We start from the raw sequence: 56,457 nt of genomic DNA on the forward strand, positions 1-56,457 counted from the left end.
TCATCAAGGAGTACATCGAAAACCAGAAACGTCCGGGCTGAGCCGCTCGACGGCCTACCGGTCACCACACCGCTCGGGCCTTGGCGGCCCTCCCGTGCTGTCGTTTCCTCCCGGGCGTGAACGCCCGGGGTTCCACGCCAGATCACGCTGAATGATTGAATCCGACCATGTCATTCGATGTGTTGATCATGGGCGGCCGGGTGCTGGACGGCACCGGTGCCCCGGCCTTCCGGGCGGACGTCGGGGTTACCGGAGACCGGATCGCCGCGGTGGGCCGGCTGGGCGGGGCGGAGGCCGCGACGGTGATCGACGCGGCCGGCCGGCACGTCCTGCCCGGCCTGATCGACTGCCACGCCCACGGGGACGCCCTGGTGTTCGACCGGGAGGTGCAGCTCGCCGCGCTCCGCCAGGGCGTGACCACGTTCGTCCTCGGCCAGGACGGCCTGTCCTTCGCGCCCGCCTCCACCCCGGAGACCTTCGCCTACGCCACGCGCTACTTCGCGGCCGTCAACGGGACCCACCCGTCGGCCGACGGGCCGCTCAGCGTGCGGGAACTGCTGGCCGGCTACGACCGGGCGACCGCGCTGAACACCGCCTACCTGCTGCCGCACGGCACGATCCGCTACGACGTGATGGGCGCCGCCGAGCGGACCGCGTCCCCCGCGGAGCTGGCCCGCATGCTCGCCCACGTCGAGCGCGGCCTTTCGGAGGGGGCGGTGGGGCTGTCGACCGGCCTGGAGTACGCCCCGGGGCGCTACGCGGACGCCGGGGAGATCGCCACGCTCTGCGCGCCGCTGGGCGGCCTGCCGTACGTGACGCACATGCGCGGGTACGGCACGCTGGCGGAGACGGGCATGGCCGAGGTGACGGACATCGCCCGCCGGTCGGGCGTCGCCGTGCACGTCTCGCACTATCACGGCCCGGCGTCGACCCTGCTGCCACTCATGGATCAGGCCCGTCTCGAAGGGCTGGACATCACCTTCGACACCTACCCCTACCTGCGGGGCAGCACGATCCTGGCGATGGTGGCGCTGCCGTCGTGGATCCCCGCCGCCGACACCGGCCGGGCGCTGGAGCTTCTGGAGTCCGGGCCGGTCGCGTGGGATCCGGCGATCTGGCCGAGGATCACCCTGTCCCACGTGCCCGGCGCCGAGTGGGCCGAAGGGCTGTCGTTCCCGGCTGCCGCCGCCGAGGCGGGGGTTGAGCCGGGCGAGTTCTGCCGCCGCGTCCTGATCGACACCCGGCTGGAGGCCGGCTGCGTGATAGCCCGCCCTGACGAGGGCCCCGAGGGAGAGAAGTCGGTCCGTGCGATCCTGCGCCACCCGTGCCACACGGGCGGCTCCGACGGCATCTACGTGGGTGGGCACCCCCACCCCCGGGGCTACGGCGCGTTCGCCCGCATGCTGGGCCACCACGTCCGCGAGACCGGCGACTGGACCCTGGAGCAGGCCGCCGTCCACCTCTCCTCCCACTCGGCCCGCCGTTTCGGTCTCGCGGGCCGGGGCCTGATCCGCCCCGGGCAGACAGCCGACGTCGTCGTCCTCGACCCCGCGGCGGTCTCCGACCGGGCCACCTACGCCGCCCCGCGCATTCTGGCCACCGGTATCGACGACGTCCTCGTGTCCGGCGTCCCCGTCCTCGCCGGAGGCGAGCTCACCGGGGCCACCCCCGGCCGGGCACTGCGCCCCTGAGGATAAGGTCCTCCAAGGCAACCGGAGGGGGCATCGGGTGAAGGGGATCGTGGACCCAGGCAGGGCCGTGGGGTCGTCGCTGTTCGGCGGGGCGTTCACCTTCCCCGTGATGGTGGCGCACCGCGGCGCGCTGGAGCACAACATCGCGACGCTCGCGGCCTTCGCCAGGGACCACGGACTGATCCTGGTCCCGCACGCCAAGACGACCATGTCGCCCGAGCTGGTCCGGGCCCAGCTCGACGCGGGCGCGTGGGGGCTGACGGCTGCCACTCCCAGCCAGGCGCTCACCCTGCGCGGGTTCGGCGTCTCCCGGATCGTCCTGGCCAACCAGGTCTTCGACCCGGCGGGACTCGACGCCCTCGCGGCCTGGCTCGATGAGGAGCCGTCGGCCGAGTTCCTGTGCTTCGTGGACTCGGTGGCAGGGGTGGAGACGCTGTCCAGGCACGCGGGGGGCAGACCGTTCCGGGTGCTGGCCGAGCTCGGGTACGAGGGCGGGCGGGGCGGCAGCCGTACGCTCGCGCAGCTTCTGGAGGTCGCCGCGGCGGCGCAGGCGGCGGACGGCGTGGAACTCGCGGGCGTCGCCGGGTACGAAGGGTCGCTGGGGTCGGCCCAGGAGGTGCGGGCCTACCTGCACCGGCTGCTGGAGGCCCTTGAGCACCTGCGGGTGCGCGACCCGATCCTGTCGGTGGGCGGCAGCCGGTGGTTCGACGTGATCGGCCGGGAGCTCGCCGCCTGCCAGGCCAGGATCATGCTGCGCAGCGGCGCCTACGTCTCCCACGACGACGGCTACTACCGCGAGCGCACGCCGTACACCCGGATCGAGGGTGAGCTGCGGGCCGCGCTGGAGATCTGGGCGCACGTGCTGAGTGTTCCCGAGCCGGGCCTGGCCGTCGTCGGGTTCGGCAAGCGGGACGCCCCCTTCGACGAGGGCCTGCCGGTGCCGCGCGGAGCCGTCGCGGACGCTACGGTGCTCAGGGTCCAGGACCAGCACGCGGTCCTGCGGCTCACCCCGGACTCGCCCGTCAAGCCGGGAGACCTGGTGTCGTTCGGCATCTCCCACCCGTGCACCGCTTTCGACAAGTGGCGGGTCATACCGGTGGTGGACGACGATTATGTGGTCGTCGACCTGATAACGACCTGGTTCTAGGTTCTGGACATCTACCAAGGAGTGGCGAGATGAGCGGCAAGCAGGAGCTGCTGACCGACGAGGGGGCGGCGCCGGTCGGCGCCTACTCGCAGGGCCTTGTGGTCGGCGACTTCGTCTACACCTCGGGTGCGGGTCCCCTGGACCCCTCGACCGGCGAGATCGTCGGGACCGACGTGGCCGAGCAGACCCACCAGGTGATGCGTAACCTGGGCGCGATCCTCGCCGTCCACGGCCTGGGCTTCGACGACGTGGTGAAGGCGACCGTCCACCTGCGGCATCTCAAGCGTGACTTCGCCGCCTACAACGAGGCGTACAAGTCCTACTTCACCAAGCCGTACCCGGTCCGCACGACCGTCGGTTCGGACCTGATGGACATACTGGTCGAGATCGACTTCGTGGCCTACAAGCCGCGTTAGATTCTGACCGACTGTGTGGGAGGGCGGCGGTTTGGACAGCTCGCTATACGTCCATGTCGAGGACGTGCGGGGGGAGGGCCTGGAGGCGGTCCTTGACCGGGTCGCCGGATACGGCGTGGCGGGCGTGACCGTGGCCGCGGCCTGCCAGAGCGCCCATGACGTCACCCCCCACGGCGGGTCCCGCGTGACGATCCGCAGGGACGGCGTGCACTTCGCGCCGCCCGAGGACCTGTTCGGCGGGCTCCGCCTGGTCCCGCCCGTCCAGGAGGGCGCCGGACAGGAGCCGCTGGCGGCCCTGCGCCTGGCCACCGCCGAGCGCGGCCTGCGGCTGCACGGCTGGGCCGTCTTCCTGCGGAACGCCACGCTCGGCCTGGCGAACCCCGACGTGACCGTGCGCAACTGTTTCGGTGACCGCGGCTCGCCCGCCGACCTGTGCCCCTCCCACCCGGACGTCCGCCTCTACTCCGTGGCGCTGGGCCGGGCGGTGGCCAGGCAGGGGGTTGACAGCGTGGTCGCCGAGGCGCTGCACTTCGCCACCTTCGGCAACGGTCACCACCCCGAGCACGGATCCGTCCCGCTCGGGCCGATGGACGTCTTCCTGCTCGGCCTGTGCTTCTGCGACTTCTGCATGCGCCGCGCGTCCGAGTTGGGCGTCAGGGCCGAGGTGGCGCGTGAGGAGTGCACGAGGGTCGCGGGCGGCGTGCTCGACGGTGACCCGCCCGCACAGGGCGAGGTGACCCGGGCGGCACTGACCGCCTACGCCGGGCCCGAGGTGGTCGCCTACGCGCGAGCCCGCTCCGAGGCGGTGACCTCGCTGGTCTCGGAGGTGTCCGCGGCCGTAACCGCCGAGGGCTCCAAGCTGGTCTTCCTGGATGCGACCGGCGGGTTCAAGGGCCACGCCGACGGCCTGCCCTCGGCCGGGCTCGCCGCACACGACTCGTGGCAGCTCGGCGTGGACCTGGTCGCCCTCGGTGATCTGGTGCCCTCGCTCGGCGTGCTCGCCTACGCCCGCGACGCCGCCCGGGTCGCCGACGACGTGGGCGCCTACCGCCGTTCGACCGGCAGGCACAGGGAGCTGCGGGTCGTGCTCCGGCCCGGCCTGCCCGACACCGACTCGGCCGACCGGCTCGCCGCCAAGGTCCGAGCCGTCCGGGCCGCGGGCGGTGACGCGGTCGACTTCCACGCCTACGGGCTCGTGCCGTACCCGATCCTCGACCGCATCCCCGGCGCGCTCTCCGGCTGACCCGGTGCGGGCATCTGGGTGTGATGAGGGATCCGGGGCCGCTGGCCCGGCTGGTGGGCGACCTGTGCGATCAGGTCGACCGGCCGGTGAGGGCGGTGGCGACACCGAGCCCCAGGTAGACGATCCCGCTGAAGCGACGGAGTACCCCTGAGCGGCCGCGCAGCCGCCTGCCGAGCGCGCCCGCGCCCGCGGCGTAGATCAGGTCGGAGACCAGGCCGAGGAGCAGGAGGGTGCCTCCCAGGACGGCGATCTGCAGCGGTACCGACCCCGCCTCCGGATGCAGGAACTGCGGCAGGAACGCCAGGAAGAACAGGATCACCTTGGGGTTGAGCACGTTGACGACCATGCCTTCGAGGAAGATCGTGCGCAGCGGCTGCGGCGTGACCTCCCGGGCGGCCGGCTCCTGCCCGCCGGTCAGCGTCCGGACGCCCAGATAGACCAAGTAGACCACGCCGGCCCATTTGATCACGTTGAAGAGCGTGGCGGACCGGGCGATCACGTAGGAGAGCCCGGCCGCCGCCGCGGCGATGTGCACCAGGGTGCCGGTCTCCACGCCGAACGCACTCGCCACCCCGGCCGCCCGGCCCTGGGCGATGCCCCGGGTGGCGATGTAGAGGTGGTTCGGTCCGGGCACCAGGACCAGGGCCAGGGACGCCACCACGAAGATCAGGAATATGGATGTGGGGACCATGGGGCCGACCCTAGGGCCGTTCCGGTCTCCGCTGTCAGGGCCATTCGCCGGCGCCGTCCGTGGACCATTCGGCCCGCTGTCGGTGTGACATGTCATACTCGCCGACGTGAGGTGGCAGAAGGAGCAGAGCACGCTGATCGGGCGATTGGTGGAGCTTGACCGCCTGACCACCGTGCTCGACGCGGCCGCCGACGGGCTGGCCGGGGTGGCCCTCGTGGGCGGCGACGCGGGCATGGGCAAGACCCGGCTGGTGACGGAGCTGGGGGAGCGGGCCAGGGCCGCCGGCTTCGCCGTACTGGTCGGACAGTGCGCCGAGCTCGGCGACGCGCTGCCGTACCTGCCGCTGGCGGACGCCCTGCGCGGCGTGCGGGGAGAGCTGGGCGCGGCACTCGACGCCAGGCCTGTCCTCGGCAGGCTGCTGCCCGGCGGCGCCGACCTCGGGCCGGAGACCACCTCCGGCCTCACCCAGCAGCAGCTCTTCGGGTCGATGCTCGGGTTCCTGGCCGTGCAGCCCGTGCTCCTGGTCCTGGAGGACCTGCACTGGGCCGACCAGTCCACCCGCGACCTGCTGGTCTTCCTCAGCCGGATGCTGCAGACCGAGCGCGTCTGCCTGGTCGGCACCTACCGGACCGACGACCTTCACCGCCGCCACCCGCTGCGCCGGGTCCTCGCCGAGCTCAAGCGTCTCCCCTCGGTGACAGCCGTCGAGCTGAGCCCACTCGACCGCGGCGAGATGGCCGACTACCTGGCCGCCCTCGGCGGCGACGACGCTCAGATGATCAGCGAGGTCGTCGACCGCGCCGAAGGCAACCCGTTCTACGCCGAAGAGCTGCTGGAGGCCGCCAGCGAGGGATCCTCGATGACCGACAGCCTCGTCGGCCTGCTGCTCTCCCGCGTGGAGCTGCTCTCCGATGCCGCCCAGAGGGTGCTCCGGGGCGCGGCCGTCGCGGGCCGCCGGGTCGACCACGACCTGCTCCGCGAGGCCTCCGGTCTGGCCGAGCTGGCCTTCGAGGAGGCCATGCGGGAGATCGTCTCCCGCGGACTGCTCCGCCCCAGCGGGGAGTACGGCTACGCCTTCCGGCACGCCCTGCTCCAGGAGGCCGTCTACACCGACCTGCTGCCGGGCGAGCGGACCCGGATGCACTCCGCGTTCGCCCGGCTGCTCACCGCCCGCAAGGGTGCCGCCGCCGAGCTCGCCTACCACTACCTGGCCGGACACGACCTCGCCGAAGCCCTGTCGGCCTCGGCCGAGGCCGGACGGCGGGCCGAGCGCCTCGGTGCCCCCGCCGAGGCCCACCGCCACTTCGAGCAGGCGCTCGGCCTCTGGGACCGGGTCCCCGAGGCCGAGCGGCTCGCCGGGATGGACCATGTCCGGCTCGCGCTGCGCACCGCCGCCGCGGCGGCCGACATGGGCGACAACCACCGGGCCGTCGCCCAGCTCCGGGAGATCCCCCCGTCGGCCGAGGCGGCCGAACGGCTTGCCTACTACCTCTACGAATACGGCGACGGTGCGGGGGCGATCGTGGCCGCCGAGGCGGCAGTGGCCGCGGCCCCTCCAGGGACCCCCGTCCTCGCCAGAGCGCTGGCCACCCTCTCCCGCACGCTCAGCTGGGGGGCGCGGCACCCGGAGGCCAGACCGCTCGCCGACCGTGCGCTGGAGGTCGCCAGGGCCACAGGGGCGAGCGACGCGGAGAAGGGTGCGATGATCATGCTGGCCTCCTGTGCGGAGTTCGAGGGCGATCTCGCCCGGGCGGAGGAGCTGTTCGGCCCTGCCGCCGCCCGGGACTCCGACGACCTGGCCATGGACCTGCGCGCGATCTTCCACTACGCCCGGATCCAGTTCGAGCGCGGTTCCATGGCCGTCGCCGCCGTGACCGCCGACCGAGGCGTACGGCTGGCGACGGAGGCCGGGCTCTCCTGGAGCACCTACGGCACCGACCTGCGGTTCCTCCAGTTCATGATCCGCTACATGGCGGGGGAGTGGGCGCAGGCCCGGGAGACGGCCGCCGGGTTCGGCACGCGGGTCGGCAAGATTCCCGAGGCAGTCCTCTCCTCCTTCGCGCTGTTCGTCGAGGTCGCCATGGGGATGCCCGTGGTCGAGGAGCGGCTGACCTGGCTCCGGCCGTTCTGGTCGGACTCCCTGGTCGCCTACATGTCCCGGGGGCTGGCCGCCGAACACGCCCTGTGGCGTCAGGAGCCCGGGCTCGCCCTGGAGCACGCGACCGCGGTCTTCGACGCCACGGACCCCGCCGACGTGGGCAACATCCGCGTCAGCGCGATCGCGCTGTGGGCACTGGCCGATCTGGGCCGGACCGACGGCGCCGACGAGCTGCTCGCCCGCGCGCGGACGGCGGCCCGGCCGGGAATGGGATTCGAGGGGCAGGCCTGGCTGGCGCGGGCCGAGGCCGAGTGGCACCGCGTGCACGGCCGTGCCGACGTCGAGGCGTGGCGGGCGGTGGTCGAGGCGTTCGAGGTCGGATCCGTCTACGAGGTCGCGCGTTCGCGATGGCGGCTGGCCGAGGCGCTGCTCGCCTCGGGTGACCGTGTCTCGGCGCTGAAGGAGTGGCGGCGCGCCGTCGAGGACGCCGCGTCGCTGGGCGCCCGGCCACTGAGCGCCGCCCTGGCGGAGCTGGGTCGCCGGGCCCGGTTCACCTCGAACCAGACGGGACCGCTCACCGGCAGGGAGCAGGAGGTGCTCGCGCTGGTGGCCGAGGGCCTGCCCAACCGGGAGATCGGTGAGCGGCTGTTCATCGCGCAGAAGACGGTGAGCGTGCACGTCTCCAACATCCTGGGCAAGCTCGGCGTCTCCTCCCGCACCCAGGCCGCCGCCGTGGCCCGCAGGAAGGGCCTGCTCTAAACGCTTGCCGCCGTCTCGCCAGGTGAGGCTCGCGTGACCGAGACCTGTGCGGACGGGACCCACGCGGACAGGGCCTGCGCGGACAGGGCCTGCGCGGACAGGGCCTGCGCGGACAGCGCCTAGCCGTCGCGTGTGGCCAGGGCCAGATCGCGGACGACCTGGATCAGCTCGGCCGGGTCGAACGGCTTGGTGAGGTAGGCGTCGACTCCGATGTCGAGTCCCCGGCGTTTGTCGTCGTCCTGTGCCCGCGCGGTGATCAGGACGACCCTGATGTGGCGGGTCTCCTCGGAACCCCGCAGCCTGGTGGCGGTCATCCAGCCGTCCAGCCTGGGCATCATCACGTCGAGCGTGATCACATCGGGCATCACGTCGAGCACTCGATCAAGGCAGTTCTGCCCGTCGTAGGCGGTCTCCACCTGGAACCCCTCCAGGGTCAGGTTGACCGCGATGAGCTGCCGGATGACCTCGTCGTCATCCACGACCAATACCTTGCCCGGAACATCGCCCACGGCCGTGAGGCTAATCCCTCCCAGCCGTGTCACGCGCGTTTTTCGGCGGATGCGTACGGACGGCTATCCACCGGGGACAGGTTCCCGGCGGGCCGGCGGACCTCCGTTCCTGTGGACGGTCCGGTGTCTCTCCACAGAATTCAGTTCGGCTCCTTGGGGGGCATCCCGGCCCGCGCATTCTGAGGCCTCGATCGTTCATCGAGCCCAGGGAGGGCACGCATGATCACGACAGTCCTCACCGCCACCGCCTTCGTGGCGGCCCTCGCGGGGAACAGCCCCCAGGCATCCGCGGTCGGCACCTGTCCGCAGGCCGTCGATGACTGGAAGCGTCCGCTGCCTGGCACGGAGGTGCCGGACGGAGTCCGGAGGTGGTTCGACGAGTTGCCCGAGGGCGTCGGCAGGTGGTTATGGGAAGCGATGCGTACCGCGCTCACCCCCGCCTGCGAGGCCGGCCGCCCGAGCTTGGAATCCCCGCCCCCGACCATCCGCGTCGACGCCGGGGACGACACCTCCGGCCCGTACACCTCCCCGGCGGCGCAGGTTGCCGACGGCTCCGGGCTTTCCGAGCCTCCCAGGTCCGGTGCCCCCGGCATCGCCGGCTTCTCCGGTCCTTCGGGGGACGTATCCCCTGATCTCCCCGATCCTTCCGCCCCTTCGAGGGATGCGTCCCCCGACGTCACCGGTCCTTCCGCTCCTCCCGGGGATACCTCCCCCGATCTCACCGGTCCTTCCGAGGATGTCTCCCCCGACACCGCCGGTTCTTCCGGGCCCGCGTCTTCCTCGCGTGCCCGCCGGCCCGCCGTCGTCTCCCTGGATAAGCCCGCGAAACGGGAGGCGTCCCGCCCCTCGCCCACGTCATCCCGGCCACCGCGCCGCCCGTCACCGGGGCAGACGGCGGTGGCGGCGGCGCTCCGCCACGTCGGCAGGCCGTACGTCTGGGGCGGCGGGTCGGGCGCGGGACCGACCGGCGGCGGTTTCGACTGCTCCGGCCTCGCCCTGCACGCCTGGTCCAAGGCGGGGACCGCGCTCACCCACTACACCGGCAGCCAGTTCAAGCAGGGCCGCCGCGTGCCGTTCTCCCAGCTCCGCCCGGGAGACCTGGTCTTCTTCGGGGGCGGCAGCGGAGACCCCACCCACGTGGGTGTCTACGTGAAGAACGGTGTCATGGTGCACGCCCCGAAGACCGGCGACGTCGTCAGGACGACGAACTTCGCCGACTCCCCCTACTACCGCTCGCGCTACCGGGGGGCCGTCCGCCCGGGCTCCGGGCCCCTCGCCTGACAGAGCCGGTGCCCCTGAGATCGCCACTTCGCGCCACGAGTGTCGGTTCCCCTCCAGATGCTGGTAATCTAAACACTCGTTGGCCCCCTTAGCTCAGGGGATAGAGCACCGGCCTCCGGAGCCGGGAGCGCAAGTTCGAATCTTGCAGGGGGCACCAACGTTTCACCAGGGGAAACCCAGCGACGACCCGCGGCAACGCGGGTCGTTCTGCGTTCCGGGGTGCCACCGGCGTGAAAGGCAGGCGCGGCCCGGAGCGGTCGCCGAGACGTCGATCTGGCGAGCTCCCTGCCGGGCCGGGTTCACGGCTCCGCCGAGCGGCGAAGGGCGGTCCTGGTGGTGTCCTCGGGATAGGGCGACAGCCGTACGGCGTCCTGGACGTGCATCCAGCCCGCTGCCACCTCCTCGCAGAGTCCGGCGAGGGCGGCGATCTCGGCGTGCTGGGCGATGACGAACGCGCGATCCACCGGATCCCCGTGGCCGGGCACGATGACGTCGCCGTCGCCGGTGAGCCCGAGCAGGCCGTCGACGGCCGTCGGCCATTCGAGCGGGTAGGCGTCGCCGTACGCGGGCGGCGCGCCGTTCTCCACCAGGTCGCCGGCGAACACCACACCGGCGTCCGGCACGTGGACCACGAGATCGTTGCTGGAATGACCGCGGCCGAAGTGGGCCATGACGACGCGCCGCCCGCCGACGGCCAGCTCCGCCCGGTCGGTCACGAGGTGGTCCGGCAGCACGATATCCGTCTTCTCGATGTCGTCGGCGATGCCGGGGCGCCCCTCCTCCCGGTACCGCCGCGCCCAGGTGTCCTTCGTCCCGGCCCCGCCCTCGATCAGGTCGGTCCGGCAGCCCTCCTGCGCCCAGACGGCACACTCCAGGAACGGCCGCGTGCCGAAGCTGTGGTCGAAGTGCGAGTGGGTGATCACCACCGTCCACGGATCCCGGGTGATCCGCCGCACCTCCGCGGCGAGCTCCGCCCCCTGCCGCTCGTCCCCTCGCGTGTCGACCACCAGGCAGCCGCCGTCACCCATGACCAGTCCCACCGACAGGTCCAGCTCCGCATACCGCCGGACCAGCACCCGATCGGCCACTTCCATCCATCGACCTTCCATGCACCGTATTCTCCACTGGTTGCCGTGCCGTGATCGAGTACCGGCAGGCGTGGGCCGATGTGGTCGGACGCCGGCGCGGCTCAGGCGAGGACGCGGCCGACCATCCGGGCGTACATCCGGCCGGGGCTGGGCACCGATGGCGGGTTGAGGAAACCGGGGAGCATCGGAAGGTCCACGGCGAAGGACTGCAGGCGCTCGTAGAGAGCGTCGGCGTCGGTGGGACGCCGGTCGGGGTCCTTCTCCAGGAGGTCTTCGACCAGCCGGTTCAGCTCCGCGGGGACACCGGGGACGGCGGGCGGCCGTTCCTTCACCTGGCGTTCGAACACGGCGTACTCGGTGGGCCCGGTGAAGAGCTGCCTGCCCGTCAGCATCTCGTGGATCACGCAGCCGAGGGCGTAGAGGTCGCTGCGGGGGCCGGCGAGGCCACTCTGGATCTGCTCGGGGGCCATGTAGGCAGGCGTACCGAGGAGCTGGCCGACCCGGGTGAACCGGGTCGAGTCCGCCTCGCGGAGCATGGCGAGGCCGAAGTCCAGGACCTTGACGCTGCCGTCGGGGCAGAGCATCAGGTTGGTCGGCTTGAGGTCGCGGTGGTAGATGGACAGCGCGTGGGCGGCTGACAGCACCGCACACGCTTGGGCGGCGATCGCGGCCGCCCACGGGACCGGGAGCGGGCCGTGCTCGCTGACCAGGTCGGCCACGGTGACGCCCTCGATGAACTGCATCACCTGGAAGAGCCGCTGGTCGGAGGTGCCGAAGTCGTAAAGGACCGGCGCGCCGGGGTGCTCCAGCTTCGCCAGAATGCGCGCTTCGCGGAGGAAACGCCGGTTCAGTTCCTCGTCCGGGCCGCTGAGCAGGCGCAGGAACTTGACGGCCACCTTGCGGTCGAGGTGCTTGTCGTGGCCGGCGTAGACGGCACCCATGCCGCCCTGGGCGAGGGGGAGGTCATCGAGCACGTACCGGTCGCCGATGACCATCCGACCCTCCCCTGGACGTGGCGGGAATCAAACCCTTTGGTCGCATGGCCGGAGGTGGCCGTCAACCAGTCCGTCAAAGCCTAGCCGGATCAGCGTTTCTCCCAGCGCCGTCGTCTCGCGTACCCGGTCCTCCAGTGCGAACAGCTCACGGAAGGCCGTGCCGTACCGCCGCTGGTCGGCGAGGGGCAGCATCGGCACCCGCGACCGCCGCACGTCGAGGCGGCTGGAGCCGGGGTGGATACGGGCCGCGTCGGCGGAGCGGAGAAAGCCGGCCAGGAAGTCGGGGTCGAGCCGTTGCGGGTCCACGCGGTAGAGCGTGAGCTGCGGGCCGAGCGCCGCTCCGCTCCGGGTGATCACCCGGACCACGCCCAGGGTGGTGGTCACGACGTCCCCAGGTCTGATCATGACCAGTGCGGGGTCGAGGACGGTCCGTCCCGACGGGGGCGTGCCCAGGGCGATGTCGTCGGCGGTCAGGACCGGGAGCGGGCCTTCGCCGGCCGTCATCTTGGATGGGGCCTGCAGGATGGTGAGCAGGGCGGCCTTGGCCAGCTCGCCGACGGTGGTGGTCGGCAGGTCCTGCCGTTCGGTGAGCAGCTCAAGTGCCGGAGGGGCCTCCGGCAGCGTGGCCGAGGTGTCGCGGAAGCGGTCCAGCGCGTCGGTGAAGTCGCGCAGGAAGTCGGGGCCGCCCAGCTGCGGGCGGTGCCGGGCCGGGCTGAGGTCCACCTCGTCGTCGAGCAGGTCGATGATCCGGACGGTACGGCTGTCGCCGGACGGCTCGGCCTCCGGGTCGCACGTGTAGGCACGCCAGGCGGGTTCCACGGCCGACAGGTCCTCGCTCGCGTCCATTATCAGAATCCGGGAGGGAGGGCGCCTTCCGTCGGGGCGGCGCAGGATCCACAGATCGGGACCGCCCGGGCCCAGCGTCACCACGGCCCGTAGCGCCCCGGTGCGCAGCAGGTTGCCCCGGATACGCTTGCCGGGACGGCGGCCGGCCGCCGCGGCCGGCATCAGGATCGTCACCAGGCCACCCGGCCTCACGTGGGCCAGACAGTGCTGTACCCAGGCAAGCTCGGGCTCCCCGCGGGGCGGCAGGCCGTACTCCCACCGGGGATCGCCGGTCAGCTCCTCGTAGCCCCATGCGCGCTCGTTGAACGGCGGGTCGCAGACCACGGCGTCGGCGAGCTCGCCGGCCAGGCCGTCCTCGCGCAGCGAGTCGCCCGCGACGACCCGCGCCCGGGTCCCGCGCAGCAACAACCGGACCGCGGTGAGCAGCGCGTTGGTCTCGTTGGTCTCCTGGCCGAGCGGGGTGCCGGCGTGCAGGAGGAGGGTGCCGACGCCGCAGGCCGGATCGAGGACGGTCCCCCCCTCCTGGCCGGCCAGGAGGGACATGAGCGCGGCCACGTCGTCCCTGGTCACCGAGAGCTGGCGGGAGTGAGCCTCCACGTAGCGCTCGCAGAGGAACTCGAAGGTGTCCAGCGGGCCACGCTCGGCGGCCAGTTCGGCCACCAGCCTGACGAGCGCGAGGTCGTCCAGCCGCAGATCGGGGGAGCTGGGAAGGTCCGTCGTCGCGGCGGCCAGACCGGCGAGGGACCGGGTGCCGTGTTTCCGCCACGTCTCCGGTTCCCGGTGGAGGAACAGCAGGAACGCGCCGACCCTGCCCACCAGGTCACCCAGGCGCAGGTCGTCGACCGAGGTCCGCAGCCGCTGCCAGACCAGGTCGCCGAGGGAGACCTCGAACGACTTGCCGTGGCGGCGCAACCACGCGGCGATCTCGGGCAGGGAGAACAGCGGGCTGGAGGCCGTACCCCCCGTGGGCTGGGGAAAGTCATCGTGGCGGCGGCGCCAGTTGCTCACCGCGGCGCGGCCGACAGAGGCGAGCCGGGCGATGTCGCCCGCGTTCACCGTGATGTCCTGGCTCTCCTCCATACTGGGCCACAGTAGTTGACTGTGCCTTAACGGTCTACAACATGTTTGCTTGTGAAGTGCTTCAACCAATGCTTTACTGCCTTCATGGCACTGAACGAAGGATTGGCACTGCGCTACGCGGCCCGCTCCGACGTAGGCGTCCGCCGCGAGGCGAACGAGGACTCGGGCTACGCGAGCGCGCGTCTGCTCGCCATAGCCGACGGCATGGGTGGTCACGCGGGTGGAGAGGTCGCCAGCTCGCTTGCCGCCACCGCCATGGCGGCCCTGGACGACAGCCTTCCGGCCAGCGGTGTCGACCTGGTCGCCGCCCTGAAAGGCGCGGCGAGGGACGTCAACCACACGCTGCACGACATGAGTGAGCAGGACCCCGCGTTACGCGGGATGGGCACCACCCTGACCGCCATGCTGTGGGACGGCGCCGCCTTCGCCCTTGCCCACGTCGGCGACTCCCGCGCCTACATGCTGCGCGGCGGTGCCCTCTACCAGATCACCCATGACCACACTCTGGTCCAGTCGCTGGTGGACGAGGGCCGCATCACCCCGGAGCAGGCCGCCGAGCATCCGCGCCGGTCCATGGTGCTGCGGGTCCTTGAGGGCACCGGTGACGGTGAGCTGGACCTCTCCCTGCGCGAGGCCCAGCCGGACGACCGCTACCTTCTCTGCTCCGACGGCCTGACCGGGGTGGTCGGCCCGGAGACCCTGTTCAACACGCTGACCGAAATCGCCGACCCCGACGAGGCCGCCCGGTGGCTCATCGACCTGGCCAACCGGGGCGGCGGTCCCGACAACATCACCTGCATCGTGGCCGACTTCGGGGCCCACGCCGTCTCCGCTGAGCGGTTCCTCGTAGGCGCCGTGGTCGAGCGGAAACTGACCCCCTGAGGCTGCCCCGCCCCGGAGAGCGGGAAGTGAGGGCGTTTACCAGGTCTTGCCAGTGATGCGCTCGTACGCCTCGATGTAGCGGGCCCGGGTGACCTCCACGACCTCGGCGGGCACCTCCGGGGCGGGCTCCTTCTTGTCCCAGCCCGTGCCGGTCGCCCAGTCGCGGACATACTGCTTGTCGAACGAGAACTGCGCGTGACCGGGCTCCCACCGGTCGGCGGGCCAGAACCGCGAGGAGTCGGAGGTCAGCACCTCGTCGCCGAGCACGAGCGTGCCGTCGTCGGCCCAGCCCAGCTCGATCTTGGTGTCGGCGATGATGACGCCCCGCTCCGCGGCGAGCTCGGATCCCCGCCGGTAGATCTCCAGCGTGATCCGCCGCAGCTCCTCGGCGACCCCCACGCCTTCCAGGGAGACCACGTCGTCGAAGGCGATGGGCTCGTCGTGCTGCCCGAGCGGCGCCTTGGTGGACGGGGTGAAGATCGGCTCGGGGAGCCTGGAGCCGTCCACCAGGCCGGGGGGCAGCGGCACGCCCGAGACCGTCCCGTGCGCCTGGTACTCCTTCAGGCCCCCGCCGGTCAGGTAGCCGCGCGCGACGCATTCGACCTGCACCATCTTCAGCTTCCGGCACCGTACGGCGCGGCCCGCGAACTCGGCGGGCACGTCGGTGGCGGAGATGACGTGGTTGGGGACGATGTCGGCGAGCTGCTCGAACCACCACAGGGAGAGCTGGGTGAGGATCTTCCCCTTGTCGGGGATGGGCGTGGGCAGGATCACGTCGTAGACCGACACGCGGTCGGAGGCCACGAGGATGATGTCCCCGCGGTCCTCGTAGACGTCACGGACCTTCCCTGAATGAAGAAGCTTCACTGCGTTCCTTGCTCTCGCTCGACCCGGTCGCTGACCGACACCTGTTCACCGTATTCGACATCCGGCGACGACCTGGCAGCCGGGCCGCCCCTCACCGGGTCCGGGGCGGGGCGGGTTTCTCGGTCGGTGACCGGGGCGGTGGGTCACGGGCGCCTGCGGGCTCGCAGGATGGCGTCGTGGATGGTGACCTCACGGCCTTCGGGGTCGCCGGCGGGGCGCGGTCTGGTGTCGGTGACGAGGACGTCCCACTGGTCGGGGGCGAGGGAGTGCGCGACCTCCTCGGCGGTGAAGAACATGTCGGGTATCGGTGTGCGGGGCATCGTGGTCTCCAGGTCCGAGATGTGGTGGCCGACGATGAGCAGGGTGCCGCCGGGGGCCACCGTGGTGGCCAGCCGGGCGAACAGCGCTTGGCGCTGGATCCCCGGCAGGTGCATGAAATGGGCGGAGACCAGGTCGAAAGGGCCTCCATCGGGTGTCCAGGCGGTCAGGTCGGCGTGTACCCAGCTGATCCGCCCGGCCACGTCGGCGCCGAGGGCGTCGGCCTGTTCGGCGCCGCGCCGCAGGGCGGTAGTGGAGAAATCCACCGCCGTGACCCGCCAGCCGCGTGAGGCGAGCCAGAGGGCGTCGGCCCCTTCGCCGCAACCGACGTCGAGCGCCGTGCCGGGGGGCAGGTCGGTGGTCTCGGCCACGAGCTGGGGATTGGGGCGACCGCTCCAGATCGCGGTGCGGGAACGGTAGCGCTGCTCCCATGCCTGCTCGCTGAACATGCTCTCGGTCGGGGCGTCGCGGTCGGCGTGCTGGTGGGCACCCGGTGGCGTCGCGGTGGCAGGGCCACGGTGGTGGTCGCCGGGCACCCGCTCGGCATGGCCGGAGAGGGGCTCGGGCCTGCGGCGGTGAGCGGCCACGGCGTGGCGGGTGTCCTCGGCGATGAGGTCGGTGTTGATGGCCGCGGCGGTGTTCAGTGCCGAGGCGGCGGCGACGATCACCTGGGCGCGCAGGTCCGCGACGTTGCCGGCCACCCACACCCCGGCCACCGAGGTGGCCCCGGTGGGATCGGCGGGCACGTGGCTGCCGATGACGTGGTCGCCGACCAGCTGCGGGGTCGGCTCCAGCCCGAGGGAGGCGAGCACGTCGGCCCGGGCGGTGAAGCGCGGCGCGACCACCACGGCCTGGCAGGGGACGAGCCGCCCTGAACGCATCCGGATGCCGCTGAGCCGGTCGTCGGTCGTCTCCACGGCGGTGACCTCGCCCTCCACGAGCGTGACGCCCCGGGCGACGAGCTGCTCGTACTCCTCATCGGTGGGTTTGGAAGCGGTGTGCAGGAACAGGGTCACCCGCGCGCTCCACTGCCGGAACAGCAGGGCCTGGTGCGCGGCCAGCGGGCTGTCGGCCAGGATGCCGATCGCCTGGTCGCGTACCTCCCAGCCGTGGCAGTACGGGCAGTGCAGGACGTCGCGCCCCCACCGTTCGGCCAGTCCGGGGACGTCGGGCAGCTCGTCCACCAGACCGGTGGTCACCAGCAGCCGCCGTGCCCGCACCGTTCGGCCGTCGGCGAGCAGCACGCGAAAGCCACCCTCCCCCTCGTCCAGGGGGTGGGCCGAGGTGACGGTGCCGGTCACGATCTCACCGCCGTAGCCGGTCACCTCGGCGCGGCCGGCGGCCAGCAACTCGCCGGGGGGCGTGCCCTCGCGGCCCAGGTAGTTGTGCACATGCCCGGCCGGGGCGTTGCGCGGGGCGCCGGCGTCGACCACCAGCACCGAGCGGCGCGCCCGGCTCAGTGCCAGGGCCCCGCTGAGCCCGGCCGCACCACCACCGACGACCACCACGTCGTACTTCTCCTCCACCGCGTGCTCTCCTCTGCTCGTCGGTACGGCCGGAGTGGGGTCACGGCGGCCGTCTCGTCGCTGGACTATCCGCCCACGGCGGCAGATTTGACAAATGGTGTTGCCAGGATGGCAAATAGGTGGGGTGAACGACGACGCTCCCGCCCTCGCCGGCGCTCTCGACGATGTCATGGACGCCGTGGGCCCGCGCCTGAGAGTCCTGCGCCAGCAGCGCGGCGCGACCCTGGCGCAGCTCTCCGGGGCCACCGGGATCTCGGTCAGCACCCTGTCCCGCCTGGAGTCCGGCCAGCGCAAGCCCACCCTGGAGCTTCTGCTCCTGCTGGCCCGAGTCCACCAGCTCCCCCTGGACGAGCTCGTCGGCGCGCCGGCGACCGGCGACCCGCGCGTCCACCAGCGCCCGATCATCCGCAACGGCACGACGTTCATCCCGCTGACCCGCCGGCCCGGCGGGCTCCAGGCCTACAAGATGGTCATCCCGGCGCGCTGGCCCGCGTGCGGGCCGGAACAGCGGGTCCACGAGGGGTACGAGTGGATTTACGTCCTATCCGGGCGACTGAGCCTGTTGCTCGGCGAGAAAGAGATCGTCCTGACACACGGAGAGGTGGCGGAGTTCGACACCCACATCCCGCACGCGTTCAGCAACCCCTACCCGGAGCCCGCCGAAGTCCTCAGCCTGTTCGGACCCCAGGGCGAACGCCTGCACGTCCGCGCCCGCCCCTCCAACAGGTGAACCGTCTCCCGCACCCGATGACCGCCACTCCTCCCCTTGGAGACTCCGCAGCCGGGCGAGGCCATGGTCACGGCTCGGGGGAGAGGCGGTCGGCGGCGTGTTCGATGGCGGTGCTCACCCGGTCGGCCAGCAGGCCGACCGCGCCGACCGCACGGGTCACCGGGTCGTCCTCGGCGCCGCCGAGTGCCTTCTCACGCAGGTAGGCCGCCTTCACCTCGGCCCACCGGGCGGCCTGCCCGGCCGTCATGGTCCCCCGCAGCTCGGCCAGCTTGAGCAGGTTCGCCTCGGCGCCGGAGGTGAGGGTCCGGGCCTCGCCGAGGTAGTGGTCGTCGATCAGAGCCTCCAGTTCGGCGTCGTTCATGACCGGGACGATCCTGGCGGCGAGCTTGTTCATGTTCCGGTAGGACCCCTGGAGCTGGAACGGCGGTTCGGTCCTGGACGCGTCGGACTGGGCGGCCGAGGCGATGTAGGCCCGGTTGCCCGCCAGTACCACCTGCTGGACGCGGAGCAGCCCCCGCAGGACCGGGAGCATCTCGTCGAGCTCCGCGGCGGAGTACGGGTGGGAGAGCCGGTCGGCCCGGACGGTGGGGTCGCCCTGTGCCAGCCGTACCAGGAGACGGATGTCACCGCGGTCCCGCGTGGACAGCGGGGCGAGGAACGGGTTGGAGGTGAGCGCGTTGTCGATGTAGCTCAGCGCGAACAGCTCCTCCTTGCCGGACAGCACCTCGCCCAGGTTCCACACGTCGGCACGGTTGGCGAGCATGTCGGGGATGCGGAACCGCCTGCCGGACTCGGTGTACGGATTGCCCGCCATGCAGACCGCGAAGCGCTTGCCACGCAGGTCGTAGGTGCGGGTCTCGCCCTCCCAGACACCCTCCATCTGCCGCTGGCCGTCGCACAGCGAGATGAACTTCTGCAGTAGTTCGGGGGAGGTGTGCTGGATGTCGTCGAGGTAGAGCAGCACGTTGTTGCCCATCTCCAGGGCGAACGAGATCTTCTCGACCTCCTGGCGGGCCGTCGCGTCGGGCGCCCGCGCCGGGTCCACCGAGGTGACCAGATGCCCCAGGGCGGGGCCGTTGACCTTCACCAGCATCAGACCGAGCCGGCTGGCGACGTACTCCATGAGGGTGGTCTTGCCGTAGCCGGGCGGTGAGATGAGCAGCAGCATGCCCATCTGGTCGGTCCGCTTGGCGTCGCCGGCCGCGCCGATCTGCTTGGCCAGGTTGTCACCGATGAGCGGGAGGTAGACCTCGTCGAGGAGCTCGTTGCGGACGAAGGCGCTCATCACCTTCGGCCGGTACTCCTCCAGGCGCAGCCGCGTCCGTTCCGCGGCGACCAGGTCGTTGCGCCGCCTCTGGTAGGCGCGGTAGGCGGGGACGAGGTGCTCGCGGAAGTGCCGGGTCCGGCTGAGGAACTCGTCCAGGCGCAGGTCGAGCCCGCGTCCGGAGATCCGCGGGTGCGTGCCGAGCAGGTCCTCGACCGTGGTGGTCAGGGGCACCGAGGAGTCGTGCCGGGTCACCTCGCACAGCAGTACGGCCACCGCCTCCGGCAGCTCGGCCGGTGACTCGAACGCGCCGAGCCACGCCTCGGCCAGCCGGTGGCGCCCGGCCAGGTCGTCCTTGAGCGCCCGCAGATCGTCGTCGAACTCCTGGCGTGCCGTCCCCAGCGCCCGGTCGAACCGTTCCAGCAGCGACCGTGCCCCCGCGCTCGTCACGAACCCGGACGGCTCGCCGGCCAGTTCCTCGAAGAGGTATTCCCCGGCGAGCGTGCAGACGTCCTCGCTGTCCCGCCCGTCCGGACGCCCCGCATCGCCGGGTGCCCGGGCTGCCCGGCCGTTCCCGGCGGGGGTGCCGTCCGCGGTGCCGCTGAGAGCGGCCATGAAGGTCGTGATGGCGGAGCCGAGCGCGCCGCGGATCTCATCCACCGCGTCGACCCGGCCGAACAGGGCGCGTGCCCGTGCCAGCGAGACCACCCGGGTGGTCCACGCCCCGCGAGCGGCCTCGTCCACGCCGAAGGTCCAGAAGAGCTGGGCCGCCGCCCTCGCCGCGGGGGGATAGCGCAGCAGGCCGGCGCCCGCGTGCAGCCGCAGCAGGGCGTTGAGGATGGCGGCCGCGTCGTGGTCGTGCACGCCCCGCTCGTAACCCTCGTCGTAACGGGTCTGCGCCACCGGGCGGACGATCTCCAGCAGGCTGCCTCCGTCCGCCGCCGCGCGCAGCGCGTCGAGCGTGACGGCCGATCCGCCCACGCTCAGCGTGCCGGCCTCGGCGGCGGCCAGGATGGAGGCGGCCAGGTGCTCGCCCCGGTAGACCTCGGCCGTCTCGGAGACCAGCGACTGGTTCCAGAACGGCTGGGTCTCGGCGAACGCCTCGTCGCGCACCGGCGAGCGGTAGTCGGTCCCGGTCACGGCGAACGCCAGCCGGTCTCCGTGCGGCACCAGCGTGAGGTCGGCGGCCTGGGTGTTGACCGCGAACCGGTGCCGGCCCAGGCGGATCGTCTCGCCGCCGTCGGTGTACAGGTCGAGCCGGTCGCGCAGGGCGCGGCCCGCCTCCTGACGGGCGGACTTGATCCGGCCTTCGAGCTCCTCGGCCCGGACCTGGTCGCCCAGCGCGCGCAGCTCCCCGGTCACACCGTGCAGCTTGACGACCATCGGGTCGGAGCCGAAGTAGGTGTTGACCTCGTCGAGCGATCCGAGCCCGGCCGCACGGCGGCGCACGCTGGACAGGATCCGGGTGGCGGAGTCGGCCAGCCGGTCGGCCCTGCGGGCGCGCTCGTCCAGCAGCGCCTGCCGCCGCGCGGAGAACACCTCGTAGACGTCCTCCCGCTTGGCCGCCAGCTGGGCCAGGAAGTCGTCGAACTCGGCGAAGCGTGACTCCAGGCCTTCCATCTGGAGCATCAGCCGGCCGAGCTGCTCGTCGCAGCGTTCGGGGGTGTCGGCCATCGCCAGAGCCCCGGTGATCGACTGTCCCAGCAGTGCGAACTCGGCCGCGAACGCCGCCCGTCCCTCGCTCGCCAGCAGTTCCCCGCGCCGCGCGTCCAGTGTGGCGCGGGCCCGGTTGATCCCGCCGAGCACCTCGCCGACCCGCTCCAGGATCGCGGTCCGCGCGGTCGCGTCGGCGATGTCGAGCGTGCCGACCACCTCGACCACGATCTCCAGGCCCTGCGTCTGCCCGGCCAGCCGCTCGCGGATCGGCTCGGCCTCGGCCACGGTCGTGATGGTCCCGGCGTCGGAGACCAGCCGTTCGACCTCCGCGTGGTAGCCGGCGAAGGCGTCCTCACCCCGCAGGAAGCCGGCCGCGCGCTGCGCGGTGGTGCCGAGCTCGGCGTCGAGCTCGGCGCGCAGCCCGTCGATCCGGCCGGTGTCCACGTAGCGCAGCTCACGCAGGGTCACCAGACGTCCCTGGGCCCGCCGCAGCTCGGCGAGATGGGTGATCCATTCCTGCGCGGAGCGGGGGGCCTGCGCGTGTGCCAGCCGTACCAGGGAGGTGATCTCACCGGCGGCGGTCTCCAGCGCGGTCGCGGCCTGCTCGGTGAGCGACTGGACCTTCTCGAACTCCTCCAGCACCTGTTCGGCGGACGCCCGCACGTCGGCGAGCGGTCCTCGCAGCCCGTGCTCGCCCAGCCAGTGGTAGTGGTCGAAGGCCCGGGTGCAGGCCGAGATCAGCGCCTCGAAGACAGGGATCGACGGCGCCATCTCCTCGATCATCCGGGCCACCGAGAGGCAGTCGGAGATCCCGCGCACCAGTTCGGCGTTACCGATCCGCTCCAGCGGCCCGGTACCGGCGGGCTGGGCGGCGGCGTAGACGTCCGACGTGTACGGCGTCTGCCAGACCTGCATCGGGTGGACCCGGGTGGGCTCGCCGGAGGTCGCCCTGAAGACGATCAGCGTGCCGTCGTCGAACAGCGAGTAGCCATGGCAGGAAAGAGGTGTGGACACCTGTTTGCGGATCACGTTGTACGGCAGCAGCAGCGACCGGCCCTCGGCCCGGGCGTGGAAGACGTAGAGCACGTCCTCGCCGTTGGCCGAGCGGATGACCCGCTCGAACTCCAGGCCGGAGACATCGGTGTCGAAGGTCTTGCTGACCCCGGTGGACAGGTAGTAGCCGCCGGGGAAGATGATCCCCTGGTCCTCGGGGAGGCGCTGGCAGGCCTGGCCGATGCCGTCGAGGCGGACCACGCCCTTGGTCCTGGTGTTGAAGACCAGGTGCCGCCATTCGGTCTCGTTGTAGGGCCGGATACGCAGCAGGATCAGCGGGCCGATCCTGGCGTGGTACACATCGGCGTCGGCGAGGCTCTGCAGCGGTTCGGCGACCGGCTCGCGGTAGATGCCCTCGCCCGTCTCGGTGTTGTTCTCGATCTTGACGGTGAGGTCGCCGCCGACGGTCTCGACGAACACCTCGCCCTGGATCGAGATGTGCGGGTGGCGGCCGAGCACGTGGTCGTCGCGGGTCGTGGGGATCCACTCGAAGTCGTGCGAGGGCGGGAACGTGTGGTCACGCTCGCCCCGGTCGTCGATGTAGGTGAGTGTGCCGTCCACCCCGACCTGCCAGCGCAGCACGCGGATGTCCTGCGGTCCCGTCTGGAAGACGGCCAGCATCTTGCCCTCGACCCGGCGGAGCTGGAGCAGCCGCGTCCCCCGGTAGTAGCGGTAGAGCTCGGCGAAGTCCCGCTCGAACTGCGGATGGCGGAACAGCGGCGCGGGGTCGAACCGGAAGGCGTCGCCGTCCAGACCACCCCCGGCACCCGCCGCTCCCCGCACGAAGGTGTGCATGGAGAAGACGTCCTCGACGGTCGTCTCGGGCTTCAACCCCATGAAAACGTTGTAGCCGAACAGGATGAGCCCCTGACGGGGGTCGTGCCCGTCTCCCGTCCCCCCGCGTGGGCTCGCCGTCCCGCCGAGCGCCACGATGTCGCGGGGGACGCAGTTGTTCTCGGTGCGGATCCGCTCGGTACCGATCAGGCGGAGCTCGGCTCCGCCGAATACCTCGAGACGCTGGGTGTTGAGCGTCTCGGCCCGGCGGGCCAGCTCGCCCGCCCGCTCGGCGAGCCGGGCGCGGAGCACCTCGTAGGTGCCCGCGTCCAGCTCGGAGCGGTCACTGGGAGCATCGACGACCTCTGTCATGGGCGGCGTCACTGCTTGCCGGAGTCGAGGGCGGCCGAGGTTTCGGCGGAGCCGGGCTCCCGCGTGGCGCCCAGCAGGTCACGTAGCCTGTCCGCGTCGGCTCCGCCCGAGTTGATCAGTTTGACCAGCAGCGCGGAGAGGGAGAGGTTGCGCACGTCGGCGGTGTCGAGCGAGCCGAGCACCCTGGTCAGGTCGGCGGGCAGGCTCTGTGAGCCGTCCAGGTACGGCCCGGCCAGCGTCTGGGCGACGTCGGAGTGCTGCACGAAGCCGTCCACGATCTTGCCCATGCTGATCGAGCCCACCAGCCGGTCGAGGAAGACGCTGTCGCCGCCGACGATGTCGATGTTGGCCTTGGACAGGCCCGCGGACAGCACCTCGGCCTGCGCCTCGGCGACCTTGAGCTGGACGTTCACCCCGGCCAGGCGGATCTCCTTCTCCGCCTCCAGCCGCAGGCGGTACTCCTCGTGACCGCGGCTCGCGTCGTCCAGCGCGGCCATCGCCGCCGCCTTCTCGGTCAGGCCCTCGGCCTCGGCCTTGAGCCTCTCCCGCACCCCCATGGCAGAGGCCAGAGCCTTGGCCTGGTCGCCCTCGGCGGCGGCCAGCGCCTTCTCCCGCTCGATCAGGGCCTCGGCGCGGCCGATCTTCTCGATCGCTTCGGCGTCCCGCTCGCGCACCTGCACCTCGGCCAGGCCGGTCGCCGCCGTCTCGGCCTGGACACCTTCGGCCAGACGGATCTTGGCGCGGGCGTCGAGCTCGGCGGCCTGCTGCCGCGACTCGGCCAGCACCAGTGTCTCGCGCGCCTGGTGCCGGGACGCCGCCTCGGACGCCTCGGCCGCCTTGATGTCCTTGACCAGGCTCTCCTGTGCCTCGGCCTCGGCCTGGATGATCAGGGCCTGGCGGGTCCGCTCGGCCTCCTCGACCACCCGCAGGCGCTTGATGCTCTCCTCCTCCTCGGCGACCGTCTTCTCCACCGCGATCCGCTCACGGATCACCTCGGCGATGGAGCGCTTCTCGCCTTCGAGCTCCTTGTCCTTGGAGATGCGGGACAGCTCGGTCTCGCGCTCGCGGGAGATGACCTCCAGCATGCGGTCCTTCTCGATCCGCTCGGACTCGATGGCGATGACCCGCTCGCGGTTCTTCGCCGCCACGGCGATCTCGCGGGCCCGGTTCTCCTGCTGGATGCCGAGCTGCTCGTCGGTGTGCAGGCCGGCGGCCTGCGCCTTGAGCCGCTCCTCGGCCTGCACCTTGGCGATCTCCGCCTCCTCGCGGGCGCGCATGGTCTCGACCTCGCGCCGCTGCTTGATCTCCGCGTCGGCCTGGCGGCGCTCCAGTTCCAGGATGGCCTCCCGCGCGTCCACGTTCTGGCGGGTGATCTCCTTCTCCTCGTGCCGCTGGAACTCGTTGGTCCGCACGTGCTCGATGGCGGTCAGCTCGGTGATCTTCCTGATGCCCTGCGCGTCGAGGATGTTGTCCTTGTCGAGAGAGAGCAGCGAGGTCTGCTCCAGGTAGTCGATGGCCGCGTCCTCAAGGCTGTAGCCGTTCAGGTCGGTGCCGATGACCTGGATGATCTGGTCGCGGAACTGGTCGCGCTGGGTGTAGAGGTCCACGAAGTCGAGCTGCTTGCCGACCGTCTTGAGCGCCTCGGAGAACTTGGCGTTGAACAGCTCCTGCAGCGTCTCCTTGTCGCTGGCCCGCGCGGTGCCGATGGCCTGGGCGACCTTGACCACGTCCTCGACGGTCTTGTTGACCCGGACGAAGAAGGTGATCCGGATGTCGGCCCGGATGTTGTCCCGGCAGATCAGGCCCTCGCGGCCGGTCCGTGCGATCTCGATGGTCTTCACCGAGATGTCCATGATCTCCGCCCGGTGGAACACGGGCAGCACGATCGCCCCGGTGAAGGTGACGTCCACCTTGTTGACCTTGGAGATGATCAGTGCCTTACCCTGCTCGACCTTGTTGAACAGGCGGCTGATCATGATAAGTAAACTGACGACGACGAGAAGGATGACGGCGAGAAGAATGCCCAGCCCGGTGGAGATGACGTCGTTCATGTGGTCCTTCGGTTAAATAGGGCGGTGGGGGTCGAGTTCCGCGTCGTACGGCATCACCCAGAAGAACTCACCCGCGGAGTCATAGGCGAATATCAGGGCGGTGCTGCCGGCGTCGAAGACGTCGTCGCCGGTCTGACGGACCTGAACGAGAGCGGAGGAGCCGTCCGCGGCGGTGACCTCGGCCTGGCCGAAGCTCCTGTCGACCCGGCCCGTACGGATGACGCACGTCCGGCCCACGAAGTCGGCGCGGGAGGGGAGTTGTTCCTTCCGGGTGACACGGCGCAGGGGCAGCAGGATCAGGCGGGTGCCGGCCCAGGCGCAGACGAGCGCCGCCACCAGCACGCCGGTCAACGCGAGAGTGCCGCTGAACAACACCCCGCCGGTCAGGCTGGTGAACCACGCGATGACCACCATCAGCGACACGGCCACGGAGATCGGCACTCCGCCCAGCCCGAGGCCGCTGAGGAACCCCGCCGTATCGTCGACCTCGCCGTCGAGCCCGAGGCCGCTGACCATGGCGAACAGCCAGTAACCGACGACCACCACAAGGAGGAATGTGAAAAGGGCGGTCGGGAAAGCTAATACCGCATCGACGAACTGGCCCATTGGCTATGAGATCCCCTGTTGGTGCGCACAGTGGCGCTTCCCCGAGCGCATGTTCCTGACTATACAAATCTAAAGATCAACCAAAGGGGATGGTTCCCGAAACCCGAAGAATATCGAGAAAGTTATCGAACGTACGGGAAGGCCGAGGAGGCGGAGCGGAGCTCCGGGTCCTCGGCCGTGGGGGAGAGGATCAGGCGGCTCGGGTGACCATGTAGGCCAGGCCGACGAGGATCACGACGGGGATGAGCCACACGATCGCCTCGATGGCGAATTCCTTGTACATGCGGGGCGCCCTTCCGGAGCGATGTCGCCGAGAAGTACGGAGAATCCGACGATAGCGGTTGACCCGCGCCACGACCAGGATCCGCACCAACCGCCCGCCGGGAAGGAGGGCCCGCCCCCTGCCGGCGGACCACCGTCCATACGGCTCCGGGACGTCGGACGGTGCCGCGCCGGGGACCTCCGGACGCGCCTACGAGGGGACGGCCGAGCCGACGACCACGGGAGTGTCCGTACCGGGACCCTCGACGACGTCAGCCACCACGCAGGTGATGTTGTCGGGGCCACCCGCCTCGCAGGCAAGCTCGATGAGCCGCCGGGTAACCGCGTCGAGGTCGTCGACGTCGGCGAGCACCTGACGGAGCTGGCCGGCCTCGACCACCCCGGACAGCCCGTCGGAGCAGAGCAGGTAGCGGTCGCCGACCTCGGCGTCGCGCAGGGAGAGATCGGGGTCGATGGTGTCGCTGCCGTCCAGGACCTGGAGCAGTATCGACCTGTGCGGATGCCGGGCGGCCTCCTCGGCGGTGATCCGGCCGTCGTCCATCAGCGTCTGGACCAGGGTATGGTCGTAGGTGATCTGGTAGAGGTCACCGTTGCGGAGCAGGTAGGCACGTGAGTCACCGATGTGGGCGAGGGCGACCCGGGGGCCGTCCCAGAGCATCAGGGTCAGAGTGGTGCCCATGCCGGTGAGGCTCGGATCCTCCTCGACCAGCTCACGCAGGCGCTGGTTGGCCTTGCGGACCCCGGCCTCGGCAGAGGCGACCAGATCCTCGGAGTCCTCATGGTCCAGGGCGGCGACCGTGGCGATCGCCGCCGAGCTGGCGACCTCCCCGCCGACATGGCCGCCCATCCCGTCGGCGACGGCAAGCAGCCGGGCGCCGGCGTAGGCCGCGTCCTCATTGCCCTGGCGGACCCGGCCGACATCGGAGCCTGCCGCATAGCGGAGCGTGATCATCTTCAAACCACTGGAACGTCGAGTTGCACGAGTGAGTCGCTTTCCGGCAGTTGGGACGGGCTTAGGGCGAACCGAGTTGTTCCACGATCCACTGAACACCATGGTGACGCAAGCGGCCCAGGGAAGTGTTGCCACATCTGTTGACAGGCGTGGCGGCGCGTAAGCTGTTTCGGCGCCCCGGAGATTGCCGGGGGGCTCCCCACCTCACGCACGGCTAGGAGACCAGGAAATGACCGCGATCCTCCAGGAGGCGGCACGGCGCCGCACGTTCGCGGTGATCAGCCACCCCGACGCCGGTAAGTCGACCATGACTGAGGCGCTGGCGCTGCACGCCTCCGCGATCAGCGAGGCCGGCGCGGTGCACGGCAAGGCCGGCCGCCGCGGTGTGACCTCCGACTGGATGGACATCGAGAAGGCCCGTGGCATCTCCATCACCTCCGCCGCCCTTCGGTTCGAATACCGAGGGCACATGTTCAACCTGGTCGACACCCCCGGTCACGCCGACTTCTCGGAGGACACCTACCGGGTGCTGGCCGCAGTCGACTGCGCGGTCATGCTACTCGACGCGGCAAAGGGCATGGAGCCGCAGACCCTGAAGCTGTTCGAGGTCTGCCGGCACCGGCGGATCCCGGTCATCACGTTCGTCAACAAGTGGGACCGGCCTGGCCGCGAGGCGCTGGAGCTGCTGGACGAGATCCAGGAGAAGACCGGCCTGCGGCCCACTCCGATCACCTGGCCCATCGGCATCGGCGGCTTCTTCCACGGCGTGGTGGACCGGATCGCCGACCGTGCGGTCCGCTACACCCGCACCCCCGGCGGGGCCACCAAGGCCATCGAGACGGACCTCCTCCCCGAGCAGGCGCTCGCCGAGCTGGGAGAGGACTGGGAGCGGGCCAGGGACGAGGTCGACCTGCTCTCGGCGATCGGCTCCGACCACGACCAGAAGGCGTTCGAGGCGCACGAGTCCACCCCGGTGCTGTTCGGCGCCGCCCTGAACAACTTCGGCGTCGGCCGCCTGCTGGACGCCATGGTCGACATCGCGCCCCCGCCGGCGCCCCGTCCCGATGTCAAGGACGACCCGCGCCCGATGGATAAGCCGTTCTCCGGCCTGGTCTTCAAGGTGCAGGCCAACATGGACCCCTCGCACCGTGACCGGATCGCCTTCGTCCGGGTCTGCTCGGGCCGGTTCGAACGGGGCATGGTGCTGACCCACGCGGCGACCGGGCGTCCTTTCGCCACCAAGTACGCCCAGTCGGTCTTCGGCCAGGAACGCGCCACGATCGAGGAGGCCTTCCCCGGAGACGTGGTCGGCCTGGTGAACGCCACGGCCCTGCGCCCCGGCGACACCCTCTACGACGGCCCCGGGGTCGAGTTTCCGAGGATCCCGAGCTTCGCACCTGAGCACTTCTGGACGGCCCGCTGCCGCGACTCCAGCCGGGCCAAGCAGTTCCGCAAGGGCATCGACCAGATGGAGGCCGAGGGCGTCGTCCAGGTCCTCCGCTCCGACATCCGAGGCGACCAGTCGCCGGTGCTCGCGGCGGTCGGCCCGATGCAGTTCGACGTGGTCAAGCACCGGCTGGCCGGCGAGTTCAACACCGAGATCGCGATGGACCGGCTCGACTTCAGCCTGGCCCGGATCACCGATGCCGAGTCCGCGCCGATCCTGGCCCGCCAGCGCGGGGTGGAGGTCTTCACCCGCGCGCTCGACGGGGAGCTGCTGGCGCTGTTCACCGACGAGTGGCGGATGCGCGGCGTGCTGCGCGACCACCCTGACCTGATGCTCAAGGCACTGCTCGCCGATACCCGCGGCTGATCGTCTGATACGGCCTGCGCGGGGCTGCCCAGCGCAGGCCGTACATGGTGAGATATGTCCCTATGAGTATGATCAAATGGGGAATTCTCGCGACCGGTGGGATCGCCGCCACGTTCACCGAAGACCTGAAGCTCCTGCCGGACGCCGAAGTGGTCGCGGTCGGATCCAGGTCCGTCGAGTCCGCCCGGACGTTCGCCGACCGGCACGGCATCCCCCGCGCCCACGGGAGCTGGGCCGAGCTGGCCGCCGATCCCGGCGTGGACATCATCTACGTCGCCAACACGCAGAACGCCCACTACGACGCCGTGCTGGCCTGCCTGACCGCGGGCAAGGCCGTACTGTGCGAGAAGGCCTTCACGCTCAACCGGATCCAGGCCGCCAAGCTGGTGGACGTCGCGCGGGAGCGCGGGCTGTTCCTCATGGAGGCCATGTGGACCCGCTGCATCCCGGCCGTCCGAAAGATCGTGGAGCTGGTCGAGGGGGGAGCGATCGGCCCGGTCACCACCGTCCACGCCGACTTCGGGATCTCCGCCGACGTCGGTCCCGAGCACCGGCTCCGCGACCCCGCGCTGGGCGGCGGCGCCCTGCTCGACCTGGGCGTCTACCCTGTCTCCTTCGCCCACCTCATGCTCGGCGACCCCGCCAAGGTGCAGTCCTGGGCCCGGCTGACCCCCGAGGGCGTGGACGAGAACACCGGCATGCTGTTCGGCTACGACAGCGGCGCGGTCGCCATGCTCTCCTGCGGCATCACCACCAGCGGCCCGGTCACCGCCTGGATCTCCGGCCCGCTCGGCCGGATCGAGCTGCCGGGCCCGTTCTTCCGGCCCGACACCTTCACCCTGCACCGCACGGACGCCGAGCCGGAGACCTTCCACGTCCCCTACGAGGGGGCCGGCATGCTGCACGAGGCCGCCGAGGCCATGCGCTGTCTGTGCGAGGGCCTGCTGGAGAGCCCGCTCGTGCCCTGGCAGGCGACTCTTGACGTGATGGGTCTGCTGGACGAGGTCCGTGCGCAGGTGGGGGTGCGCTTCCCCGGCGAGTGAGTCTGTGTGGTGCGGGGTTTTCGCCGTGCGCGCTGCGGTGGGTGTGCTGGTTTGCCGGTGTTCGCGCTGCGGTGGGCGGGTGTTCCGGCCGGCCGTCTCAGTTGCGGCCCGGTGTTTCAGGCCTCCGGCCTGGCGGGCGCGACGGTCGCGGTCCTTTGATACGCCGGCCGGAACACCCACCCACCTCCGCGCCACGCCTGCCTCGCCGTACGGCCCGCACGCCGTAGCCGCTCGCTTCCGGGCCGCCCAGCGGGCTCACTGACGCTGAAGCAATCCGTTCGAGGCCGTTCAGGTTGATCGCCGTAGCTGAAGCCTCACCGACGAAAGGAGCGCATGGCGGGGCGCCTTATTATCACTACTTTTCGTTATGACGTTGTTGCAGTGCGTTGCGAACGGCCGTGGACGCGGCCCGACAGGCACCGGAGGTGCCCATGCGACGTATCAGAACCAGAGTAGGCATTCCTGCGGCGGCGGCACTGCTCGCCCTTCTTACCGTGGCCCCACCCGCCGTGGGAGAGCAGGCCGGCGGGGCGACCTCGCGTGCCGCGGCCGAGGACGCCTACTTCGAGTTCGCCGCCCCGCCGAACTCCAAGGAGTTCGTCATCAAACTCACCGACCCCGTCATGATCCGGAATGCCAGGGACATCCTGAGCGGTAAGGAGACGAACGCGGTCCATGTCATGGGGAGAATCGTCAAGCGCCCCGCCCCGTACAACCCCGGCTGGAGCTTCTCCTACGACCCGGCGACGATCTCGTTCTTCGCCTTCGCCATCGAGGTGTGCGACGCGTCGACGATGTACGTCGAGGACCACCTCGACGAGGCGGGTGGCGCGTTCCTGCCCGGCAACTTCTGGTGCCCCTGGTCCTCGCGACTGACGCGGGAGATCCCGGCGCCGTGAGGCACCGCGCGGCGGACCGGCCTCGCGCACGCGAGGCCGGTCGCGGCCGGTGGAGCGGACCAGACTACGGGCCGACGGCGCTCTCCTGGTCTTGTGCATGAAGGTTCCGCGTCCGCCACGGTGGTGCCAGATTCTCTGGCCCTCACATCACGACCACCACCCCGCCGGCACGTGCCTTTCCGGCCATTGCAGGGCCGAGAAGGGCCGAGGGGTAGGGCTGGGCGGGACTGACGGCAGGTGACAGCCTTGTCGGGGGGATGCCTGTCGGCCGGTGGTCGTCGTGGTCAGTTACGTGGGGTTGGGGTGTGGGGGAGGTGGAACCAGACGGCGTTGCCGGCATGGTCGTGTTGGTGGGTGCCCCAGGCGGTGGCGAGGAGGTCGACCAGGAGCAGGCCGCGTCCGCCGTCGCTGTCGAGGTCGCCGGCGCGGATGAAGGGCAGGCTGGTGGCCGAGCCGTCGTCGATGACCTCGATGTGGACGGTGGTGGCGTCGGTGCCGATACAGATCATGACTGAGCCGTTGGGGGTCCGGCCGGAGTCGGAATGGAGGACGGCGTTGGTCATGACCTCGCTGAGGAGGAGCGCTACGTCGTCGAGGGTGAGGTCGCTGGTTCTGCCTGTCAGGAGGTCGCGGGTCCACTGGCGGGCGGTGGCGACGGCGGTGGGGGCGGCGGAAAACTCGGCGTGGCCGAGCAGGTGCAGGGTGGCCCAGTGGGTGGAGATGGCCTGGTGACGTTCATAACGGCAAACGGCCGTCTGTCCTGGGGTCTTCATGCGATCGCTGCCGAGACGATGACGTCGGCGACGTTGTCGGCTTCGGCGCAGATGCATTGGCCGGGGCGCCAGAGCCGCGCCCACCAGGGCCTCCAGACGAAGACCCAGCCACGGGCGTGGCGGGCGGCGGTGATGCGGATACGCCGGTCGCCTGCGGACAGAACCTCCAGAACCGGTGGTCCGCTGGTGGGCAGCACCAGTGAGGTGCCGACGCCGAGGACTCTGAGGTCCCAGCCCAGCCGTACCAGATAAATGAACTGCTCTTGTGGCGGGTTGCGCACGTCCATAGCTCGGCTCCCGAGTTTGCTGGCATACGACGGGTGGTCCCACGGGGTGAACGTCAGCCGCGCGGCTTTTCGAGGTCACAGGCATGTGACTCTTGGTTTCCAACTGTTCACACGTGGTGTACCGACATGATGGGCGCAACCCGGGCTGTCCGGCAATACGAATGTCAATATTGCCAATATGACGATGGGAGCTTGCCCAACCTCGCAGGGTGACGGCAGACTTGCGATCTCGACTCAGGGGAGAGCCAGCGTGGGCGCCGAGCAACCAGCTACCATCCGAACTCGAAGGCTGGCGACCGAACTGCGCCGCCTACGGGAAATCGCCGGCCTGACGGGCGATCAAGCGGCCAGGTCACTGGGGTGGAACCCTTCCAAACTCAGCCGTTATGAGACAGCCACAAGGCGGGTGCAGCCGAAGGATCTCCAGGCACTTCTCGACCTCTACGCACTCCCCGAAGACAGACGGCAGGACCTCGTGGACCTGGCGAAGAACGCCCGGTTCAAAGGGTGGTGGGACGCTTACGGCGACACGTTTCCCACTGAACTCGCCACTTACATCGCCTTGGAAGCTGAAGCTGCGGCGATCCGGGGGTTCTCAGCTCAGATCGTTCCGGGAATGCTCCAAACGGACGAGTACGCGCGGTCCGTCATCCGCTCCGGTCTGATGGATCTTGCACCCCGAGGTGAGACCGAGCGTCGGGTGGAAGCACGCAAGACCCGGCAAAGGCTCCTCAGGAGGGAGGTCGGCCCTCTCGATTACTCGGTCATCATGAGCGAGGCGGCCTTGCGGAACAGGATCGGCTCTTCGGAGGACATGCGCGCTCAGTGCCGCCATCTGATGGACCTGGCCCAGCTCCCCAACGTGACCGTCCAGATCATCCCCTTCACTTCCGGCGCTCACCCCGCGATGGCGGGAACCTTCTCCATCCTCAGTTTCCCTGCCCGCTACGACGAGGACGTGGTCTACATCGAGACCATGACCAGTAACCTCTGGGTAGAGGACGAAAATGACGTACACCGCTATACACTCGTATTAGATCATCTTCGCACGATTGCCTACGGGATCGATGAATCCCTCTCTTTCCTGGCGACGATGGCCGACCAGCTTTGATCATCGATCTGTTGGAAGGGAGCCGCGGGATGCCCTCCGAGCAAGCCGTGTGGCGGACCAGCAGCTTGAGCGCCAACGGTGCTGACTGTGTACAGGTCGCCGTGGTCGATGGTTCCAGCACCTCAGATCGCGAGGCAGGTACCAGCCTGTTTCTGGTCCGCGACTCCAAGAACCCCGACGGCCCCCGGCTCCGATTCAGCCCTGACGGGTGGGCGGTCTTCGTCGACGGCATCAAAGCCGGCGATTTCGACAGCCTTGGATAATCGCCTTACCTGGCGGATGGCGGTAGGGGGCGAGGTTGCGCTCCCAGCGGCGACGGCCCTCTGTTCGGCTTATCTGAGCTCCCGGCAGGACACCGGAGGCCTCAGAGTCTGACAGAGATGGCTGGGAGCGCTCGCCGAGCAGCTCGAACAGCACTACGGCAGCGCCTACACCCTGATCGCCTATCTCAAGGGCACTGGCGGGAAGCTGATCCGCCGACTGGTCCGCAACGGTGCGTTGCTTTCGATGGTCGACCAGGTCCACTGGAAACTGCTCGCTGATCTGCTGGGAATCTCCGACAACGCCGCCGCCTCTAGGGGCCCAGGACGACTCCACCCCTCGTGAGCTGGGGGTGGCTTCCCAATGCCGTCACGGCCTTGGCCTTGTCCTTCATGACGCCGTCCTCGGCACGAGGAACGATGGCTCGGCATGGCTCGCGACGCACTCGGCCGCGACCGTCGCCCTCGGCCTGTACCTGCGAAGAGGGCGGCGGTCGATCCTGCTACATGAGCAGGCCGGTGAGATCCGTTTGATCATGCATAGGCCGCTGTCCCGGCCGGGCCTCCATGATGCAGACAGAGTCTGGTCACGTACGGAGAGAGCGACAGGGCGGACCTGTCGGTGCTTCCACGTGAGATCACCTCACGTGGAAGCACCGGCGGACCCCCTGGACGGCCTTCCCCTGAGTAGTCCGAGCAGCACGTCGACGACGAGGAATGCGGCCAGGGAGATCCCGAGGAGCGGCAGGAACAGCCCGACCGCCACGGCCACCGCAGCCAGAGCCGGAAGCACGGCCCGAGGGACCTGCCGCCACGTGCCGCGGGGATAGGGACGGCCGAAGCGTTTCTGGGTGGGACGGCGCTGCCACCACATGCGGTAGCCGTACACGATGAGGAAGACGAGCCCGATCGCCAGCGCGCCCACGACGATCTGGTTGGCCAAGCCGAACAGCAGGCCCATGTGGCCGTCGATACCCCAGCGGGTGAGCTTGGCGGCCAGCGGGAAGTCGGCGAAACGCAGTTCGTCGGTGACCTGGCCGGTGGCCGGGTCGACGGCGACCTGGTCCAGCCGCTGCGGCCACTCCTTGTCGATCTCCTTGACCACGTAGGCGTCGGCGGGCTTGCTCGGCCAGACGATTTCCAGCGGCCCGGACAGCCCCTTGCCCGCCGCGGCCTGGACGATCTGGTCCACTGAGGCGTCTTCAGCGGATTCGGAGGGCATGTGCCCCGCGTGGTCCGCGTGATCGCCGGTGGCGGCGGAGACCGAGGGCGTCGTCCAGCCGAGCGCCGCGCGCAGCTCGTCGACGTTCTCGCCCGCGTACTTCGACCAGGTCAGCCCGGTGGCGGACAGGAAGAGCAACCCTGCGGCCACCCACAGGCCCACTGATCCGTGCCAGGACAGTGTGCGCCGCCGCCCGGTGAGCGTGCGGTCCGGTGCGATGATCGCGCGCAGCCGGCGTACGGGGCGGCGGCGGCCCAGCCACAGCAGGACGCCGCCCAGCGCCACCACCCACAGCCAGCTGGCGGCGAGCTCACTGTAGATGCGTCCTGGTTCACCAAGGAGCAGGGTGCGGTGCAGGTTGGAGATCCAGGTGCGCAGCGGCAGCGCACCGGAGCTGCCGTAACTCTCTTCTGCGCCGCGGATCTGTCCGGTGTGGGGGTCGACGAAGACGGCCAGCCGGAGCCCTTCCTCCAGTTCGGGCACGTTGAGCAGGACCTGTGTGGTCCTGCCGGGCTCGGCCGGCGTACGGACGGCGCTGATGGTTCCTTCGGGGTGGGCGGCCCGGGCGGCGGTGATCTGCTGGGACAGCGGCAGTGTGGTCGCCCCGACCGGCGCGGTCAGCTCGTGAGCATAGACCAGTCTCTCCAGCTGGAAGGAGGTCGCGTACAGCAGTCCGGTGGTCGCGGCCACCAGCAGGAACGGCGCGATGAGGATTCCGGCGTAGAAGTGCAGGCGCAGCACCAGCGGGCGGATCGCCGCCCAGCCGGACCGCCTGGACGAGGCGGACGCATCGGGATCGGGAGAGACTCGGGCGGGCTGGGTCTCAAGGTCGGATGTCATCGGGATGTTTCTCCGTTTTACAGGGATGTGCAAGCCGACAGGCACACATCACCAAGGCAGGGGCAAACGAGCCGGAAGTCACGGTTGGGTCCGATCCCAGGCGATGGACAGGGAGTCGACGCCGTAGACAATCGAGATCTTCCGGAAGGCGATCTCCTCGGCCGGTACGGCCAGGCGCAGGGTGGGGAAGTGGCGCAGCAGCGCGGGGGAGGCGATGCGCATCTCCATCTGGGCTAGCGGCGCGCCGACGCACCGGTGGATGCCGTGCCCGAAGGCGAGATGGGAGACCACCTCGCGGCCGGGGCGGCGCTGTCGATGCCTGGGCCGAGCGCGGGGTCGCGGTTGGCTCCGGTCAGCGAGCACAGCACCATCGGTCTTTGCGTTCGCGGGTGACCAGCTCCGTTAGGTAGGCCATCAAGTCGTTGACCGCCTGGAGTGAGACCTCGGGGCCCGCGGAGAGGTCGAACCGGTCGGTGCTCAGGCGCAGGAAGTCGGCGCGGTCGGCGTAGGGCACGCCCAGCAGCTCGCAGACCACCAGCGAGGGGATGGGGAGCGCGAAGGACTACATCAGGTCGGCCGGGGAGCCTGATCTCTCGGGGGAATTCTGTTTCTGACATCGATCAGATCCTCATCGTCATGCAGTCGGGCGCCGTGGCGCTGGTGGGGGCGTCGGACCCGCGAAGAGCCGGACACCCTCCTCTTTCAGGGCTTTACGGTGCACAAACTCACGACATCAGTAGTCGTATCAGGACTAGAGGTAGTTCCAGATCTGCATCAATGGTTGTAGATCGCACCCGGCAGCCCCTCAGGGGAGAGAATCGAGCGATGGGAGCGCAACGGTCTTCGCTGCCTCCACGGCCGGACATCCGCGTCCGACGCTCTGGTTCCAGCGAAGGGTTGACGGAAGCCGGGTGCGATATCGCGGTGAAAGGGCTTGAACTCTGTCAGGCGAGGAGAGTCTCTCCGATCCATCCGCCGGCGGAGCAGCCCGGCGGGATGGCGAACACGGCCGAGCCGATCGGGGTCGTCCACTCGTTCAGCAGGTCGCCCTCGGCCAGTCTCTTCTGGACGGGAATGAACTGCCGGGTGATGTCGGCCTGGTAGGAGGCGAACAGCAGTCCGGAGTCGGCGTGTCCTTCGGGGGTGAGTCCTTCGTCGTAGTTGTAGACCCGGCGCAGGATCCGCATGCCCGGGTCTGCGACGTGGGCCCGGCGGATGTGGGCGTATTCGGAGATGACCGGGAAGCCGAGCGCGTTCAGCCTGTCGAAGTCCGGCTCGTCGTGCTCCTGCTGCCCGGTCAGCGGGGCGCCGGTGTCCAGGCGGCGGCCAACCGTGAACTCCTTGGCCACCCGGTCGGCGGCGTCCCACGTCTCCAGCCCCATGCGGATGCGCCGCAGCACCAGGGTGGTGCCGCCGCGCAGCCACTGCGGGCCGTCGTTGACCCAGATGGCCCGGTCGAAGTCGGGCGTGCCCGGTTGAGGGTTGACGGTCCCGTCGAGCTGGCCCATGAGGTTGCGCTGGGTCATGCCGGGAGCCATGGTGTGCGCGCTGCGGCGGAATCCCCGCTGGGTCCAGCGCACCCGGGCGAAGGAGCGGGCGTCCTTGACCGTCATACGCAGGGCGTGGGCGAGGGTGACGGCGTCGTCGGCGCAGATCTGCAGCAGCAGGTCCGCACCGGTCCACCGCTTCTCCAGCTTGTCGATCACGAACCCCGGAAGGGGCGCTATCGACTCCGGCCGCTGGTCCTCCACTCCGGCTGCCCTGAAAAGGCCGGGGCCGAAGCCGAAGGTGACGGTCAGCCGGGAGGGGAGCGTGGCCAGCTCCGGTTCGGTGTCGGCCAGGGCGGCCCGGCCCTCGGTCAGGCGGCGGGCGTCGTCGGTGAGCAGGCGCATCATGCGTACGGCGGCTTCGCGGCCGGTGTCCGGTAGCAGGTCCAGGCCGACGAACACGGCGTGAGCCTGCGGGATCGTGGCGATCCCGGCCTGGTGGACGCCGTGGAAGGGCTCGGTGGCCGAGCCGTCGGGGAGCGGGGGAGCGGTTTCGGACGTGGTCGTGGATATGGCCTGCTGGGGGGCATATGCCACGAGGGCACCGGCCGCTGCGGCGGCGCCCCCCGTGAGCAAGCCCCGCCGTGTCAGTCGGGGTTGCCGCATCAGCCGTGGTCCTTGTCTCCGTGCATGTCGTGCTGGTAGTCCTCGTTGCCGCCGGCGAAGTCCTTGCCGACCGCGGTGAACGTCAGGGTCTGGCCGCCCTTGAGGGTGAGGGTGAAGGGGATCTGCGCGCCCGGCTTCACCTCTTCGGTGACGCCCATCAGCATGATGTGGTCACCGCCTGGCTGGAGCTGGTGCGTGCCCCGCGCGGGGACCACGAACCCGCCCTCCTTGGGCCGCATGACCATCTTTCCGCCGGAGTCGGCCACCCCGTGCAGCTCGATCTTCGGTGACAGCGGTGAGGAGCCGGAGACGACGGTCACATCGGCGTCGGTGTTGTTGACCAGGGTGCCGAAGGCGGCGCTCATCCCCTTCTTGACGGTCTTCACCCACGGGTCGGTGATCGCGAGGGGCGGGACGGTGACGGAGGGAGTGGCCGCGACGGCGGGTGCCATGGAGCTCGCGACAGCGACCGGTGCCGTGGTGGTCTGGGAGCCGCACCCGCTGAGCGCCGTCACCGCGGCGATCAGGATTCCGGCAGGGGCGATACGACGAGGAGACACGTTGATGCCTTTCTTCTGGCTGTGCCTGCAGGCCGCGGCCGAATGCCGCCTCGATGTGGCCATGCCGGACAGACAGCCGGGATTGTCACGCTGATTCGGTCCACCGAGCAGCCGGATGGCGGCATCGGCGCAGGCCCGCGCATGCGGGCTCGGGAACGAAGTAATGCCTCCGAGTGACCTGGGCGGTCAGCTGGAGGTGGCGGTGACAAGCCGGGGAGGACCACGCCTGCTCACGGTGTGGCGCAGCACGGCAGAGCGGAGAACTTCCGGCTCGATCGTGCTTGGCGTGAAAAACGAGGTGTATGCCGGAGCCGCGTGCACGATGAGCACACGGCACAGTCGTGCGTCGAGCCGCCGCAGCAGCGCCCACAGCACGGCCTCACCGCGCGCCAGCCACAGTGAGGTCAGTCCCACGGCCCAGCCGTGCATGACCAGCATGCCCAGACCCGGCATCAGCCCGGAGTGGACGTGCCCGATGACCTCGGCGGGGGACGCGGCGTGCGCGAGGGAGAACAGCACGTGCTGGCCGGCTTGCAGGCCGGCCAGCAACGGCAGGATCACCGCCAGCGTGCGTTCGCGCTTCGACAGGACAAAGGCCGCGACGAATGCGATCGCCAGAGCACCGGCCGTGCTCGGTGCGGAGACCGAGCCTCCGGCGAAGACATGCGCCAACATGCTCAAGCCCAAGCAGACCACGGTGAAGGCGGTGGCGCGGGCGAGACGGAAGGGCATGGTCGCGGGCATAGCGCAGTAATTATCCCATGTCATAGCAATGGTGCGTAATGGAGGACCCGCCGGGCCACCGCCGTGACGTGCAGCTCGTCGGGACCGTCGAGCAGGCGGGCCATCCGTCCGGTGCGAAACAGCGCGGGCAGCGGTGTGTCGGGCCCCAGCCCGGCCGCGCCGTGGACCTGGATGGCCGCGTCGGTGACCTGCTGCAGCATCCGGGCGGCGGCCACCTTCGCCAGGCCGGTCTCCACGCGGGCGTCCAGCCCGGCGTCCACGAGGGAGACGGCCTCGAACACCAGCGGGCGCGTAGTCCTGATCGCCAGCAGCGCGTCGAAGACGAGCCGCTGGACGAGCTGGAGATCAGCCAGCCGTCCTGAGGCCGCCGGCCGTGAACGCGCCCGCTCACGCATGAGGGTGAAGGCCCGCTCGGCCTGACCGAGCCAGCGCAGGCAGCGCAGCAGCCGGCCGAGCCGTACCCGCTCGCCGATCACGCGCAGACCCCGGCCGGGCTCGCCGAGCAGGTGGTCGGGCGGGACCGTGACCCCGTCCAGGGCGATCTCCCACTGCCCGCCCGCACCCAGAACCGGCAGCTCGCGGACCACCCGGAAGCCGGGAGAGGAGGTGGGGACGAGCAGCAGGGACAGGCCGGTCGTGGAAGGCGGCGCGCCGCAGGTGCGGGCAAGCACGACCGCCAGGTCCGCGTCGCCCGCACCGGTGACGAACCATTTGCGGCCGTGGATCGTCCAGGAGCCGTCAGCCTCCCTGCTCGCCCGCGTGGCGGTGAGAGCGGGATCGGAGCCGGGCGTGTCCGGCTCGGTCATTGCGTTGCACATGGTCATCCGCCCGTCGGCGATCTGAGGCAGGTACAGCTCCCGCACGGTAGGTGTGGCGTGCCCGACCAGGGTCTTCACATCCAGCAGTGCTGGGGAGCCCAGCACGCCCGGACCGTGATCGCTGGCTCCCTCCGCCTCCGCCACGTGCGCATATTCCGCCAGAGACAGGCCCGCGCCACCCAGCTCGGCCGGGAGTGGCAGTCCCCACAGCCCCTCGGACCGTGCTTCGCGCCTGAGCCGTTCGAGGAGCGCCCGCGCGCTCACGCCACCCGAATCCAGCTCGGCTTCATGGGGCATCACGTGCTCGCGGACGAACTCGGTCACGCGGTCGCGCAGCTCGAGCGCCTGAGGCGGACAGGCGGGAGCGCCCCAACTGAGGCGCTCGGCATCGGTCATGACGGCGGCTTGCTGTGACATTCCAACTCCAGACATGTCGGGAACTGAGCGAAAAATCCATCCGACTCCCTGCTGTGGAACAGGTCGGGTGAACGCTCGCCCGAGTTCCCACCCGCGTCAGGCAAGACTCGCGGCCACCGCCGCGGAAAAGGAGAGCCATGGCACACCCCGCCACCGCCCGAGCGGCACATCCGCTCGCCGGCATCGGTCTGCGGACGGCCGGGCCACCCGCCCTCACCACCACCGTCGCCCACCACCTCACCCTCCTGGGGGCCGCCGACCTCGGATCCGCGGCCTCGGACGGCCCCGGCACCGTGTCACTCACCGGCGCGGGCGGGCGCCCGCTCACTGCCGAGATCGCCTGGGCGGCAGCCGCCCCGATCGACGAGGTGACCGACGAGGCCACCGCGCAGGCCGCGACCGGCGTGGCCCACGTCCATGGCCGCCGCACCGGTGAGCCATGCGGTCTGGCTGTCGACTACCTGACCACGGCGTGCGCCGTGCTGACCGTTCAAGGTCTCCTGGCCGGACTGATCGGCCGTGCCCGGGGATCGGCCGTCGAGACCGTACGGACCGGCGTGGACTTGGCCGGACTGCTCTCGGTCGGTCAGTACCTGGCCGCCGCCAACGCCGAGGACGACGAAGCGGTGCCGCTCGCCCCGGGAGGCCCGCCGTTCACCACGGCCGACGGCGTGTGTTTCGAGGTCGAGACGCTGGACCCGGTTGTGTGGGTGACGTTCTGGCAGGCGCTCGGCGTGGCCAAACGCCTGGCCGGTTCCGCGTGGCGGTCCTTCCAGTTCCGCTACGCCACCGCCTGCTCCCCGCTGCCTGAGGAGCTGCACGCACGGGTTCACGCGGTCGACTGGCAGAGCGTACGGCGGGCCGCGAAGGAGTCGGGGGCGTCGCTCTGCGCGCTCCGATCTCTCCAAGACCGGTTGGCCGAATCCCGTGCGCAGGCACCATGGCAGCTGTCACCGGGGCTGCCGGCCTCGCCCCTGTCCCCGTCGGCCGAGGTCGGCCGCCCGCTGGCCGGTCTCACGATTCTGGAGGCCGGACGGCGGATCCAGGCGCCGCTGGCCGCCTACGTCCTGGGCCTGCTCGGCGCGGACGTGGTGCGGATCGAGCCACCCGGCGGGGACCCGCTGCGCGGCATGCCGCCCACGTGCGGTGACCTGTCGGCCCGCTGGCTGGCGCTCAACCGGGGCAAGCGCGCCGTGGAGATCGACATCAAGTCGGCCGCAGGCCGGGCGGAGCTGCGCGACCTGGTCGAGGGCGCGGACGTCTTCGTGCACAACTGGGCCCCGGGCACCGCCGAGCGCCTCGGCCTGGACGACGGCGACCTGTCAGCGGTCAACCCCGGCCTGGTCTACGCCTACACCAGCGGCTGGGCCGGGCGGCTGGCCGACGTCCCGATGGCCACCGACTTCATGGTGCAGGCCCGCACCGGCGTGGGCGAGGCCGTGCGGCCCGCCGGTGAACCACCCGCCCCGTCGCTGATGACCCTGCTCGACGTCCTCGGCGCCCTGCTGGGCGCCGAGGCGGTGCTCGCCGGGCTCCTGCTGCGCGAACGTGCGGGACACGGCGTGCGGGTGGACTCCTCGCTGCTGGGCGCGGCCGAGATGCTCACCGAACCCGGTCTGCGGCGGGTCGCCTCCGGAGCCGCCCCCCGCAGACCGGCCGGATTCCGCAGTCCCCTGCCCACGGCGGACGGCTGGGTGGCCGTCGCAGACGACTGCGCCGGGCAGGCGGACGCCGCCTCCCTCACCGGACTGGCCACACCCGAGGCTGTCGCGTCCCTTCGCCGCCGGGGGCTGCGAGCCACCGCCGTAACGACCGCACTCGACAGGCTTCCCGCCGATCCACGTTTCGCATCCGCTCTCACCCGTGACGAGCACGGGGCCGTTGTCGTACCCGTTCCCTGGAGGTTCGCATGACCCTGCACTTGGACGACCTGGTGCCTGCCACGCTGAGACGCGAATGGGCCGCCGACGGCACCTGTCCGGACCTCGGCCTGTACGCGCTGTTCCGCGCTCATCGCCTCGCGGCCCCGGACCGGGTCGCGGTGATCGACGTGGCGGGCGAGCTCACCTATGCCGAGCTGGACCGCCTGGCACGCAACGCAGCGGCCGGGCTGCGGAAGCTCGGCGTCTGTGAGGGCGACGTCGTCGGCGTCCAGCTGTCCAACGGCCGGGACGCGGTCGTCGCCGACCTGGCGCTGGCCGCGCTCGGAGCCGTGGCCCTGCCCTTTCCCGTGGGGCGCGGCGTCGCCGAGGCCGTCTCCCTGCTCGGCCGTTCCGGTGCGCGGGCCGTCATCGCGGCCGTCGACCACCGGGGGACGGCGCACGCGAGTGAGCTGGTGGCCGCCGCAGAGCAGCTGCCCGGCCTGCGGGCCGTCGTCGCCGCCGGTCCGCAGGAACCCCCGGTGGGCAGCGTGGCGTGGAGCGAGGTGCTCTCCGCCGACGGCCGCGCCTTCGTCCCGGCCCGGCCCGATCCGGACGGCGCGGCCCGCATCCTGGTCTCCTCCGGCTCGGAGTCCGAACCCAAGATGGTCGCCTACTCCCACAACGCGCTCGCCGGCGGCCGGGGCAACTTCATGGCCACGCTGATCGCCGACGCGAACCCGCCCCGCTGCCTGTTCCTGGTCCCGCTGGCCTCGGCTTTCGGCAGCAACGGCACCGCCGTCACCCTTGCCAGGCACGGCGGCTCCCTGGTGCTCCTCGATCACTTCTCTCCCCGGGCCGCCCTCACCGCGATCCGCGACCACCGGCCCACCCACGTGCTGGCCGTACCGACCATGATCCGCATGATGCTCGACCAGCCGGACACCGGACCGAACCCACCCATGACCGCGCTGGTGCTGGGCGGTGCCGAGCTGAACGCGGCCACGGCCGCCGAAGCGGGCCAGGTGTTCGACTGCGCGGTCGTTAACCTGTACGGCTCGGCCGACGGGGTGAACTGCCACAGCGGATTCCGTCCGACTGCGGCGAGCGATCCCGGTCCCGGGGTCGTGGTGGGCCTGCCGGACCCCCGGGTGGCGGAGATCCGCATCGTCCCCACCTCGGACGAGGAGGAATTCGGCGAGATCATCGCACGCGGCCCGATGACCCCGATGTGCTACGTCGGCGCGCCAGAGCTGAATCAGCGCTACCGCACGGCAGACGGCTGGGTCCGCACCGGAGACCTGGGGGTGATCGACGCCGACGGGCGGCTGCGCCTGATGGGCAGACTCAAGCAGGTCGTCATCCGTGGCGGCACCAACATCAGCCTGGCCGAGGTGGAGCACGCACTGGCGACCCACCCCGAGGTGCGCGAGGTGGTGTGCCTGGGCGTGCCCGACCAGGTGATGGGAGAGCGGCTGGCGGCCTGCGTGGTGCCACGCCCCGGCCATACCCCTGACATCGCCGGCCTCGCCTCCCACCTGCTCCGGCAAGGGCTGGAGCGGGGCAAGCATCCCGAGCACCTGCTGCTGGTGGAGGAGCTGCCGCTGACCCCGGCGGGCAAGCCCGACCGGGATGCGCTACGCGATCTCCTGCTGGGGGGGCAACCCGGATCGGTGTGATTTTTCCCGGGCCGGAGGCGACTCCGGCCCGGGAAAAATCTTCGGTCAGGCAGCCCTGTCCGCGGCTTCCAGTGAGGAGATCAGCTGGCTGCGTGCTCGCGCCACGCGGGAACGCACCGTGCCGATCGGGCATCCGATCATCGCGGCGGCCTCGGCGTACGGCATGCCCACGAGCTGGGTGAGCACGAAGGCCTCACGCCGTTCGCGCGGCACCTTGGCCAGCAGGTCGGCCAAGGCCACGCCGTCCTCGCATCCCGGCAGCCCGCGGGGCTGACATCGCTCGGCGGCGGCCTGCCAGTCGGCGAGATCGGCGACGATCGGGCGAGAGGCCGCCGAGCGGAACCGGTCGACGACGACCCGCCGGGCGATGGACAGCAGCCAGGTGCGGGCCGATGACCGGCCGGCGAACCTGGGCAGGCTCCCCAGAACGCGCAGGAACGTCTCCTGGGTGAGGTCCTCCGCCGAGTGGCTCCCGGCCAGGTAGGCGATGAATCGGCGTACGTCGGTGTACACCGCACGGGTGAAGGCCTCGACGTCCGCGGGCGCTCCTGCGCGCGCGGCCAGGGCGAGCACTGTCAGATGATCGTCTGAGCGTTCGGTGGTGGCGTCATGGTGGGGGGCGCGGTGGTCGCGCATGACAGAACTCACGATGGTCGTTCCTTGCATCGCAGGGCAGAACGGATACACGGTTCGGGGGGTGCGTGGCCCCTGTTGGACTGGTTGAGGAGGCAGGGGCACGGGAGGGCAGGCGTCGGGAAAGGCGGCCCACGGGGCCGGAGCGTGTAGGGCGGCGCAATGGCCCCAGTGACGGGTCGCATCACCCAGCCCACTCCGATGGGAACCCCGGCGGGCCCATGAGCGACTGTCTGATGCGCGGTTGTCGTGTGGACCCCGCCGGCAGAAGGAGATGGCGATGCGGCTGGAACGACCGGTAGGTCCTGCGAGCGATCGGGTCCGGGAGCGATGGGTCACCGTCCTGCTCACCACGGCCATGGGCGTGTCGATGCTTCAGCTCTTCCTGATCGGTGCGCTCGGTCCCCGCCTGGTCGGGGAGGCGGGCATCTCCCGCACCGCGATCGGCCTGACCACGACCGCCGGATTCGGCGTCGCCGCGCTCCTGTCGCTCACCGCCGGCCGCTGGGTGGATCGGCTGGGGGCCCGCCGTTGCCTGGTCGCACTGCTGCTGCTGGCCGCGGTGGCACTGGCACTGATCGGCTCCGCCTCGGGCACGCTGATGCTGCTGGTGGCGGTGGCGCTGGGTGGCCTCCCGCAGGCCCTGGCCAACCCCGCCACCAACAAGGTCATCCTGGCCACGGTCGAACCGGGCAGGCGAGGTGCGGTCACCGGCTGGAAGCAGTCCGGAGTGCAGCTCGGCGCTTTCGCGGCGGGACTGCCGCTGGCGGCGCTCGCCGCATGGACGGGATGGCGCGGCGCGGTATGGACAGCCGCCGTGATCGCCGCCCTCATCGCGTGCTGGGCCATCCGCGTGCTGCCATCCGACTCCACCGCCGCCGCGGCCACGCCACCCGCGGACATGCCGCGCGCCCGCGTCGGCCGGTTGGCGCTGTTCTCCTTCCTGCTCGGCTGCGGGATCGCCGCGGTGAACACCTACCTTGCGCTGTTCGGTGCCGAGCGGCTGGGACTGGGACCGGTCGTGGCGGCATGGTTGGTCGCGGTCCTGGGTCTCACCGGAGTCGCGGGCCGGGTCGGCTGGTCGCGGCGGGCGGGCCGCCTCGACCGGGCCGAAGTGCTTCTCGTCCCTCTCGCGGCGGGAGCCTGCGGAGCGGTCCTGCTGCTCGGAGCAGCCTCGTGGGTTCCCTTCCTGGTCTGGGTGGGCGCGGCGGCCGTCGGAGCCTTCGCCGTCGCGGGTAATGCGGTCACCATGGTCTCGGTGATCAAGCGCGCCGACCCCCGCAGCGCCGGCCGGGACTCCGCGCTCGTCTCGGCGGGATTCTTCGCCGGTTTCGCCGCCGGGCCGCCGCTGTTCGGGATCCTCGTCGAGATCGGGGGATACGGACCGGGCTGGGGGCTGGTGGCCGCCGAGTTCGCCGCTGCGGCCGCCGTCGCGGCGCCGCTCCGATTCCGGGCCGGGGCACTCCGATGAGCTGGGCGGAGAAGGCGCTGCTTGAGGTTCTGGAGCGGTCCGGCACGGTCGAGGCGGATGCGGGAGGGCGATGGCCGCTGTATGCGGACCCCGTCTCCGGCGGCTGGACGACCACCGCCCGCGGATCATGGACCGGTGGTTTCTGGACGGGACTTCTGTGGCTGCGAGCGATCATGAGCGGTGATCCGGCCGACCGGGCCACCGCGATCAGCCGCACCGCATCGCTCGATCCGTGGATCTGGGCCGACACCGGAGCCCGAGGCCTCATCTTCTGGTACGGCACCGCGTTCGGCGTGGCAGAGGGGGACGCCCTGGCGGCGACGCTGCGAGAGCGCGCGGCCGGTGCCTGCCTGGACGCCTATGTCCCCGAGCTCGGGCTGGTGCCCTGGGGCGGCGCGTTCGGCGGTCCTCGGGAGCTGGCGCGCGTCGACGGCCTGCCCGGCCTCATGCAGCTCCTCCGTCTGGCGGGTCCTGACGGAGCCGTGGCCGCCCGGACCCAGCTGGACCTGCAGTTCGCTCTGACGGCAGGTGAGCGCCAGCTCCGCCCGGCCTGGCAAGCCCTGCCGGACGGCACCTGGGAACCCCACCTCGCCCTGCCGCCAGGCTGGAGCCGCACGGCGGCCTGGCTGTCGCTGGCGGTCGCCGACACCGGCGACGGCGATCGGCGGCGGGCACTGCTCGCACATCCCCAGGTGGCGGCCCGGTTCGCTGCACGCTCGCCCGCCGTCCCCTGCGCACGCCCCGGCGGGCCACCGGACACCTCGGCCGCTGCGATCGAGGCAGTCGCCGCTCTCAAACTGGCCGCGCGGGCCGATCAGCATGAAGCCGCCCGGCTGCGGGACCGGGCCGCCGCCGTGCTCCGCGAGCTGGTCTCGGCACACCTGCGTGACGGCCGCCTGCTGGACGGCTGCTATGACCTGGACCACGGCATGGCCACCTGCCATGAGCTGGTGTGGGGCGACTTTTTCCTGGCTGTTGGCCTCGCGGTGCTCACCGGGGCGATCGATCCTTTCGCCTGCTGAACGCTGTGGCCAGGGTGTGAGCGACGGCCTCGCCCAGACGGTCTGGCAAGCGCGGACAGTGCCAGGCGACGTGGTCGTCAGGCCGGATCAGGACGGCGCCGTCGGCCGCGATGCCGTAGACGGCGGCGATGTCCGCGTCGCCCACGTGCACCAGCAGGGGCACACCTGCCGGCGCCGCCTCTTGCCAGGCCGCTCCGTCCGGTCCGGTCAGCAGGGTGAAGCCGGTGCCCACGAGGTCGAGCGTGGAGACCTCGCGTCTGTCATGGCGTGTCCTACTGAGCGCCCGGTCCTTGGGAAAGGCCGAGGCGGCGGAGTGCCGCTCGACCAGCAGAGAGGGCACGCCGAAGCGCGACAGCGCGATGGACGCGCACAGGCCGACCGGTCCGCCGCCGACGATGAGCACGGGGATGTCCACGTGTCTTCCTCCTGAGGAGGGTGGGGCGGCCAGGATGGCCGCCCCACGAGACCGGTCAGCCGAGAGCGGCGGTGATGGCGTCGGCGTTGGCCTTGTACATGGCGATCAGGTCCAGCCCCTGGTCGGGGAAGTTGTCGATGACCACGCGCTTGGCCTCGACATTGGCGAGGGCGTCCCCGCCGGGCATGGCCGAGTTGTCCAGCACCAGCCGGGGCTTCTTGGCGGCCAGCTCGGAGATCTGACCGGCGGTGGGCGGCTGCGGGCCGTACACCCCGGCGGGCTGGACTCCGGTCAGGTCGGCGGCCCAGGCGACGAACGCCTGCGCGACGATCACCGGTGCGATGCCCTCGGCGGCGCCGGTGACCTTCTCCTTCATCGCGGCGTACTCGGTGTCGAAGGTCGCGGTCCACGCCTTGGCCGCTTCCGCGGTGCCGAACTCCCCGCCCAGCCGCGCAACCTCGGCTCTGACCTTGTCGGGAGTGTTGTCCAGGGACACCTCGATCAGCTTGGCCTTGGATCCGGCGGCCTCCTTGAGCTTGCCGGCGAAGCCCTCGAAGGCGGCGTACAGCACCACATCGGCCTGGGCGACCTTGACCAGGTCGGAGGGCTTGGGATCGTAGTCGGGGGCGTGGTGCACGCCGGGCGGCACGATCACCGTGATATCGGTCGCGCCCGCGGCCTTGGCGAATCCCGCCTCCCAGGTGGAGGCTGCGACAACCTTCAGCCCCTTCGCCGTCGGTGAGGGTGCCGCGGAGGTGCTTTCCCCGGTGCCTCCGCAGGCGGCCATGGCCACGGTGGTGATGACGGCCACGGCCGTGAGACGGAGCCGGCGCATTGTAATCATTTCGCGAGAACTCTTTCTGGGATCGAATGGAGCAGAACAGTGCAGACCCCGCCGACCAGCACCAGCACCGGACCGGGGGGGAAGTCGAAGAGCAGGGCGAGGAAGAAGCCGCCGATGTTGAAGGCCAGCCCGAAGACGACCGACCAGCCGACCATCGCCGGCAGTGACCGGCCGACCCGGCGGGCGGCCAGGGCGGGCAGCAGGGTGAGCGCGTCGACCAGCAGCGCCCCGGTCAACCGGATGGCCGAGGCGATCGCCACCGCGATCACCACCAGCAGGATCAGGGTGAGCCGCTCCACCGCGACCCCGGAGCAGACGGCCAGCTCCCGGTCGTGCAGGAGCAGGGCCAGGTCTTTGCGGCGCAGGCCGTACAGGACCGGGACGATCACCGCCAGCGCGGCGAGCGCGACCACGTCGCCGGGGCGGGTGGCCAGGATCGACCCCCACAACAGCTCGAACGCCCCGTTGGCGTTCACCCCGGAGATCGACAGCACCAGCAGCGCCGCCGCGATGGCCAGCGTCATCAACAAGCCCATCGCACCCGACAGCCCCGCGCTGCTACGGGCCAGTGGGGTGAGCGCGCCGCCGGTCACAGCGCACAGCACCAGCGCGCACAGCAGCGGGTCCAACCCGGTCAGCAGGCCGATCGCGATGCCCAGCAGCGCGACGTGCATCATCGCGAACCGGACCGGCATGATGTCCAACCCCACGATGAACACCCCGACGATCGGCAGCGTCACCGAGCCGAGCAGCAGCGCCAGCAGGGCCAGCCGGACCGAGGGGATCTCCAGCAGTGTCCAGACCGAGTTCACCGGACCTCCCGCAACCGCCCGGCGGCCATCTCGGCCACCCGCCCGCAGGCCTGGGCGACCGCCCGGTCATGGGTGACCACCACCACGCTCACCGGCAGGCCGGCCAGCACCGCCGCCACCTGCTCCTGACCGGCGAAGTCCAGCGCCGCGGTCGGCTCGTCGGCCAGGACCAGCCCTGCTCCGGCCGCGACCTGCCCCAGCGCCCGCGCCAGGTAGGCCCGCTGCAGCTGGCCCCCCGACAGGGCGGCGAGCGGGCGTTGCAGCAGTTCGGCCACCCCCAGCTCCTCGGCTGCGGCCAGGGCCTGTTCGAGGTGGCGGCTACTGGCCAGCAGCTCGCGTACCAGCAGCGGGAAGCGTCCGGCCGCCTGCCGTTGCGGGATCCAGGCGACTTCGGTGCGGCGGCGGGTCCAGTCGGACGGCCCGCGCGCCTGCCGGCCCGCGACCTCGATCAGCCCGCTTGTCCGGCGGTGCAGGCCAAGGACCGCGCGCAGCAGCGTGCTCTTGCCGGAGCCGTTGGTGCCGGTGATCGCCAGGTGTTCACCGGGGGCGAGCGTCAGGTCAACTCCGTCCACCGCGAGGAGCCGGCCGTGCCGACAACTCACCGCCGACAGGCGCAGGCCGGCGGCGTTCACCGGGGAATCTGTGTTCACCAGGGGATCAGGGAGGGGAATGGGCATGGGCATACTCCGGCCGGGGGTGAGGGTACGGCGACAGCCGGGCGGAGCCGATCCACCCGGAAAAGCGGTAAGGGAAGGCCGGCCGGTCCTGAGGGATCAGCCGGAGACGGGCGACGGCACAGGCGGCCCACGCCGGCTCACCGCGTGGCGGAGCAACGCAGGCCGGAGGATCTCCGCAGCGAGGCAATCCGCGCGCCCTGCTCCGGGCAGCGTGTGCACCACTCCGGAATAGTTCACCAGCAGGCGGCACAGACGGACGGCAAGGCGGCCCAGCACCGCCCACAGGGCGGCCTCACCTCGCGCCAGCCACAGCGCGGTCAATGCCGCGGCCCAGCCGTGCATCACCAGCATGCCCAGGCCGGGCACCAGCCCGGAGCGACCATGGCCGCCCATCTCGGCCAGCGGCGCAAGGCTGGGTGCCGCCGACAGCAGCAGGTGCAAGGCCACCTGCACTCCTGTCAGCAGCGGCAGGATCACGCCCGTGCCACGTTCACGGCCGGTCGCGGGCAACGCCACGACGAAGGCCACCACCAAACCGCATGCGGCCGTCCGAACGCTGACCACGCCACCGGCGAAGAGGTGGGCGACGACGCCCAGCACGAGGCACGCTACGGCGAAGACAGCGGCCCGAGCGACGCGGAGAGGTAAGCCGAGGAGCATAACAGGAAGATCATTCCGTGGTGCCGGGGCGGCTCCGGCGTGAACTCCGGAACCAGACAGTCACACCGATCATCACCAGCGCGACGAGCCCGCCCCAGATCCACCCCGGAACACCCTGAGAGGTGCCCTGGCTGTCGGCCGCCGACACCGGGGCCGCTGCCACCGGAGCGGGCGAGACCGCCGCCGGGCGAGGCGACGAGGAGACCAGCGCGGCGGGCGCGGCGGGCGCGGTGAGCATGAGGAACAACCCGCAACTAAGTGTCGCCAGAACCGTTCTGCGGATGAAGCGTGGCAGATATGCCATCACAGGCTCCAGAAAAGACTCCCGGGCCGTGTTTCTGGCGCGGCCGGGTAAGGAAGGACGCTTCCGTGCGAAAGGAGAGCGTCTGGTCACGGGGCACGCCGGCCACCGGACCCTCCAGGTCCCTCAGCCGACGCGTTCCAGCGCGGGCGGGCCACGCCTGCGGAGCGCCGGGGAGATCTCCCAGCCGCCGTACGGCCGGACATCGCGAGCCGCTACGGCCTGCCAGATGGGTCGCGGTGTTTCGGCGGCGGTGATGACGAACAGCCGGATCACCGGCATCCGCATGCCGTACAGGCGGATCATGAGCCAGAGCGCGCTCTCGCCGCGATGCAGCCACCACCCCGTCAGCAACGCCACCACAAGATGGACAACCATCATGCCCAGACCGAGATGGCCGTGATCGGCGGAGAGCCCCATGTGCGGTGTCGGCGCGGCACGGGTGAACAGTTCATGTAGCAGAATCTGCGTTCCGGCGGTCGCGGGAAGCACGACTTCCAGGCCGCGCTCACGTCCGTTGAGCGCGTAGGCCAGGCAGAAGGCGACCACCGCACCGAGAAGTCCCAGATGCGGGGGGACCAGCCCACCGCCGGCCAGGGCGTGGCCACCAGCGGAGACCACGAGGCACAACGTCGCGAAGACGAGTGCTCGCAGCACGCGGAGCGCCGACGCCACTGGGGTCATAAGGGACATCCTTGCAGTCGGCCCGCTCGGGGAGAAGACCGATATCTCGAATCCTTCACCGCTACCGGAATGCGGGCTAGTGCTCCGGGCTTCAGCCCGGAGGTGAAGGCCCGCGCGTGAGTGCCCGCTAGGGCGCGAGCGTGCTCTGGACCGGGCGGTTTTGCTGCTCGATGTACTGGCGCACGATCGACAACGGTGCGCCGCCGACGCTCCCGGCGAAGTAGGAGCCCGACCACAGCTTGTTGCCCCGGTAGTAGTGGGCGGCCAGCTCGGGGAACTCTTGTCGCATCCGCCGGGACGCCACGCCCTTCAGCGAGTTGACCAGCTTGGACAGGGCGACCTTGGGCGGGAAGTCGACCAGCAGGTGGACGTGGTTGACTCCGCCGTTGAACTCGGCCAGCTCGGTCTCGAAGTCGGCGCACACGTCCCTCATGATTTCTTCCATTTGGAGAAGAAGTCGGCCCGCCGGCGTGCGGCCCGGCCGAAGAAGACCCGCCCCTCGGGGCGGGAGCAGCGCACCTACGACCAGATCGCCCGGCTGCGCGCGAAAGCCAAGCGCCGAGCCGTCGACTGGCAGCACCAGACCACCACCGAACTCGCCGACACGTTCGCTGTGATCAAGGTGGAGAAACTCGCCATCCTCAACATGGTCACATCCGTCAAGGGCACGATCGAGGCCCCGGGCAGGAACGTCGCCCAAAAGGCGGGCCTGAACCGGTCGATCAGCGGCGAGGCGTGGGGCCGGACCGTCACCCTGCTCGAATACAAGACCACCGACCGGGGCGGACAGGTCATCAAGGTCCCCGCCCCAGGCATCTCACAGACCTGCCACCGATGCGACCACCGCGATGCGGCCAGCCGCAACGGAACCGTGTTCGCCCGCGTCAACCCCGCGTGTGGGTGGGTCGGCCACGCCGACACCAACGCCGCGATAAACATCAACAACGCCGACGGATCAGCGGTGTCAGGACGTGGAGACCTCGGGGTTACCCGGTCGGTGAAGCGTCAACCCCCGCGCGCCGCTTAACCGCGACGCGACGGGAGAATCCCCGGCCCTCAGGCCGGGGAGGGGGTCAACGGATCCCTCTGTCCCTCAATGAACGCTCGCAACTCCGAGGAGTTAAGCAGGCTGCCTACCCCTACCGTTTCACCGCAGAGGAGTCCCGGATTCTTCCTCGCAACGCGGACCGTGCTGGTCAGCAGCCGCCATCTGACCTGGGTACGGCCCTTCCCCCCCGTCTTCGGGGACTCGACGGCTGCGAGGCTGACCAGATGCTGAGCGGTGACGGGGAACCTGATGACGGCCGAGTTCGCCAGCCCGTGGGGCCGGCAGTGGGCTGCTCGGTTGCTCCACAGCGCGGATCGGCAGCACTTGACGACAGCGATCGGACACGCCGACCCCCACCCGAGGATGGACGGTAGCGACCCGCCCAGGCCGCCCCTCACCCTTGAGACGCCCGTGCTTCCTACGGCGCCCGACCCTGCGCTCCTTTCAGAGGTGAGGCTTCAGCTACGGCGATCAACCTGAACGGCCTCGAACGCATTGCTTCAGCGTCAGTGAGCCCGCTGGGCGGTCCGGAAGCGAGCGGCTACGGTCTGCGGGCCGTACGGCGAGGCAGGCGTGGCGCGGAGGTGGGTGGGTGTTCCGGCCGGCGTATCAAAGGACCGCGACCGTCGCGCCCGCCAGGCCGGAGGCCTGAAACACCGGAGCGCAACCGAGACGGCCGGCCGGAACACCCGCCCACCGCAGCGCGAACACCGGCAAGCCAGAACACCCACCGCACGGACCAGAGGCCAAGCCGGAACACCCACCCACCGCAGCGCGCACCAGGAACAGCCCCGAAAACGACTCAGACGCGGCCCGGGTCTCTCAGGGAGCGGAGGTGAAGACCAGAGAGGCGTTGTGGCCGCCGAATCCGAACGAGTTGGTCAGCGCCGTCGTCAGCCGGCCGCGCCGCGGCCGGCCGGTGACGATGTCGAGTTTGACCTCCGGGTCGAGGTCGTCCAGGTTGCGGGTGGCGGGGATGACCCCGTCGCGGATCGCGAGGATCGTGGAGATCGCCCCCATTGCCCCGGCTGCGCCGCACAGGTGGCCGGTCATTGACTTGGTCGCGGTGACTGCCGGATGTGTCCCGATCGCCGCGGTGATCGAGCGGGCCTCGGTCAGGTCCCCTGCCGGGGTGGAGGTGGCGTGGGCGTGCACGTGCTCGACATCGAGCGCGTCCAGGCCGGCGGAGGCCAGTGCCAGCCGCAGGGCGCGCACCTGTCCGTCCGTGTGGCCCCCGGTGATGTGATGGGCGTCGGACGTGATGCCCGCACCGGCCAGCGTCGCATGGACGCGGGCTCCACGGGCCGCGGCGAACCCGGCACGCTCCAGGACGACCAGAGCGGCTCCCTCGCCGAGGACGAACCCGTCCCGTGCCGTATCGAAGGGCCGGGACGCCTCCTGGGGTGCGTCGTTGCGGGTGGAGAGCGCTCTGGCCTGGGCGAACCCGGCGAGGGTGAGCGGATGGACGCATGCCTCGGCGCCGCCCGCGATGACGACGTCGGCCCGGCCGAGACGGATGAGGTCCAGGCCCATCGCGATCGCCTCGGCTCCCGAGGCGCAGGCGCTCACCGGAGTGTGCGCGCCGCCGCGGGCGCCGAACTCGATGCTGACCACGGCGGCGGGCCCGTTGGGCATCAGCATGGGAACGGTGTACGGCGAGACCTTCCGCGCCCCGGATGTCTCCAGGATGTCATTTTGGGTCAGGGTGCTCAGCACGCCGCCGACGCCGGTGCCGATGACCACCGCCAGACGCTCGGGTTCCGTCTCCGGGGCTCCGGCGTCGGCCCACGCCTCGTGTGCGGCGATCAAGGCGATCTGCTGGCAGCGGTCCAGCCGTCTGGCCTTCACCCGACCAAGCACCTCGGCGGGCTCCACCTGTAGCCGGCCCGCGATCCGCACCGGCAGGTCGGCCGCCCACTCTTCCTCGATGGGGCCGATCCCGGACCGCCCGGCCAGCAGGGCGGCCCATGTGGAGGCCACATCACCGCCCAACGGTGTCGTGGCGCCCAACCCTGTGACTACCGCATCAGCTCTACCGACCGCCATCAGATGCCCCTTTTCTCCGTTATGGAACGCTTCTCCCCGGGAAGCCGTGGCAAGGTGCTCCGGCTCTGATCCACGTTGTCAGGACAGTGGTCGGCCTGGCAGGTGCGGTGGCCGACAAAGACGGCGGGGCAAAGTTTGTCGGATCTCCATGATCTTGAATCCAGGCCAAGCATCAGGTGCCGGCCGGCTGGAACATCCACCCACCGCAGCGCGCACGGCGAAAGCCGCGCACCCGGGAAACACCCAAGCAAGAGGGACGGAGCTCAGACGCGGGCCCAGTCGTGACGCTCCAGGAAGGCGCGGCCACCGGTGGCGTACTCGGCGAAGGCCTCCTGGACCGTCCCGAGGTCGGGGACGTGCGTGCGGAACATCAGGTTCTGGGCGCTGTCCTTGTACTCCAGCTCGTAGCCTGTGATCTCCGGAGACACCTGGACGAAGTGCTCACCGAAGACGACCAGCGCGGTGAACGGGTTCTGCGGTGACAGCGTGGCCAGCGCATCGGCGACGAGCCGCAGATCCGGATCGACCACGATCATCCCGTCGCCCGTGTGCATCTGCATGCCGGAGTAGACGCCCAGGGGTGCCAGGTTGTGCACCAGCCCCCGCTGCGGGTCGTAGCAGACCAGGTCGTACTCGCGGGCCAGGGCGAAGACCTCGCCCGACACCTCGTCGGCCCGCTCCGGCTCCACGGCGACCAGCGCGTACGCCGGAAAGAGCTGCGCGATCCCGGGCAGCCGCCCGGCGAACGCCGCCACTCCGGGATACGGCTCGGCAGCGGGCTCGCCGCGGCGGAGCGCCTGGAAGACGTTCTCCGCCTGCCCCTTGGTGATCGGTTCGGACTCGTGCCAGACGGCCAGTTCTACGCTCACGGTTCCATCGTCCTACAGGCGGGTCCGCAGGCCGAACGGTTGCCATCCGGGAGCGGTGTCAGGCTTGGGGCCTCTCTGCGGAGCGGACCCGGGACGGCTCAACGGTGCGGAACGGACAGCGGCCGGCGTCGACGAGGTCTCCCCTCGTCAGGAACTTCTTGAATCCGCCTATCTCTTGCGCCCTCCGCTCGTGAGAACATCCGGCTTACCCTCGCAGCCGGGTCAGACGTCGAAATCCCCGTTCTTCACGGCCTTGACGAAGGTGTTCCACTCCTCGTGGGTGAACGACAGAACGGGACCGGTACCACCGTCTTTGCTGTCCCGTACACCGACCCAGCCGTCCTGAGAAGCGATCTCAACGCACTGGCCGTTGTTGCACTTGGACCGCCAGATTGCTCCATGGAACTCCGAGCCGCTGTCCATGCGTTTCCTCCCGGAAAGATTGACAACTCTTCTATGGAAGAACGTCGCGCCGTGAGAATTATAGTATATTTTTACGTCACCGACTTGTGGTCGTTTGCTGTGGTTGCCGGGGGGCGAGTGTCTGATGTGTCATCGGATATGAATTCTGTGGCCACCCGTCGCAAGAGAAACGGCGTCGGCGGGATCTTCCGCCGACGCCGCCCCCATGGTCTCGTGCCTCCTGTATGGGAAGCCAGCTTCTACAGGTCGAACTTTCCGTCCTTGATGCTGTATATGAAAGATCGGAATTCCGCTACGGTAAATTCAAGGATCGGCCCACTCTGATCCTTGCTGTCACGCATGCCCACGTCTCCATTGGGAAGTCTGGTGATTTCCACGCAGGAGCCGTTGTTACACCGGCTTGAGACCTGCCATTCCAGAGTGGAAGGCTCGGCGAGTTTGGAAGACGTCATCGTCTCTCCATGAAAATTCGTTGGGATTGGTATGTTGTGTGATGACGGAGCGCGCCGGTCAGGCAGCGAATCTGTCGTATGCCCTCGCGATGTGTGCACCTGATTCTTGTGGGCTCAGGGCCACTGCGCGAAGATGGTTGAGCGTTTCTCTGAAACGTTCAATTTCTCTGGCTTTCTCCAGGTAGAAGCTACCCATGAGGGTGTCCAGGTACACCGTGTCCCCGATCGTGGGATCGGAAAACTCCAATAAAACGAAAGCGCTGTCGAACCCCATGTGGGCGCCGATGACGAAGGGGATCACCTGAATGGTCACGTGGGGGAGTTCGGAGGCTTTCTTGAGGTGCTCCAACTGTTTCCTCATGACATCGGCCCCGCCCACATGGCGATGCAGCACGGATTCGTCGAGAAGAACCCAGTATTTAGGCGGGAGGGGGCCGTGCAGGCG

General features: G+C 70.4%; 51 protein-coding genes, 1 tRNA gene and 1 pseudogene (1 of these 53 only partly in view). 19 read left to right on the forward strand and 34 right to left on the reverse strand.

Annotated features, from left to right (window positions below; genetic code table 11):
• The first annotated feature begins 167 nt into the window (after nt 1-167).
• The 4 genes from ACIN94_RS16140 to ACIN94_RS16155 are packed head-to-tail and all read left to right on the forward strand — an operon-like array spanning nt 168 to nt 4,497.
• Nucleotides 168-1,691, forward strand: coding sequence for an amidohydrolase family protein (locus tag ACIN94_RS16140; protein ID WP_400705895.1), 1,524 nt, complete (start codon nt 168-170; stop codon nt 1,689-1,691).
• A gap of 37 nt (nt 1,692-1,728) precedes the next feature.
• The gene (locus tag ACIN94_RS16145; RefSeq protein ID WP_400705898.1) at nt 1,729-2,838 is read left to right on the forward strand and encodes an alanine racemase; all 1,110 of its coding nucleotides are present in this window, start codon (nt 1,729-1,731) and stop codon (nt 2,836-2,838) included.
• 29 nt (nt 2,839-2,867) lie between these two features.
• Nucleotides 2,868-3,254 carry a Rid family detoxifying hydrolase gene (locus ACIN94_RS16150; RefSeq protein WP_400705901.1) on the forward strand — a complete coding sequence of 129 codons (387 nt, stop codon included), beginning with the start codon at nt 2,868-2,870 and terminating at the stop codon, nt 3,252-3,254.
• Nucleotides 3,255-3,285: 31 nt separating this feature from the next.
• Nucleotides 3,286-4,497, forward strand: coding sequence for a hypothetical protein (locus tag ACIN94_RS16155; RefSeq protein WP_400705904.1), 1,212 nt, complete (start codon nt 3,286-3,288; stop codon nt 4,495-4,497).
• Nucleotides 4,498-4,567: 70 nt separating this feature from the next.
• On the opposite strand, the gene ACIN94_RS16160 is transcribed toward ACIN94_RS16155, so the two are convergent.
• Nucleotides 4,568-5,188 (reverse strand): LysE family translocator, encoded by a 621-nt coding sequence (locus tag ACIN94_RS16160; protein WP_400705907.1) that lies wholly within the window; start codon nt 5,186-5,188, stop codon nt 4,568-4,570.
• Between the two features lie 106 nt (nt 5,189-5,294).
• Here ACIN94_RS16160 and ACIN94_RS16165 point away from each other — a divergent pair, with 106 nt between their 5' ends.
• The gene (locus ACIN94_RS16165; protein WP_400705910.1) at nt 5,295-8,045 is read left to right on the forward strand and encodes an AAA family ATPase; all 2,751 of its coding nucleotides are present in this window, start codon (nt 5,295-5,297) and stop codon (nt 8,043-8,045) included.
• 119 nt (nt 8,046-8,164) lie between these two features.
• On the opposite strand, the gene ACIN94_RS16170 is transcribed toward ACIN94_RS16165, so the two are convergent.
• On the reverse strand, nt 8,165-8,554 hold the full coding sequence (locus tag ACIN94_RS16170; RefSeq protein WP_400705913.1) for a response regulator transcription factor: 390 nt from the start codon (nt 8,552-8,554) through the stop codon (nt 8,165-8,167).
• Between the two features lie 219 nt (nt 8,555-8,773).
• On the opposite strand from ACIN94_RS16170, the gene ACIN94_RS16175 reads away from it, so the two are divergent.
• Entirely contained in the window at nt 8,774-9,835 is a 1,062-nt protein-coding gene (locus ACIN94_RS16175) for an NlpC/P60 family protein (protein ID WP_400705916.1), read from the forward strand.
• An 82-nt stretch (nt 9,836-9,917) separates the two neighbouring features.
• Nucleotides 9,918-9,992 (forward strand) — tRNA-Arg (locus ACIN94_RS16180).
• A 142-nt stretch (nt 9,993-10,134) separates the two neighbouring features.
• Here the strand turns inward: ACIN94_RS16180 and ACIN94_RS16185 are convergent.
• The 3 genes from ACIN94_RS16185 to ACIN94_RS16195 all read right to left on the reverse strand — a co-directional run bounded on the left by ACIN94_RS16185 (nt 10,135) and on the right by ACIN94_RS16195 (nt 13,844).
• On the reverse strand, nt 10,135-10,929 hold the full coding sequence (locus ACIN94_RS16185) for an MBL fold metallo-hydrolase (protein WP_400705919.1): 795 nt from the start codon (nt 10,927-10,929) through the stop codon (nt 10,135-10,137).
• Between the two features lie 95 nt (nt 10,930-11,024).
• A complete protein-coding gene (locus ACIN94_RS16190; protein WP_400705922.1) occupies nt 11,025-11,918 on the reverse strand; it encodes a serine/threonine-protein kinase in 894 nt (297 codons plus the stop codon).
• A 27-nt stretch (nt 11,919-11,945) separates the two neighbouring features.
• Nucleotides 11,946-13,844, reverse strand: a complete 1,899-nt coding sequence (locus ACIN94_RS16195; RefSeq protein ID WP_400705925.1) for an N-6 DNA methylase — start codon at nt 13,842-13,844, stop codon at nt 11,946-11,948.
• An 84-nt stretch (nt 13,845-13,928) separates the two neighbouring features.
• Between ACIN94_RS16195 and ACIN94_RS16200 the strand changes: the two genes are divergently transcribed.
• Nucleotides 13,929-14,726, forward strand: a complete 798-nt coding sequence (locus ACIN94_RS16200; protein WP_400705928.1) for a PP2C family protein-serine/threonine phosphatase — start codon at nt 13,929-13,931, stop codon at nt 14,724-14,726.
• 36 nt (nt 14,727-14,762) lie between these two features.
• Here ACIN94_RS16200 and ACIN94_RS16205 read toward each other — a convergent pair whose 3' ends face one another.
• Both ACIN94_RS16205 and ACIN94_RS16210 read right to left on the reverse strand, forming a co-directional pair.
• The gene (locus tag ACIN94_RS16205) at nt 14,763-15,593 is read right to left on the reverse strand and encodes a phosphoribosylaminoimidazolesuccinocarboxamide synthase (RefSeq protein ID WP_400705931.1); all 831 of its coding nucleotides are present in this window, start codon (nt 15,591-15,593) and stop codon (nt 14,763-14,765) included.
• Between the two features lie 143 nt (nt 15,594-15,736).
• Nucleotides 15,737-17,437 (reverse strand): methyltransferase domain-containing protein, encoded by a 1,701-nt coding sequence (locus ACIN94_RS16210; RefSeq protein ID WP_400705934.1) that lies wholly within the window; start codon nt 17,435-17,437, stop codon nt 15,737-15,739.
• A 169-nt stretch (nt 17,438-17,606) separates the two neighbouring features.
• Between ACIN94_RS16210 and ACIN94_RS16215 the strand changes: the two genes are divergently transcribed.
• Nucleotides 17,607-18,167: a helix-turn-helix domain-containing protein gene (locus tag ACIN94_RS16215; RefSeq protein WP_400706633.1), complete on the forward strand. Its 561-nt coding sequence runs from the start codon at nt 17,607-17,609 to the stop codon at nt 18,165-18,167.
• Between the two features lie 67 nt (nt 18,168-18,234).
• Here the strand turns inward: ACIN94_RS16215 and ACIN94_RS16220 are convergent, their stop codons facing one another.
• From ACIN94_RS16220 to ACIN94_RS16235, 4 genes are all read right to left on the reverse strand, one after another.
• Nucleotides 18,235-23,286, reverse strand: a complete 5,052-nt coding sequence (locus ACIN94_RS16220) for a DNA repair ATPase (protein ID WP_400705937.1) — start codon at nt 23,284-23,286, stop codon at nt 18,235-18,237.
• Nucleotides 23,287-23,294: 8 nt separating this feature from the next.
• The gene (locus tag ACIN94_RS16225) at nt 23,295-25,337 is read right to left on the reverse strand and encodes an SPFH domain-containing protein (RefSeq protein WP_400705940.1); all 2,043 of its coding nucleotides are present in this window, start codon (nt 25,335-25,337) and stop codon (nt 23,295-23,297) included.
• Between the two features lie 12 nt (nt 25,338-25,349).
• On the reverse strand, nt 25,350-25,883 hold the full coding sequence (locus ACIN94_RS16230) for a hypothetical protein (protein ID WP_400705943.1): 534 nt from the start codon (nt 25,881-25,883) through the stop codon (nt 25,350-25,352).
• Nucleotides 25,884-26,415: 532 nt separating this feature from the next.
• Nucleotides 26,416-27,177 carry a PP2C family protein-serine/threonine phosphatase gene (locus ACIN94_RS16235; RefSeq protein WP_400705946.1) on the reverse strand — a complete coding sequence of 254 codons (762 nt, stop codon included), beginning with the start codon at nt 27,175-27,177 and terminating at the stop codon, nt 26,416-26,418.
• A gap of 229 nt (nt 27,178-27,406) precedes the next feature.
• On the opposite strand from ACIN94_RS16235, the gene ACIN94_RS16240 reads away from it, so the two are divergent.
• The 3 genes from ACIN94_RS16240 to ACIN94_RS16250 all read left to right on the forward strand — a co-directional run bounded on the left by ACIN94_RS16240 (nt 27,407) and on the right by ACIN94_RS16250 (nt 30,932).
• Nucleotides 27,407-28,990, forward strand: a complete 1,584-nt coding sequence (locus tag ACIN94_RS16240) for a peptide chain release factor 3 (protein ID WP_400705949.1) — start codon at nt 27,407-27,409, stop codon at nt 28,988-28,990.
• A 62-nt stretch (nt 28,991-29,052) separates the two neighbouring features.
• Entirely contained in the window at nt 29,053-30,033 is a 981-nt protein-coding gene (locus ACIN94_RS16245) for a Gfo/Idh/MocA family protein (RefSeq protein WP_400705952.1), read from the forward strand.
• A 431-nt stretch (nt 30,034-30,464) separates the two neighbouring features.
• Nucleotides 30,465-30,932: a calmodulin-binding protein gene (locus tag ACIN94_RS16250; RefSeq protein ID WP_400705955.1), complete on the forward strand. Its 468-nt coding sequence runs from the start codon at nt 30,465-30,467 to the stop codon at nt 30,930-30,932.
• A gap of 284 nt (nt 30,933-31,216) precedes the next feature.
• Here ACIN94_RS16250 and ACIN94_RS16255 read toward each other — a convergent pair whose 3' ends face one another.
• Together ACIN94_RS16255 and ACIN94_RS16260 are read right to left on the reverse strand one after the other, a co-directional pair.
• A complete protein-coding gene (locus ACIN94_RS16255) occupies nt 31,217-31,705 on the reverse strand; it encodes an ATP-binding protein (protein WP_400705958.1) in 489 nt (162 codons plus the stop codon).
• Nucleotides 31,702-31,992, reverse strand: a complete 291-nt coding sequence (locus tag ACIN94_RS16260) for a hypothetical protein (protein WP_400705961.1) — start codon at nt 31,990-31,992, stop codon at nt 31,702-31,704. The genes ACIN94_RS16255 and ACIN94_RS16260 overlap by 4 nt, the downstream gene beginning before the upstream one ends.
• Nucleotides 31,993-32,242: 250 nt before the next feature.
• On the opposite strand from ACIN94_RS16260, the gene ACIN94_RS16265 reads away from it, so the two are divergent.
• Both ACIN94_RS16265 and ACIN94_RS16270 read left to right on the forward strand, forming a co-directional pair.
• On the forward strand, nt 32,243-33,103 hold the full coding sequence (locus ACIN94_RS16265) for a helix-turn-helix domain-containing protein (RefSeq protein ID WP_400705964.1): 861 nt from the start codon (nt 32,243-32,245) through the stop codon (nt 33,101-33,103).
• Nucleotides 33,104-33,132: 29 nt separating this feature from the next.
• Nucleotides 33,133-33,366: a DUF397 domain-containing protein gene (locus ACIN94_RS16270; RefSeq protein WP_400705967.1), complete on the forward strand. Its 234-nt coding sequence runs from the start codon at nt 33,133-33,135 to the stop codon at nt 33,364-33,366.
• A 640-nt stretch (nt 33,367-34,006) separates the two neighbouring features.
• On the opposite strand, the gene ACIN94_RS16275 is transcribed toward ACIN94_RS16270, so the two are convergent.
• The 7 genes from ACIN94_RS16275 to ACIN94_RS16305 all read right to left on the reverse strand — a co-directional run bounded on the left by ACIN94_RS16275 (nt 34,007) and on the right by ACIN94_RS16305 (nt 40,117).
• Entirely contained in the window at nt 34,007-35,425 is a 1,419-nt protein-coding gene (locus ACIN94_RS16275) for a PepSY-associated TM helix domain-containing protein (protein WP_400705970.1), read from the reverse strand.
• Nucleotides 35,426-35,503: 78 nt separating this feature from the next.
• The gene (locus ACIN94_RS16280) at nt 35,504-35,716 is read right to left on the reverse strand and encodes a cytochrome P450 (protein ID WP_400705973.1); all 213 of its coding nucleotides are present in this window, start codon (nt 35,714-35,716) and stop codon (nt 35,504-35,506) included.
• 61 nt (nt 35,717-35,777) lie between these two features.
• Nucleotides 35,778-35,960, reverse strand: coding sequence for a hypothetical protein (locus tag ACIN94_RS16285; RefSeq protein WP_400705976.1), 183 nt, complete (start codon nt 35,958-35,960; stop codon nt 35,778-35,780).
• 409 nt (nt 35,961-36,369) lie between these two features.
• Complete coding sequence (locus tag ACIN94_RS16290; RefSeq protein ID WP_400705979.1) at nt 36,370-37,578, reverse strand: Dyp-type peroxidase; 1,209 nt, start codon at nt 37,576-37,578, stop codon at nt 36,370-36,372.
• Complete coding sequence (locus ACIN94_RS16295) at nt 37,578-38,138, reverse strand: copper chaperone PCu(A)C (RefSeq protein WP_400705982.1); 561 nt, start codon at nt 38,136-38,138, stop codon at nt 37,578-37,580. The genes ACIN94_RS16290 and ACIN94_RS16295 overlap by 1 nt, the downstream gene beginning before the upstream one ends.
• A gap of 186 nt (nt 38,139-38,324) precedes the next feature.
• Entirely contained in the window at nt 38,325-38,870 is a 546-nt protein-coding gene (locus ACIN94_RS16300; protein ID WP_400705985.1) for an MFS transporter, read from the reverse strand.
• Nucleotides 38,871-38,902: 32 nt separating this feature from the next.
• Complete coding sequence (locus ACIN94_RS16305; protein ID WP_400705988.1) at nt 38,903-40,117, reverse strand: acyl-CoA dehydrogenase family protein; 1,215 nt, start codon at nt 40,115-40,117, stop codon at nt 38,903-38,905.
• 137 nt (nt 40,118-40,254) lie between these two features.
• Between ACIN94_RS16305 and ACIN94_RS16310 the strand changes: the two genes are divergently transcribed.
• Together ACIN94_RS16310 and ACIN94_RS16315 are read left to right on the forward strand one after the other, a co-directional pair.
• The gene (locus ACIN94_RS16310; protein WP_400705991.1) at nt 40,255-42,030 is read left to right on the forward strand and encodes a CoA transferase; all 1,776 of its coding nucleotides are present in this window, start codon (nt 40,255-40,257) and stop codon (nt 42,028-42,030) included.
• Nucleotides 42,027-43,655: a class I adenylate-forming enzyme family protein gene (locus ACIN94_RS16315; RefSeq protein WP_400705994.1), complete on the forward strand. Its 1,629-nt coding sequence runs from the start codon at nt 42,027-42,029 to the stop codon at nt 43,653-43,655. Before ACIN94_RS16310 ends, ACIN94_RS16315 begins: the two co-directional genes overlap by 4 nt.
• A gap of 45 nt (nt 43,656-43,700) precedes the next feature.
• On the opposite strand, the gene ACIN94_RS16320 is transcribed toward ACIN94_RS16315, so the two are convergent.
• A complete protein-coding gene (locus tag ACIN94_RS16320) occupies nt 43,701-44,303 on the reverse strand; it encodes a sigma-70 family RNA polymerase sigma factor (protein WP_400705997.1) in 603 nt (200 codons plus the stop codon).
• Nucleotides 44,304-44,568: 265 nt separating this feature from the next.
• Between ACIN94_RS16320 and ACIN94_RS16325 the strand changes: the two genes are divergently transcribed.
• Nucleotides 44,569-45,759 carry an MFS transporter gene (locus ACIN94_RS16325; protein ID WP_400706000.1) on the forward strand — a complete coding sequence of 397 codons (1,191 nt, stop codon included), beginning with the start codon at nt 44,569-44,571 and terminating at the stop codon, nt 45,757-45,759.
• The gene (locus ACIN94_RS16330; RefSeq protein ID WP_400706003.1) at nt 45,756-46,781 is read left to right on the forward strand and encodes a hypothetical protein; all 1,026 of its coding nucleotides are present in this window, start codon (nt 45,756-45,758) and stop codon (nt 46,779-46,781) included. The genes ACIN94_RS16325 and ACIN94_RS16330 overlap by 4 nt, the downstream gene beginning before the upstream one ends.
• Here ACIN94_RS16330 and ACIN94_RS16335 read toward each other — a convergent pair.
• The 8 genes and pseudogenes from ACIN94_RS16335 to tnpA all read right to left on the reverse strand — a co-directional run.
• Entirely contained in the window at nt 46,750-47,196 is a 447-nt protein-coding gene (locus ACIN94_RS16335) for an FAD-dependent monooxygenase (protein ID WP_400706006.1), read from the reverse strand. The two genes, ACIN94_RS16330 and ACIN94_RS16335, sit on opposite strands and share 32 nt — an antisense overlap.
• Nucleotides 47,197-47,251: 55 nt before the next feature.
• The gene (locus ACIN94_RS16340) at nt 47,252-48,031 is read right to left on the reverse strand and encodes a metal ABC transporter solute-binding protein, Zn/Mn family (protein WP_400706009.1); all 780 of its coding nucleotides are present in this window, start codon (nt 48,029-48,031) and stop codon (nt 47,252-47,254) included.
• Nucleotides 48,032-48,036: 5 nt separating this feature from the next.
• Entirely contained in the window at nt 48,037-48,852 is an 816-nt protein-coding gene (locus ACIN94_RS16345; protein ID WP_400706012.1) for a metal ABC transporter permease, read from the reverse strand.
• On the reverse strand, nt 48,849-49,502 hold the full coding sequence (locus ACIN94_RS16350) for a metal ABC transporter ATP-binding protein (RefSeq protein WP_400706015.1): 654 nt from the start codon (nt 49,500-49,502) through the stop codon (nt 48,849-48,851). The genes ACIN94_RS16345 and ACIN94_RS16350 overlap by 4 nt, the downstream gene beginning before the upstream one ends.
• A 123-nt stretch (nt 49,503-49,625) precedes the next feature.
• Nucleotides 49,626-50,129 carry an MFS transporter gene (locus ACIN94_RS16355; protein WP_400706018.1) on the reverse strand — a complete coding sequence of 168 codons (504 nt, stop codon included), beginning with the start codon at nt 50,127-50,129 and terminating at the stop codon, nt 49,626-49,628.
• Nucleotides 50,130-50,199: 70 nt separating this feature from the next.
• Nucleotides 50,200-50,493: a hypothetical protein gene (locus ACIN94_RS16360; RefSeq protein ID WP_400706021.1), complete on the reverse strand. Its 294-nt coding sequence runs from the start codon at nt 50,491-50,493 to the stop codon at nt 50,200-50,202.
• Nucleotides 50,494-50,616: 123 nt separating this feature from the next.
• On the reverse strand, nt 50,617-51,174 hold the full coding sequence (locus ACIN94_RS16365; RefSeq protein ID WP_400706024.1) for a hypothetical protein: 558 nt from the start codon (nt 51,172-51,174) through the stop codon (nt 50,617-50,619).
• A 127-nt stretch (nt 51,175-51,301) separates the two neighbouring features.
• Nucleotides 51,302-51,601 (reverse strand): annotated as a pseudogene (gene tnpA, locus ACIN94_RS16370) (IS200/IS605 family transposase); the annotation flags it as partial.
• Between the two features lie 18 nt (nt 51,602-51,619).
• Between tnpA and ACIN94_RS16375 the strand changes: the two are divergent.
• Nucleotides 51,620-52,201: an RNA-guided endonuclease InsQ/TnpB family protein gene (locus ACIN94_RS16375; protein WP_400706027.1), complete on the forward strand. Its 582-nt coding sequence runs from the start codon at nt 51,620-51,622 to the stop codon at nt 52,199-52,201.
• 843 nt (nt 52,202-53,044) lie between these two features.
• Here ACIN94_RS16375 and ACIN94_RS16380 read toward each other — a convergent pair.
• The 5 genes from ACIN94_RS16380 to ACIN94_RS16400 all read right to left on the reverse strand — a co-directional run.
• The gene (locus ACIN94_RS16380; protein WP_400706030.1) at nt 53,045-54,268 is read right to left on the reverse strand and encodes a beta-ketoacyl-[acyl-carrier-protein] synthase family protein; all 1,224 of its coding nucleotides are present in this window, start codon (nt 54,266-54,268) and stop codon (nt 53,045-53,047) included.
• A 263-nt stretch (nt 54,269-54,531) separates the two neighbouring features.
• The gene (locus ACIN94_RS16385) at nt 54,532-55,137 is read right to left on the reverse strand and encodes a hypothetical protein (protein ID WP_400706033.1); all 606 of its coding nucleotides are present in this window, start codon (nt 55,135-55,137) and stop codon (nt 54,532-54,534) included.
• A gap of 222 nt (nt 55,138-55,359) precedes the next feature.
• Nucleotides 55,360-55,560 (reverse strand): DUF397 domain-containing protein, encoded by a 201-nt coding sequence (locus ACIN94_RS16390; RefSeq protein ID WP_400706036.1) that lies wholly within the window; start codon nt 55,558-55,560, stop codon nt 55,360-55,362.
• Nucleotides 55,561-55,799: 239 nt separating this feature from the next.
• On the reverse strand, nt 55,800-56,012 hold the full coding sequence (locus ACIN94_RS16395; RefSeq protein ID WP_400706039.1) for a DUF397 domain-containing protein: 213 nt from the start codon (nt 56,010-56,012) through the stop codon (nt 55,800-55,802).
• A gap of 58 nt (nt 56,013-56,070) precedes the next feature.
• Nucleotides 56,071-56,457, reverse strand: partial view of a helix-turn-helix domain-containing protein gene (locus ACIN94_RS16400; protein ID WP_400706042.1) — the final stretch only. 465 nt of this gene lie beyond the right edge of the window; only the last 387 of its 852 coding nucleotides appear in the window; the start codon falls outside the window, past its right edge; it ends in the stop codon at nt 56,071-56,073.

It is taken from the genome of Streptosporangium sp. NPDC087985 (genome assembly GCF_044741965.1).
Taxonomy (GTDB): domain Bacteria; phylum Actinomycetota; class Actinomycetes; order Streptosporangiales; family Streptosporangiaceae; genus Streptosporangium.

Excerpts from the sequence above, each read along its gene's own strand:
- ACIN94_RS16225 (WP_400705940.1), bottom strand. The coding sequence starts at position 25,337 with ATGAACGACGTCATCTCCACCGGGCTGGGCATTCTTCTCGCCGTCATC.
- ACIN94_RS16325 (WP_400706000.1), top strand. The coding sequence starts at position 44,569 with ATGCGGCTGGAACGACCGGTAGGTCCTGCGAGCGATCGGGTCCGGGAG.
- ACIN94_RS16290 (WP_400705979.1), bottom strand. The coding sequence starts at position 37,578 with ATGCGGCAACCCCGACTGACACGGCGGGGCTTGCTCACGGGGGGCGCC.
- ACIN94_RS16275 (WP_400705970.1), bottom strand. The coding sequence starts at position 35,425 with ATGACATCCGACCTTGAGACCCAGCCCGCCCGAGTCTCTCCCGATCCC.
- ACIN94_RS16175 (WP_400705916.1), top strand. The coding sequence starts at position 8,774 with ATGATCACGACAGTCCTCACCGCCACCGCCTTCGTGGCGGCCCTCGCG.
- ACIN94_RS16215 (WP_400706633.1), top strand. The coding sequence starts at position 17,607 with ATGGACGCCGTGGGCCCGCGCCTGAGAGTCCTGCGCCAGCAGCGCGGC.
- ACIN94_RS16300 (WP_400705985.1), bottom strand. The coding sequence starts at position 38,870 with ATGCCCTTCCGTCTCGCCCGCGCCACCGCCTTCACCGTGGTCTGCTTG.
- ACIN94_RS16235 (WP_400705946.1), bottom strand. The coding sequence starts at position 27,177 with ATGATCACGCTCCGCTATGCGGCAGGCTCCGATGTCGGCCGGGTCCGC.
- ACIN94_RS16190 (WP_400705922.1), bottom strand. The coding sequence starts at position 11,918 with ATGGTCATCGGCGACCGGTACGTGCTCGATGACCTCCCCCTCGCCCAG.
- ACIN94_RS16380 (WP_400706030.1), bottom strand. The coding sequence starts at position 54,268 with ATGGCGGTCGGTAGAGCTGATGCGGTAGTCACAGGGTTGGGCGCCACG.
- ACIN94_RS16395 (WP_400706039.1), bottom strand. The coding sequence starts at position 56,012 with ATGACGTCTTCCAAACTCGCCGAGCCTTCCACTCTGGAATGGCAGGTC.
- ACIN94_RS16330 (WP_400706003.1), top strand. The coding sequence starts at position 45,756 with ATGAGCTGGGCGGAGAAGGCGCTGCTTGAGGTTCTGGAGCGGTCCGGC.
- ACIN94_RS16140 (WP_400705895.1), top strand. The coding sequence starts at position 168 with ATGTCATTCGATGTGTTGATCATGGGCGGCCGGGTGCTGGACGGCACC.
- ACIN94_RS16315 (WP_400705994.1), top strand. The coding sequence starts at position 42,027 with ATGACCCTGCACTTGGACGACCTGGTGCCTGCCACGCTGAGACGCGAA.
- ACIN94_RS16310 (WP_400705991.1), top strand. The coding sequence starts at position 40,255 with ATGGCACACCCCGCCACCGCCCGAGCGGCACATCCGCTCGCCGGCATC.
- ACIN94_RS16390 (WP_400706036.1), bottom strand. The coding sequence starts at position 55,560 with ATGGACAGCGGCTCGGAGTTCCATGGAGCAATCTGGCGGTCCAAGTGC.
- ACIN94_RS16200 (WP_400705928.1), top strand. The coding sequence starts at position 13,929 with ATGGCACTGAACGAAGGATTGGCACTGCGCTACGCGGCCCGCTCCGAC.
- ACIN94_RS16255 (WP_400705958.1), bottom strand. The coding sequence starts at position 31,705 with ATGAAGACCCCAGGACAGACGGCCGTTTGCCGTTATGAACGTCACCAG.
- ACIN94_RS16150 (WP_400705901.1), top strand. The coding sequence starts at position 2,868 with ATGAGCGGCAAGCAGGAGCTGCTGACCGACGAGGGGGCGGCGCCGGTC.
- ACIN94_RS16360 (WP_400706021.1), bottom strand. The coding sequence starts at position 50,493 with ATGGCATATCTGCCACGCTTCATCCGCAGAACGGTTCTGGCGACACTT.
- ACIN94_RS16260 (WP_400705961.1), bottom strand. The coding sequence starts at position 31,992 with ATGGACGTGCGCAACCCGCCACAAGAGCAGTTCATTTATCTGGTACGG.
- ACIN94_RS16195 (WP_400705925.1), bottom strand. The coding sequence starts at position 13,844 with ATGGAGGAGAGCCAGGACATCACGGTGAACGCGGGCGACATCGCCCGG.
- ACIN94_RS16160 (WP_400705907.1), bottom strand. The coding sequence starts at position 5,188 with ATGGTCCCCACATCCATATTCCTGATCTTCGTGGTGGCGTCCCTGGCC.
- ACIN94_RS16340 (WP_400706009.1), bottom strand. The coding sequence starts at position 48,031 with ATGCGCCGGCTCCGTCTCACGGCCGTGGCCGTCATCACCACCGTGGCC.
- ACIN94_RS16220 (WP_400705937.1), bottom strand. The coding sequence starts at position 23,286 with ATGACAGAGGTCGTCGATGCTCCCAGTGACCGCTCCGAGCTGGACGCG.
- ACIN94_RS16365 (WP_400706024.1), bottom strand. The coding sequence starts at position 51,174 with ATGACCCCAGTGGCGTCGGCGCTCCGCGTGCTGCGAGCACTCGTCTTC.
- ACIN94_RS16245 (WP_400705952.1), top strand. The coding sequence starts at position 29,053 with ATGAGTATGATCAAATGGGGAATTCTCGCGACCGGTGGGATCGCCGCC.
- ACIN94_RS16185 (WP_400705919.1), bottom strand. The coding sequence starts at position 10,929 with ATGGAAGTGGCCGATCGGGTGCTGGTCCGGCGGTATGCGGAGCTGGAC.
- ACIN94_RS16240 (WP_400705949.1), top strand. The coding sequence starts at position 27,407 with ATGACCGCGATCCTCCAGGAGGCGGCACGGCGCCGCACGTTCGCGGTG.
- ACIN94_RS16270 (WP_400705967.1), top strand. The coding sequence starts at position 33,133 with ATGCCCTCCGAGCAAGCCGTGTGGCGGACCAGCAGCTTGAGCGCCAAC.
- ACIN94_RS16305 (WP_400705988.1), bottom strand. The coding sequence starts at position 40,117 with ATGTCACAGCAAGCCGCCGTCATGACCGATGCCGAGCGCCTCAGTTGG.
- ACIN94_RS16250 (WP_400705955.1), top strand. The coding sequence starts at position 30,465 with ATGCGACGTATCAGAACCAGAGTAGGCATTCCTGCGGCGGCGGCACTG.